47 protein-coding genes (2 of these 47 only partly in view) are annotated in these 56,876 nt (G+C 72.9%); 16 read left to right on the top strand and 31 right to left on the bottom strand.

The features are described 5' to 3' along the window. From BS80_RS26215 to BS80_RS26200, 4 genes are all read right to left on the bottom strand, one after another. Positions 1-903, bottom strand: the 5' portion of a protein-coding gene (locus BS80_RS26215; RefSeq protein WP_035801118.1) for an SIS domain-containing protein. The gene continues 315 nt to the left of window position 1, outside the view; the window shows 903 of its 1,218 coding nt (coding positions 1-903); its start codon is at positions 901-903; the stop codon falls past the left edge of the window. Between the two features lie 29 nt (positions 904-932). After that, positions 933-1,115 carry a Trm112 family protein gene (locus BS80_RS26210; protein ID WP_035801117.1) on the bottom strand — a complete coding sequence of 61 codons (183 nt, stop codon included), beginning with the start codon at positions 1,113-1,115 and terminating at the stop codon, positions 933-935. Between the two features lie 94 nt (positions 1,116-1,209). Next, on the bottom strand, positions 1,210-2,595 hold the full coding sequence (locus BS80_RS26205; RefSeq protein WP_035801115.1) for a phosphomannomutase/phosphoglucomutase: 1,386 nt from the start codon (positions 2,593-2,595) through the stop codon (positions 1,210-1,212). Positions 2,596-2,759: 164 nt separating this feature from the next. Continuing rightward, positions 2,760-3,131, bottom strand: a complete 372-nt coding sequence (locus BS80_RS26200) for a DUF3499 domain-containing protein (RefSeq protein ID WP_232246601.1) — start codon at positions 3,129-3,131, stop codon at positions 2,760-2,762. Positions 3,132-3,270: 139 nt separating this feature from the next. On the opposite strand from BS80_RS26200, the gene BS80_RS26195 reads away from it, so the two are divergent. Further along, positions 3,271-3,744: a metallopeptidase family protein gene (locus BS80_RS26195; protein WP_035801108.1), complete on the top strand. Its 474-nt coding sequence runs from the start codon at positions 3,271-3,273 to the stop codon at positions 3,742-3,744. A gap of 39 nt (positions 3,745-3,783) precedes the next feature. On the opposite strand, the gene BS80_RS26190 is transcribed toward BS80_RS26195, so the two are convergent. From BS80_RS26190 to BS80_RS26180, 3 genes are all read right to left on the bottom strand, one after another. Further along, positions 3,784-5,412, bottom strand: a complete 1,629-nt coding sequence (locus BS80_RS26190) for a DUF5719 family protein (protein ID WP_051967082.1) — start codon at positions 5,410-5,412, stop codon at positions 3,784-3,786. Then, positions 5,409-9,311 (bottom strand): glycosyltransferase, encoded by a 3,903-nt coding sequence (locus BS80_RS26185; RefSeq protein WP_083975233.1) that lies wholly within the window; start codon positions 9,309-9,311, stop codon positions 5,409-5,411. The genes BS80_RS26190 and BS80_RS26185 overlap by 4 nt, the downstream gene beginning before the upstream one ends. A 284-nt stretch (positions 9,312-9,595) precedes the next feature. Then, positions 9,596-9,865 (bottom strand): WhiB family transcriptional regulator, encoded by a 270-nt coding sequence (locus BS80_RS26180; protein ID WP_035801107.1) that lies wholly within the window; start codon positions 9,863-9,865, stop codon positions 9,596-9,598. 708 nt (positions 9,866-10,573) lie between these two features. Here BS80_RS26180 and BS80_RS26175 point away from each other — a divergent pair. The 3 genes from BS80_RS26175 to BS80_RS26165 are packed head-to-tail and all read left to right on the top strand — an operon-like array spanning position 10,574 to position 13,575. Further along, positions 10,574-11,257, top strand: a complete 684-nt coding sequence (locus tag BS80_RS26175; protein ID WP_083975231.1) for a cysteine dioxygenase — start codon at positions 10,574-10,576, stop codon at positions 11,255-11,257. Between the two features lie 48 nt (positions 11,258-11,305). Beyond that, a complete protein-coding gene (cofD, locus tag BS80_RS26170; protein WP_035801106.1) occupies positions 11,306-12,265 on the top strand; it encodes a 2-phospho-L-lactate transferase in 960 nt (319 codons plus the stop codon). Continuing rightward, positions 12,262-13,575: a coenzyme F420-0:L-glutamate ligase gene (locus BS80_RS26165; protein WP_035801105.1), complete on the top strand. Its 1,314-nt coding sequence runs from the start codon at positions 12,262-12,264 to the stop codon at positions 13,573-13,575. The genes cofD and BS80_RS26165 overlap by 4 nt, the downstream gene beginning before the upstream one ends. 17 nt (positions 13,576-13,592) lie before the next feature. Here the strand turns inward: BS80_RS26165 and BS80_RS26160 are convergent, their stop codons facing one another. Then, positions 13,593-14,519, bottom strand: a complete 927-nt coding sequence (locus tag BS80_RS26160; protein WP_035801104.1) for a DNA-3-methyladenine glycosylase family protein — start codon at positions 14,517-14,519, stop codon at positions 13,593-13,595. Between the two features lie 19 nt (positions 14,520-14,538). Continuing rightward, positions 14,539-15,762 carry a peptidoglycan recognition protein family protein gene (locus BS80_RS26155; RefSeq protein ID WP_035801103.1) on the bottom strand — a complete coding sequence of 408 codons (1,224 nt, stop codon included), beginning with the start codon at positions 15,760-15,762 and terminating at the stop codon, positions 14,539-14,541. 137 nt (positions 15,763-15,899) lie between these two features. Between BS80_RS26155 and BS80_RS26150 the strand changes: the two genes are divergently transcribed. Continuing rightward, complete coding sequence (locus BS80_RS26150) at positions 15,900-16,676, top strand: TIGR03089 family protein (RefSeq protein ID WP_035801102.1); 777 nt, start codon at positions 15,900-15,902, stop codon at positions 16,674-16,676. A gap of 202 nt (positions 16,677-16,878) precedes the next feature. Then, entirely contained in the window at positions 16,879-18,117 is a 1,239-nt protein-coding gene (locus BS80_RS38070) for an LCP family protein (RefSeq protein ID WP_051967079.1), read from the top strand. Between the two features lie 14 nt (positions 18,118-18,131). Here BS80_RS38070 and BS80_RS26140 read toward each other — a convergent pair whose 3' ends face one another. Further along, entirely contained in the window at positions 18,132-18,728 is a 597-nt protein-coding gene (locus BS80_RS26140) for an acyltransferase (RefSeq protein WP_035801101.1), read from the bottom strand. Between the two features lie 46 nt (positions 18,729-18,774). Further along, the gene (locus BS80_RS26135) at positions 18,775-19,800 is read right to left on the bottom strand and encodes a glycosyltransferase family 2 protein (RefSeq protein ID WP_083975377.1); all 1,026 of its coding nucleotides are present in this window, start codon (positions 19,798-19,800) and stop codon (positions 18,775-18,777) included. A gap of 172 nt (positions 19,801-19,972) precedes the next feature. Here BS80_RS26135 and BS80_RS26130 point away from each other — a divergent pair, with 172 nt between their 5' ends. Continuing rightward, positions 19,973-21,127, top strand: a complete 1,155-nt coding sequence (locus tag BS80_RS26130) for an LCP family protein (protein WP_083975229.1) — start codon at positions 19,973-19,975, stop codon at positions 21,125-21,127. An 86-nt stretch (positions 21,128-21,213) separates the two neighbouring features. On the opposite strand, the gene BS80_RS26125 is transcribed toward BS80_RS26130, so the two are convergent. Together BS80_RS26125 and BS80_RS26120 are read right to left on the bottom strand one after the other, a co-directional pair. Then, complete coding sequence (locus BS80_RS26125) at positions 21,214-23,775, bottom strand: ABC transporter permease (RefSeq protein ID WP_035801100.1); 2,562 nt, start codon at positions 23,773-23,775, stop codon at positions 21,214-21,216. A gap of 15 nt (positions 23,776-23,790) precedes the next feature. After that, a complete protein-coding gene (locus BS80_RS26120; protein WP_051967076.1) occupies positions 23,791-24,579 on the bottom strand; it encodes an ABC transporter ATP-binding protein in 789 nt (262 codons plus the stop codon). Positions 24,580-24,898: 319 nt separating this feature from the next. Between BS80_RS26120 and BS80_RS26115 the strand changes: the two genes are divergently transcribed. Continuing rightward, complete coding sequence (locus BS80_RS26115) at positions 24,899-26,290, top strand: LCP family protein (protein WP_035801095.1); 1,392 nt, start codon at positions 24,899-24,901, stop codon at positions 26,288-26,290. Between the two features lie 231 nt (positions 26,291-26,521). On the opposite strand, the gene BS80_RS43615 is transcribed toward BS80_RS26115, so the two are convergent. Both BS80_RS43615 and BS80_RS26105 read right to left on the bottom strand, forming a co-directional pair. Then, the gene (locus BS80_RS43615) at positions 26,522-26,647 is read right to left on the bottom strand and encodes a hypothetical protein (RefSeq protein WP_269676117.1); all 126 of its coding nucleotides are present in this window, start codon (positions 26,645-26,647) and stop codon (positions 26,522-26,524) included. 305 nt (positions 26,648-26,952) lie between these two features. Further along, on the bottom strand, positions 26,953-28,110 hold the full coding sequence (locus BS80_RS26105) for an acyl-CoA dehydrogenase (protein WP_035801092.1): 1,158 nt from the start codon (positions 28,108-28,110) through the stop codon (positions 26,953-26,955). 215 nt (positions 28,111-28,325) lie between these two features. On the opposite strand from BS80_RS26105, the gene BS80_RS26100 reads away from it, so the two are divergent. Both BS80_RS26100 and BS80_RS26095 read left to right on the top strand, forming a co-directional pair. After that, positions 28,326-29,666, top strand: coding sequence for a UDP-glucose dehydrogenase family protein (locus BS80_RS26100; RefSeq protein WP_035801090.1), 1,341 nt, complete (start codon positions 28,326-28,328; stop codon positions 29,664-29,666). A 36-nt stretch (positions 29,667-29,702) separates the two neighbouring features. Continuing rightward, positions 29,703-30,113 carry a CoA-binding protein gene (locus BS80_RS26095; RefSeq protein ID WP_035801089.1) on the top strand — a complete coding sequence of 137 codons (411 nt, stop codon included), beginning with the start codon at positions 29,703-29,705 and terminating at the stop codon, positions 30,111-30,113. 3 nt (positions 30,114-30,116) lie between these two features. Here BS80_RS26095 and BS80_RS26090 read toward each other — a convergent pair whose 3' ends face one another. From BS80_RS26090 to BS80_RS26080, 3 genes are read right to left on the bottom strand one after another with little or no spacing between them, the layout of a single operon-like run. After that, on the bottom strand, positions 30,117-31,307 hold the full coding sequence (locus tag BS80_RS26090; RefSeq protein WP_035801086.1) for a dipeptidase: 1,191 nt from the start codon (positions 31,305-31,307) through the stop codon (positions 30,117-30,119). Between the two features lie 14 nt (positions 31,308-31,321). Continuing rightward, positions 31,322-31,903: a 5-(carboxyamino)imidazole ribonucleotide mutase gene (purE, locus tag BS80_RS26085; protein ID WP_035801083.1), complete on the bottom strand. Its 582-nt coding sequence runs from the start codon at positions 31,901-31,903 to the stop codon at positions 31,322-31,324. After that, positions 31,900-33,057: a 5-(carboxyamino)imidazole ribonucleotide synthase gene (locus BS80_RS26080; protein ID WP_269676116.1), complete on the bottom strand. Its 1,158-nt coding sequence runs from the start codon at positions 33,055-33,057 to the stop codon at positions 31,900-31,902. The genes purE and BS80_RS26080 overlap by 4 nt, the downstream gene beginning before the upstream one ends. 238 nt (positions 33,058-33,295) lie before the next feature. On the opposite strand from BS80_RS26080, the gene BS80_RS26075 reads away from it, so the two are divergent. Continuing rightward, positions 33,296-33,832 carry a GtrA family protein gene (locus BS80_RS26075; RefSeq protein WP_051967073.1) on the top strand — a complete coding sequence of 179 codons (537 nt, stop codon included), beginning with the start codon at positions 33,296-33,298 and terminating at the stop codon, positions 33,830-33,832. Positions 33,833-33,850: 18 nt separating this feature from the next. On the opposite strand, the gene BS80_RS26070 is transcribed toward BS80_RS26075, so the two are convergent. Next, positions 33,851-35,095 carry an ATP-binding protein gene (locus BS80_RS26070; RefSeq protein ID WP_035801077.1) on the bottom strand — a complete coding sequence of 415 codons (1,245 nt, stop codon included), beginning with the start codon at positions 35,093-35,095 and terminating at the stop codon, positions 33,851-33,853. A gap of 301 nt (positions 35,096-35,396) precedes the next feature. Between BS80_RS26070 and BS80_RS26065 the strand changes: the two genes are divergently transcribed. Together BS80_RS26065 and BS80_RS26060 are read left to right on the top strand one after the other, a co-directional pair. Beyond that, positions 35,397-35,669 (top strand): type II toxin-antitoxin system Phd/YefM family antitoxin, encoded by a 273-nt coding sequence (locus tag BS80_RS26065; protein WP_035801075.1) that lies wholly within the window; start codon positions 35,397-35,399, stop codon positions 35,667-35,669. Then, positions 35,666-35,923 (top strand): Txe/YoeB family addiction module toxin, encoded by a 258-nt coding sequence (locus BS80_RS26060; RefSeq protein ID WP_035801073.1) that lies wholly within the window; start codon positions 35,666-35,668, stop codon positions 35,921-35,923. The genes BS80_RS26065 and BS80_RS26060 overlap by 4 nt, the downstream gene beginning before the upstream one ends. Before the next feature lie 71 nt (positions 35,924-35,994). Here the strand turns inward: BS80_RS26060 and BS80_RS26055 are convergent, their stop codons facing one another. Beyond that, positions 35,995-36,669 carry a response regulator transcription factor gene (locus tag BS80_RS26055; RefSeq protein WP_035801071.1) on the bottom strand — a complete coding sequence of 225 codons (675 nt, stop codon included), beginning with the start codon at positions 36,667-36,669 and terminating at the stop codon, positions 35,995-35,997. Positions 36,670-37,164: 495 nt separating this feature from the next. On the opposite strand from BS80_RS26055, the gene BS80_RS26050 reads away from it, so the two are divergent. Further along, positions 37,165-38,673, top strand: coding sequence for a peptide MFS transporter (locus BS80_RS26050; protein WP_035801069.1), 1,509 nt, complete (start codon positions 37,165-37,167; stop codon positions 38,671-38,673). Positions 38,674-38,731: 58 nt separating this feature from the next. On the opposite strand, the gene BS80_RS26045 is transcribed toward BS80_RS26050, so the two are convergent. The 10 genes from BS80_RS26045 to BS80_RS26000 form a co-directional block, all read right to left on the bottom strand. After that, the gene (locus BS80_RS26045) at positions 38,732-39,103 is read right to left on the bottom strand and encodes a hypothetical protein (protein WP_035801067.1); all 372 of its coding nucleotides are present in this window, start codon (positions 39,101-39,103) and stop codon (positions 38,732-38,734) included. A 317-nt stretch (positions 39,104-39,420) separates the two neighbouring features. Further along, positions 39,421-40,587, bottom strand: a complete 1,167-nt coding sequence (gene hutI, locus BS80_RS26040; protein ID WP_035801066.1) for an imidazolonepropionase — start codon at positions 40,585-40,587, stop codon at positions 39,421-39,423. 57 nt (positions 40,588-40,644) lie between these two features. Next, positions 40,645-42,000, bottom strand: a complete 1,356-nt coding sequence (locus BS80_RS26035; protein ID WP_035801061.1) for a formimidoylglutamate deiminase — start codon at positions 41,998-42,000, stop codon at positions 40,645-40,647. After that, entirely contained in the window at positions 41,991-43,175 is a 1,185-nt protein-coding gene (locus BS80_RS26030; RefSeq protein WP_035802853.1) for an allantoate amidohydrolase, read from the bottom strand. The genes BS80_RS26035 and BS80_RS26030 overlap by 10 nt, the downstream gene beginning before the upstream one ends. A gap of 26 nt (positions 43,176-43,201) precedes the next feature. Beyond that, on the bottom strand, positions 43,202-44,872 hold the full coding sequence (gene hutU, locus BS80_RS26025; RefSeq protein ID WP_035801059.1) for a urocanate hydratase: 1,671 nt from the start codon (positions 44,870-44,872) through the stop codon (positions 43,202-43,204). 217 nt (positions 44,873-45,089) lie between these two features. Then, positions 45,090-47,315 carry an MMPL family transporter gene (locus BS80_RS26020; protein WP_083975225.1) on the bottom strand — a complete coding sequence of 742 codons (2,226 nt, stop codon included), beginning with the start codon at positions 47,313-47,315 and terminating at the stop codon, positions 45,090-45,092. A 123-nt stretch (positions 47,316-47,438) separates the two neighbouring features. Further along, the gene (locus BS80_RS26015) at positions 47,439-49,220 is read right to left on the bottom strand and encodes an aminotransferase class I/II-fold pyridoxal phosphate-dependent enzyme (protein ID WP_083975223.1); all 1,782 of its coding nucleotides are present in this window, start codon (positions 49,218-49,220) and stop codon (positions 47,439-47,441) included. Continuing rightward, positions 49,217-52,249 (bottom strand): type I polyketide synthase, encoded by a 3,033-nt coding sequence (locus BS80_RS38065; RefSeq protein ID WP_408607424.1) that lies wholly within the window; start codon positions 52,247-52,249, stop codon positions 49,217-49,219. The genes BS80_RS26015 and BS80_RS38065 overlap by 4 nt, the downstream gene beginning before the upstream one ends. 311 nt (positions 52,250-52,560) lie before the next feature. Continuing rightward, positions 52,561-52,911 carry a hypothetical protein gene (locus tag BS80_RS26005; RefSeq protein WP_035801057.1) on the bottom strand — a complete coding sequence of 117 codons (351 nt, stop codon included), beginning with the start codon at positions 52,909-52,911 and terminating at the stop codon, positions 52,561-52,563. Between the two features lie 66 nt (positions 52,912-52,977). Beyond that, positions 52,978-53,844: a MurR/RpiR family transcriptional regulator gene (locus tag BS80_RS26000; protein WP_035801056.1), complete on the bottom strand. Its 867-nt coding sequence runs from the start codon at positions 53,842-53,844 to the stop codon at positions 52,978-52,980. A 193-nt stretch (positions 53,845-54,037) separates the two neighbouring features. On the opposite strand from BS80_RS26000, the gene BS80_RS25995 reads away from it, so the two are divergent. Next, positions 54,038-54,496 (top strand): hypothetical protein, encoded by a 459-nt coding sequence (locus BS80_RS25995; RefSeq protein ID WP_035801055.1) that lies wholly within the window; start codon positions 54,038-54,040, stop codon positions 54,494-54,496. Positions 54,497-54,526: 30 nt separating this feature from the next. Here the strand turns inward: BS80_RS25995 and hutH are convergent, their stop codons facing one another. Continuing rightward, on the bottom strand, positions 54,527-56,101 hold the full coding sequence (gene hutH / locus BS80_RS25990) for a histidine ammonia-lyase (protein WP_157536615.1): 1,575 nt from the start codon (positions 56,099-56,101) through the stop codon (positions 54,527-54,529). A 112-nt stretch (positions 56,102-56,213) separates the two neighbouring features. On the opposite strand from hutH, the gene fdhD reads away from it, so the two are divergent. Continuing rightward, positions 56,214-56,876: the 5' portion of a formate dehydrogenase accessory sulfurtransferase FdhD gene (fdhD, locus tag BS80_RS25985; RefSeq protein ID WP_035801053.1), read on the top strand. 165 nt of this gene lie beyond the right edge of the window; 663 of the gene's 828 nt are visible here — the first part of the coding sequence; the start codon lies at positions 56,214-56,216; its stop codon lies off the right edge, out of view.

The raw sequence follows: 56,876 nt of genomic DNA, 5'->3' as shown, positions 1-56,876 counted from the left end.
GCCGCCCAGCCGCCCGGCGAACATGCCGCGGTGCGCGGTCAGCGCCTGCGGCAGCCGGCCGGTGAGGGCGGGCAGGCCGGCCCGGTCGGCGAGCATCGCGGCGAAGCGGGCGGCGGCCACCGCGGCGATCGGGCCCTCGCTCCAGAGCAGCGGGACCGTGCCGGAGAGCCGGGCGGCCAGTCCCTTGGCCGGGTTGAGGTAGGCGGCGGCGTCCGGGCGGTGGCGGACCGCGAGTTCGTCCAGCAGGTCGGCGGCCTGCTCCAGGGCGCGGTCGGCGAGCGGGACGACGCCGATCCGGGCGGCCAGCGCGAGCAGCGGCGTGAGGAAGGCCCACAGCGCGCCGGGGTCCTCGGCGGGCAGGTCGGGCTCGGGTGCCTCGGCGGGCTCCTCGGTGGCCGACGGCACGTACGGCAGCGGCAGTCCGCGCACCTGGAGCGCGGCCTCGGCCAGCGGCCGGTCCTCCGGGCAGATCACCGCGATCGCGCAGCCGCGGGCGTAGCCCTGCTGGGCGAGGGCGATCAGGCCCTGTTCGTAGCCGTCCGCCGAGGCGATCACCAGGAGGTCCAGCGGGCCCACCCAGCCGGGAAGTTGCCAGATCAGGCCGGTACTGAAGGCGGAACTGCCGCCGGCCGGGCGGCTGTCCGCGGCGGGGAGCGGCTGGACCAGGGTGGCGGTGCCGGCCAGCGCGGCCAGTGCCTCACCGGCCGTCAGGGCGCTGCCGTGGCCGGCCACCAGGACGGCTCGCGGGCGGCCGTCGGGCTGGAGACGCGCCAGGCCGGCCGCGTCGGCCAGCCGTAGCGCGGTGCGGACCCGTGCGCCGGAGCCCGCGAGGGCGAGCAACGCGTGGTCCCGGTCGGCGCGCTGAAGGGCGGCCGGGTCGTCGAGCAGGCTGTCGTCGAGCATGCGGCTGGCCTCCGAGCTGCCGGTTCGGTCTAGGCGGGGCGGCGGGCCTCGTCGACGAGGAGGACGGGGATGCCGTCGCGGACCGGGTAGAGCAGGCCGCAGTCGTCGCCGGTGCAGGCCAGTTCCGGCTGGTCCTCGGTGCCGGCCTCGGCCAGCGCGGCCCGGCACTGCGGGCAGACCAGGATCTCCAGGAGGAACGGTTCGAGCGTCATGGGCGGCGGGCTCCAGTGCGTCAGGGGTACGGCGGGACGCGACGGCGCCCCGGCCGGTAGCAACACTACCGGCCGGGGCGGGTCGGGATACGGATCAGGCGCGGACCAGCGCGAGCACCGCATCGCGCAGGTCGGCCATCTTCGCCGGGTCCTTGGCCTCGACGTTCAGTCGCAGCAGCGGCTCGGTGTTGGAGGCGCGCAGGTTGAACCACCAGTCGTCGCCGGCGATGGTCAGGCCGTCGAGCTCGTCGACGCTGACGCCCTCCAGCGAGGCGTACGCGGCGCGCACCGCGGCGGAGCGGTCCGCCTGGTCGGCGACGGTGCTGTTGATCTCGCCGGAGGCGGCGTAGCGGTCGTACTCGGCGGTCAGCGCGGAGAGCGTGCCCTGCTGGCCGCCCAGGGCGGCGAGGACGTGCAGGGCCGCCAGCATGCCGGTGTCGGCGCGCCAGAAGTCGCGGAAGTAGTAGTGCGCCGAGTGCTCGCCGCCGAAGATCGCGTCGGTCTCGGCCATCTCCTGCTTGATGAAGGAGTGGCCGACCCGGGTGCGGACCGGCTTGCCGCCGTGCTCCAGGACGACCTCCGGCACGGTCCAGGAGGTGATCAGGTTGTGGATGATCGTCGCGCCCTCCTCGCCGTTGGCGCGGGCGCGGGCCAGCTCGCGGACGGCCACCAGGGCGGTGATCGCGGACGGCGAGACCGGCTCACCGCGCTCGTCGATCACGAAGCAGCGGTCGGCGTCGCCGTCGAAGGCCAGGCCGATGTCGGCGCCGACCTCCTTGACCTTGGCCTGCAGGTCGACCAGGTTCTTCGGGTCGAGCGGGTTGGCCTCGTGGTTGGGGAAGGTGCCGTCCAGCTCGAAGTACATCGGCACGACGTCCAGCGGCAGGCCGGCCAGCACGGTGGGGACGGTGTGGCCGCCCATGCCGTTGCCCGCGTCCACCACGACCTTGAGCGGGCGGATCGCGGTGAGGTCGACCAGGCCGAGCAGGTGGTCGGCGTAGCCGCGCAGGGTGTCCTGCTGGGTCAGCTTGCCCGGCGCCACGTCGACGGCGGGGATCGTCACGCTGTCGTCGGCGCCGATCCAGCTCTGCACCAGCTCGCGGATGTCCGCCAGGCCGGTGTTCTCGCCGACCGGGGCGGCGCCCGCGCGGCAGAGCTTGATGCCGTTGTACTCGGCCGGGTTGTGGCTCGCGGTGAACATCGCGCCGGGCAGGTCCAGCTTGCCGCTCGCGTAGTAGAGCTGGTCGGTGGAGCAGAGCCCGATCTCGGTGACGTCCGCGCCACGGGCGGCCGCGCCCTCGGCGAAGGCCCGCGTCAGGCTCGGCGAGGACGGGCGCATGTCGTGACCGACGACGATCGCCGACGCACCGGTGACCTGCACGAATGCGGCGCCGAAGGCACGGGACAGGCTCTCGTCCCACTGGTCGGGGACGACGCCTCGAACGTCGTAGGCCTTCACGAGCTGCTTGAGGTCGCGCACTGCGGCTCCACCCTGGTGTGTGTCGACGGTACGGGCTGGTTGCCCTCGGTCACGATACGTCGCCACGGGTGCGCCTCCGGTACGGGTGCGCCCCCGGGCAGGGAAGCAGCGTACCGGGTGTGGATGACCGGTTCGCCACGCTCAGTGGTCGAACACCGGTCCGCTCAGTTCTCCGGGGAACGCAGGACCCGCAGGTGGCCGCGGCGGCCGGCCTCGGCGGGGTCGCCCTCGGCGGAGCGCACCGGACGCGGTGCGTAGTCGTGCGGGCGGGCGGCCTCGCGGACGGCGTTGGCCAATGCCTCCAGGTCGTCACTGCTGCGGCGCATCGGCCCGGCGTCGACGGCCAACCGGACCACCTCCCAGCCGCGCGGGGCGGTCAGCCGGGCGGCGTGCTCGGCGCACAGGTCGTAACAGTGCGGCTCGGCGTAGGTGGCGAGCGGGCCCAGGACGGCCGTGGAATCGGCATAGACGTACGTCAGGGTCGCGACGGCCGGTCGGCCGCACGCGGTCCGCGAACAACGACGTACAGGGCTCACGAGGGTGGACGGTACCGCACAGACGGCGAACTGCCTAAGACGCACGCGTGTCTTCGGGTTCGTGTCGCGTTCGAGCGCCGCCCCGATGCTGTTCGTGTGGTCCATTTCCGGGCCTTCTAGGACTAGGCTCGGCTGCGATATGGACAGCTCCGCACCGCCACCGCCCGTACCGCAGCCGCCCGCCGGACCGCCGCGCGGTGCCAGGCGCCGCGACCGGCACGGCCGCGGCCTGCGTGGCCCACTGGCGCCGCCGCAGGTACCGATCTCGCTCAGCCGCTCCGAACTGTTCGACGACTACGTCCGTGAGTCGGTGGAACGCCTGGAGCGGCGCTGGCCGCAGCTGATAGACGTCGAGTTCGCGGTCGACGAGGTGCCCGAGCCCGGTCCCGACGATCCGCCGGCCGGCTCGGGCGGCGGTGTGCCGCTGGGCCGGGTGCTGCCCGCCCGGCAGGGCCGCAAGAGCCAGATCGTGGTCTACCGGCGGCCGGTGGAGATCCGTGCCAAGACCCGCGAGGACCGCGCGGCCCTGGTGCACGAGATCCTCATCGAGCAGGTCGCCGACCTGCTCGGACTCTCGCCGGACTCCATCGACCCGCGCTACGACGAGGAGTGACGGCGGCTCGGGCCGGGGCCCGGGCCGCCACCTGCGCGGTCAGTGGACCAGCACGCCCGGGTCCTGCGCCGCCTGCGGCACCACGACACTGCTGTGGTCGTCGGCGAGCGCCTGGATGGTGAACATCGGCACGTTGTTGGTGTTCACCGCGAGCATCCGGGCCGCCATCACCGGGCCGCCCGAGAGCGTCTCCATGCTGATGGCGAACGCGCCGTTGCCGCCGGCGGGTTCGGGCGACTGCAGGGCGACCGTGGAACCGGCCGGGACCTGGACGTCCTTGGTGGTCGGCGTGCCCCCGCCGGTGCTCGCCGAGGCGGTCACCCGGACCGTCGCGGCGGCGTCGGCGGCGGTGAGGTAGAGCGTGGCGGCCCCGCCGCCGCGCACGTCCGCCACGGTGGCCCGCTTGCCGATCGGGGAACTGCCGGTCAGCCAGGCGGAGTCGGACTTGTTGTTGGCGGCGCGGTCGACCCGCAGAGCCGCCACCACCGGCGTGGCGTTCTGGTTGTCGGAGGGCGACAGCCGCATCGCGGAGACCTCGTTGCGGGTGATCTGGCCGAGCTGGACGGCGCTGACCATGCCGGCCTTGACGTGGATCGACTCGTGACCGGCCGGGACGAACCAGCCGTTCGGGCCGGAGAGTTGGATCTTCAGATCGGCGTCGTCGCTGCCGGGGGCCATCACGACCAGTTCGAGCCCGGAGAGGTCGGCGGGCAGCCCGGCGATCACCTGGGTGGGCGCCGGTGCCGTCGAGGCGGGCACCCAGTCGGCACCCTTGGCACCGTCCGCGGCGTGCAGCGCGGCGCTGACCCGGCCGCTGCGGGCGACCACGTGGACGGCGAGGTCGTTGATCGCCGTGTTGTTGGTGAGGGTGGAGATCAGGACGGCCTGCGAACCGCCGGGGGGCACGGTGATGCCGCCCGCGGCGTCGCTCTCCGCCTCGCCCTGGTCGCCGTAGAGCTTGATGTCCACCACGGCCGAGGACGCCCCGACGTTGGTGAGCGCGACGTAGTCGGCGCGGTCGGCCGCGGTGCTGGCGCCGGCGAACCAGAAGTCGGTGCCGTCCGGCTGGCAGGTCACCCCGGACATGCCCGTGCCGCGCTGGTCGGTGACCGTGGTGGTCTGGGTGACGGTGAAGCCGGGCGCGTAGGCGCCGGTGGCGACCGCGACGGAGCCGGGAGCGGTGTCGCCGTTGGCCGCCTGGACGCTGACCGGCACGCCGGGCTTGGCCAGCGTCAGCCGGGCGCCGGTGGGCTGCCCCTGACCCTGGGCCGGGTTCGCGGCGGGCGCCGGGGACTGCGCCGGGGCGGGTGAGCCGGACGGCGGCGCGGAGGCCACCGGCGCCGGCGGGGTCACGTCGCTGACCGTGCCGCTGCCGCCGGCCGCCGAACCGCCGGCACCCGGGGTGACTGCGGTGATCGAGGTGGTGCCGGTCAGCCCCTGCATCGGCTGCGGGCAGACCACGGCCGTCCGCTCGACCTGCGCCGTGACCGCCGCGCCCGGCGGGGGCCCGGCCGGGGCGGCCGGCGGGCGCGCCTCGGCGACGCCCAGCACCAGGACCAGCACGCCGGCCGCGGCCAGCACCGAGATACCGGTCCGGCTGCCGCCGGGGACGCCCGTTCCGGGGCGCTTCAGGCTGAAGCCGGGATTCTTCAGGGCGGGCTTCTTCATCGCGGGTCAGCTCCGTCGTGGTGCGGGTGGCCGCCACCGTAGGAGGGATCGTCGGAGTCGTAGGGCTGCTGCTGCCCGGGCGGCCACGGCTGCTCGGGGTTCTGGTAGCCCTGCTGGGCGGCGTACGGGTCGTAGCCGTAGTCCTGCTGGTAGGGCTGCTGCTGGGGCTGGGCCGCGTACGGATCGCCCTGGTAGGGCTGCTCCGCGGCGTACTGCTCCCCCGCGTACTGCGGCTGCGCCGCGTACGGGTCGTAGGACGGCTGGGCCGCGTAGGGGTCGTAGCCGTACGGATCGACCTGCTGGTACTCGCCCTGCTGGAGGTCGGCCTGCTGGTACGGGTCGAAGGCGGGCGCCGCCTCGGCCGGCTGGTACGGCTCCGCGGCGGGCTGCGGCGGGCTGCCGGGCTCCGTCCCGTAGACCCCGGGGTCGGTGTCCGGCTGCTCGCCCTCGCCCTCGCCGCGCTCGGCCATCCGGCGGGCCCGGCGACTGCCGGGCAGCGGTGCCTGCGCCTGGGCGGCGGCGGCCAGCGCGGCGGCGGCCAGCACCTCCTCGGGCAGGTCGTCATCCTTGGTGCTGCGCCGGCCGGGCAGGGCCAGCACCAGCACGGTGACGCCCAGCAGCAGCTGGAGCCAGACCCAGCCGGTGTGCGTCAGAGCGGCGCTGCGGGTGACGAGCAGGCGGCCGCCGTTGGCGGGCAGCTGGAAGCCCTGCGCCCAGCCGTCGACGGTGACCCGGGTCAGCGCGGTGCCGTTCAGGGTCGCCTGCCAACCGGGGTCGGCCTGCTCGGCCAGTCGCAGCACCCGGCCGGCCGGACCGGCCGGGACCGTGCTGTCGATCGACTCGGCGCCGGCCGGGACCGGGATCGGCAGGGTGGTGCCCGACGTGATCACGGCGCGGGTGGCCGGCGGGCTGGTCACCTGCCAGAGCGCGGTGCCATTGCCCTGGGTGGTCCGGGTCAGGCCCGGCGTGGTGTCCAGGACGTTCCCGACCTTGCCGATCATCGGGTCCTCGACCAGGACGTACTCGACGCCGAAGCCGGCCAGCGCGTCGGCCTGGTCGGCGCCGGAGCCGGCCAGCAGGCTGCCGACCAGCTTGGTCAGCGGCGCATGGGTCGTGCCGCCGGTGTCCACCGTCCCCTCGGCCTGGCCGAGCGTCAGGCCCGCGCCGCGGACCAGCGCGAAGCGCACGTCCGTGGCGGTGGCGTTGCCGGTCAGCACCAGCGTGCGGGAACGGTCGGAGGTGTCGGCCTCCTCAGCGATGAAGGCGGGCACCTGGGACTGCGAGGTCCGGTGCAGCGGGCCGTCCGCGCCGCTGACCGCCCACCAGACGGCGGTGCCGAATGGCGCGAGCAGGGCGGAGAGCACCACCAGGGCGGCCACCGGCTGGCGCCAGCCGAAGGCGATCCCGGCGACGCGGGTGTTCGCACCGTCCGCACCGATCGCGGCGGCGGCGAGCAGCGAGATGCCGCTGAGCAGCGCTGCCGGGCCGGCCCAGGCCGCGACGGCCGGACCGCCGGAGGCCGGGGTCACGCTCGTCCCGGCCACCAGCACGGCGAAGAGCAGGCAGGCACCGGCCGCGCCCCAGGCGACCAGCACCGCGCGGCGCCGGTCGGAGCGCAGCAGGGCGGCCAGCGCGGCGAGCAGCACGCCCGCCGAGAGCCACACCGGCGGGACGCCCGAACCGCCCGGGTTCACCAGCAGCAGCCCAACCGCGCTGGCCGCATGCCCGTTGAAGCCCGGCAGACCGGCCTCCAGCAGCAGCCGCGACGGGTGCGCGAGCACCTCGACCGACCACGGCGCGAGTACCAGCAGGGGCGTACCCAGGATCACCGCGACTCGCAGGCCGAGCAGCCGGACCGCGTCCAGCCCGCTGCCGTAGGCACCCCCGCGCAGGACCGCCGCGATCAGCGCGGCCAGCGACAACGGGACGGCGATCGCCCAGGTCAGCGGCACGAAGGCGGTGCAGGCGGTGAGCAGCGCGACGGTCATCCAGGTGGACCGCCAGCCCGGGCGGGCGCCCTTGGCGGCGGTCTCCTTGCGGATCCCGAGACCGGCCGAGACGGCGGCGGCCCGGGCCAGCGGCGGGAGCAGCACGGCGAGCACCGCGGTGCCGATCCGTCCCTGCGCGATCGCGCCGGTGGCGGCGGGCAGCAGCGCGTAGGTGGCGCTGGCCCAGGCCCGCACCAGCTTGGAGCCGATCAGCGGACGGGAGACCAGGTAGGCGCTGACCGCCGCGAGCGGGACGGAGAGCACCAGCAGCAGGGTGACGGCCAGGTCGGCGTGGTCGAACAGCAGCCAGGAGAGCACCGAGAGCATCGCCAGGTAGGGCGGCGCCGTCGCGGTGGAGCCGGCGCCGACCGGGTGCCAGCTGCCCGCGTACATGTCCCAGAGGCCTGACGCGCCGTCGGAGGCGGGCAGCAGCGCGCCGCCGAGCAGCGAGCCGCTGCCGAGCAGGTTGCGGGCGGCGAACAGGGCGAAGACCAGCAGCGCGGCGAAGAGCACCGGCGCGGGACGCCGGGCGAGCTTCTTGATGACCGCGAACTGCTCGACCTCGAGCACCTCGTTGTCCTCGTCGCCGGGTCCGGACTCGGCCGTGCCGTGCCGGCCGATCGTGTCGTCGCCGCCGCCGATGCCGAGCGAGCCGACCGCGGTCTCGATCGCGAGGCGCGCGGTGGCGCCCGGGGCGGGGAACAGGCTCCGGTCGTCGAGCGGGTCGTAACTTCTGGTCTGCGCGCGGCGTTTGCGGGCCAGGAGCAGGCGCGGCAGGCGGACCAGCTCGTGGCCGAGGCCGGCGATCTCGTCGAGCGCCTGCTTGGGGTCCTTGCCGATCAGGTTGGCCAGCACCCGCACCAGCGTGCCGAGCACCAGCCGGAGCAGGACGTAGGGGAAGACCGTCCGCTTGGAGTTGGCGAGCAGGGTGTAGACGGCGCCGGCCTTGTCGACCCGGTGCGGGTGGGCCGCTCCGCAGTCGATCGCGCGGCGCTCGCGGCTGGCCGCCTCGGCGTGCCGCAGCACCGCGTCGGGGGCCACCACCACGCGGTGGCCGGCGGCGTTGACCCGCCAGCAGAAGTCGGTGTCGTCGCGCATCAGCGGCAGCGCCCGGTCGAAACCGCCGAGCTGCTCGAAGACGTCGCGGCGCACCAGCATGCCCGCCGTGGAGACGGCCAGCACCGGGCGGACCTGGTCGTGCTGCCCCTGGTCCTGCTCGCGGCGGTCCAGGCCGGTCCAGCGGCGGCCGGAGCGGGCGATGGTCACGCCGACCTCCAGCAGCTGCCGGCGGTCGTACCAGCTGCGCAGCTTGGGACCGATGACGGCGGCGGAGGGGGTGGTGTCGGCGACCTGGAGGAGGCGGCGCAGCGCGTCGGTCTGCGGCTCGCAGTCGTCGTGCAGCAGCCAGAGCCACTCGACCGGCTGGGTCTCGCGCGGGCCGCCCGCGCCGAGGTCGTCCTCCGAGGAGAGCGGGTCGCCGAAGTCGTCCCAGCCACCGGTGACCGGGTCGTAGCCGGACGGGTCCAGGCTGTAGGGGAGGTCCTCGGGGCGCAGCGGCGGGCTGCTGGAGACGGCTTCGGCGACGGCGGTGCCGAAGCCGGCCCGGCGGCCCAGCACGATCGCACCGCTCGGCGGGAGCCAGTCACCGAGGGTGTCGGCGAGCAGCTGCGGGGAGGTGTCGGTGCTGCCGGTGTCCACCGCGAGCACGCGCTGCACCTGACGGTCCTGCCCGAGCAGGCCGGCCAGCGCCTGCGGCAGCCAGCGGGCGCCGTCGTGCGAGACGATGACGGCAGTGACCAGGTGGCGCGGGTACGCGGGCGGGCGGGACTCGCCTGTGCCGTAGCGGCCGCGGGGCAGATGAGCGGACGAGGGCTGGTCTGAGTAGCCGCTCTGGTGGCTGTAGGCAGTCATCGAGTGCGCAGGCCCCGGTTCCGGTGGACGGCAGGTGGCGCACCACACTAACGGCTTCAGCTGGACGGGGTTCCCACCCGGTGGGGTGCTGCGCGAGGGCGGAGCGCGGCACCGGCTCGGACCCGTGCCGGCGGGCGCCCCAAAACGCGAAAGCGCCCCGCCGTTGCGGCGAGGCGCTTGCCCGACTGCTGTGGGTTCTGCACGAGTGGTGGATCTCGCGCAGATTCCGCGAAGAGGCGGAATGGGTGCGGCGTTTAATCGCCGCGGATCGAACGCGTGGGCGGTCAGACCGCGCTCTTCTTGAGCCGACGGCGTTCGCGCTCGGAGAGCCCGCCCCAGATACCGAATCGCTCGTCGTTGGCGAGGGCGTACTCAAGGCATTCGGAGCGCACCTCGCAGGCCAGGCAGACCTTCTTGGCCTCGCGGGTGGACCCGCCCTTCTCCGGAAAGAAGGATTCCGGGTCGGTCTGGGCACACAGCGCGCGCTCCTGCCAGTCGAGTTCCTCTTCCTCTTCGGTGTCCTCACCGATCAACAGCTCAAAGAGCTCGCTCATTGGCGCGCCTCCTCTGCCCCTCTTGGCGTCCCCGTGCATGTGGCCGCGGCCTGGATCGGCTGAACGACACGAGTGAAATTACATGTGCGCCGCTCTGGCCCAGTCAAGCCGAGCTCTGGTATTGGGTCGGGAATTCACTCCCCGGAACCAAGCGCTGACAATTAGTGTACATATCCGGACAAGACGGACTTTCCGCAGCTCGCAGGCGACGCACCCCACCCCGAACCCGATCCACGCCCCCACGGAGGTGGACGTCTGCCGGGCCGGTTCCGGTTGCGCTCCGGCGGGACCCGGGATCACGGCTCCGAGCGTCGACCCACCGGCGCGATCGGGGAGCAACCCGGTCATCCGGCTGCCTTCCCGGCGATCTTCACATCGAAACCTAGAGGCTGACTTATCACCTGATCCGGTGGTTCGTCCCTGATGTGACCCGAATGTCCCCGGGGGAGAGTTGACAGGACCCCCGTCTACCCTGTCTCCTTTTATCCATGTCCGAGTCGATCGCGCGCCGAAGCAGCCACCTGGTGCTTCGCCATGCCGCGAGCTCGCTCTGTCGCTGCCTCTGTTCCTGTTGTCGCTAGGCGCGCCGGCCTGTCGTTCCGGCCTCTGCGCGCCGCCTCAGGAACACCGAGGCCGCCCGCGCATCTCTCCCCCTGCGGATCCGGCTGATCCTCCTCCCGCCACCAGCCGCATCCGAGGACCCATCCCATGCGCAATCGCATCCGCCCCCGTAAGCGCAACCGCGACCGCAACAAGCCCGCAGCCCGCACCGCCGCCGGCGTGACGACCGTCGTCCCCGCGCCCGCGCGCCCGTGGACCGACGGGCTCAGCGACGTCAGCATCGCCGGGGACCCGCTGGCCTTCCCGCACCTGGCCCGCACCGACCTGCCGGCCCACCCGACCACGGTGGCCGGCTACGCCCAGCTGGTCCGCGAGATCGCCGCCGACCGCGCCCGCTGGGCGCCGCAGGTCCGTTACGACGCGCTGACCCGCTGGTACGCCCGGCTGGAGACCGGCCCCGGCTACGAGGTCTGGCTGCTCAGCTGGCTGCCCGGCCAGAGCAGCGGTTTCCACGACCACGGCGACTCCTCGGGCGTCATGACGGTGGTTCAGGGCGAGCTGGTCGAGCGCTCGCTCACGCACGCCGGCGAGGGCTCCCGGGCCCTGCGCCCCGGCACTATCCGCACGATTCCGTCCGGCCCCAGGTGGCACCAGGGACCCTCCTCGCCGAAGGCGGGCAAGGAGGGACAGGTCTTCTCGTCCGGGTATCTGCACGAGGTGGTCAACGCGGCGCTCGAACCCGCCGTCAGCATCCACCTCTACTCGCCGGGCCTGACCGAGATGAACCAGTACGGCGCGGCCGTACCGGAGTTGCAGCCCGGCCTGTCCTGACAACCGAGGCGTGCCCGAACCGCCCTGACGGCCTGGCAGGATGGGCGCATGCGCATCGTGGCACTGGCAGGCGGAATCGGTGGGGCGCGCTTCCTGCGCGGACTCAAGGACGTGGTCGCCCCCGGCGACGAGATCACCGTCATCGGCAACACCGGGGACGACATCCACCTCTTCGGTCTGAAGGTCTGTCCGGACCTCGACACCGTGATGTACACGCTCGGCGGCGGCATCCACGAGGAGCAGGGCTGGGGCCGCTCCGAGGAGAGCTACGCGGTCAAGGACGAGCTGGCCGCCTACGGCGTCGGACCGTCCTGGTTCGGGCTGGGCGACAAGGACTTCGCCACGCACATCGTGCGCACCCAGATGCTGGGCGCCGGCTACCCGCTGAGCGCCGTCACCGAGGCGCTCTGCGACCGCTGGCAACCCGGCGTGCGGCTGCTGCCGATGAGCGACGACCGGGTCGAGACGCACGTCCGGATCACCGACGAGCAGGGCACCCGGGCGGTGCACTTCCAGGAGTACTGGGTGAAGCTGCACGCCGCGGTGACCGCCGAGGCGATCATCCCGGTGGGCGCCGACACCGCCAAGCCCGCGCCCGGCGTGCTGGAGGCGATCGCCGCGGCCGACGTGATCCTCCTCCCGCCGTCCAACCCGGTGGTGAGCATCGGGACGATCCTGGCCGTGCCGGGGATCCGCCGGGCGGTGGCCCAGGCGGCGGCGCCGGTGGTGGGCCTCTCCCCGATCATCGGCGGCGCGCCGGTGCGCGGGATGGCGGACAAGGTGCTGGCCGCGGTGGGCGTCGAGGCGACGGCCGAGGCGGTCGCGCTGCACTACGGCTCCGACCTGATCGACGGCTGGCTGGTGGACGAGGCCGACGCCGACGCGGTGGCGGCCGTGACGGCCGGCGGCATCCGCTGCCTGGCCGTGCCCCTGCTGATGAGCGACCCCGCCGCGACGGCGGCGATGGCCCGGGCCGCGCTGGACCTGGCCGAGCGGGTCCGGGCGTGACGGCCCCGGCCGGACCCGCCGCGGTGCAGGTGCTGCCGGTCCCCGGTCTGCCCGAGATCGAGCCGGGCGCCGACCTGGCCGCACTGATCTCCAAGGCCGCCGACCTGGCCGACGGCGACATCCTGCTGGTCACCTCGAAGATCGTCAGCAAGGCCGAGGGCCGGCTGCTGCACGCCGACGACCGCGAGGCCGCGATCGACGCCGAGAGCGTGCGCCTGGTGGCCCGGCGCGGGCCGATCCGGATCGTCGAGAACCGGCAGGGCCTGGTGATGGCCGCGGCCGGCGTGGACGCCTCGAACACCCCTCCGGGCACCGTCCTGCTGCTGCCCGAGGACCCGGACGCCTCGGCCCGCGCCCTGCGCGCGCGGCTGCGGGAACTGACCGGCCGCCAGGTCGCGGTGGTCGTCACCGACACCTTCGGCCGCCCGTGGCGCAACGGCCTGACCGACGTGGCGATCGGCGCGGCCGGTCTGGACGTGCTGGAGGACCACCGCGGCCGGCGGGACAGCCACGGCAACGAGCTCGCGCTCACCGTGACCGCCACCGCGGACGAGCTGGCCGCCGCCGGCGACCTGGTCAAGGGCAAGACCGGCGGCACGCCGGTGGCCCTGGTGCGCGGCCTGGGCCGGCTGGTGACCGGGCCCGACGGCGCGGGCATCCGGCCGATGATCCGGCCCGCCGTCGACGACATGTTCCGGCTCGGCACCTCCGAGGCCGTCCGTGAGGCGGTGACACTGCGGCGCACCGTCCGCGAGTTCACCGACGAGCCGGTCGACCCGGCCGCCGTGCGCCGCGCGGTGGCCGCCGCCGTCACCGCGCCGGCCCCGCACCACACCACCCCGTGGCGCTTCGTCCTGCTGGAGTCCGCCGAGGTGCGCACCGCGCTGCTGGACGCCATGCTCGCCGCCTGGCAGCGCGACCTGCGCGAGCTGGACGGCTGGGACGAGGCCCGGGTGGCCCGGCGCACCGCGCGCGGCGAGGTGCTGCGCGGCGCGCCGTACCTGGTGGTGCCCTGCCTGGTGATGGAGGGCTCGCACAGCTATCCGGACGCGCCGAGGGCCGCCGCCGAGCGGGAGATGTTCACCGTGGCGATCGGCGCCGCCGTGCAGAACCTGCTGGTCACGCTGACCGGCGAGGGGTACGGATCGGCCTGGGTCTCGTCCACGATGTTCTGCCGGGACACCGTGCGCGAGGTGCTCGACCTGCCTGCCGGATGGGACCCGATGGGCGCGGTCGCGGTGGGCCGGCCGGCGGCGGCGCCCAGGGGCCGGCCGGCCCGGGGTGCGGAGGAGTTCATCACCGTGCGCTGACCCGGCCTCAGCCGCGGTCAGCGGCGGCGGTGGTCGTTCGGGGCGAGCCGCGGGCCGTAGCGCGGTGGGTGCTGCCCGGTGAGCCCGATCAGTCGGCAGACCCGGTGCCGGTGACCGGCGTACGGGGCGAGCAGCTCCAGCAGCTGCGCGTCGTCGGAGCGGGGGCGGCCGGCCAGCACCCAGCCGACGATGTTCGGCAGGTGGTAGTCGCCGACCGAGACGGCGTCGGCGTCGCCGTTGCTGCGTTGCAGGGTCTCCGCCGCCGTCCACGCCCCCACCCCGGGGACGGTGGTCAGCCGGGCCGCCGCCTCGGCGCCGGACAGGCCCGAGGCCTGTTCCAGCCGGGGAGCCAGGCGCGCGGCGCGGACGACGGTGGCCGAACGCTTGGGGTCGACCCCCGCCCGGTGCCACGCCCAGGACGGGATCAGGCACCACTCGCGCGCCGACGGGGCGACCCGCATGCCCCGCGCCGGGCCGTCGGCCGGGCCGGGCGCCGGGGTGCCGAACTCGCCCAGCAGCAGCCGCCAGGCGCGGTACGCCTCGTCCGAGGTGACCTTCTGTTCCAGGACGGCGGGCACCAGCGACTCCAGCACCAGGCCCGTACGGCACAGCCGCAGGCCGGGGTGGGTCCGCTGGGCCTCGCGCAGCGGACCGGGCGGGAGCAGCAGGCCCGACGGGTCGTCGGCGTCGCCGAGCAGCAGCGGCAGCCGCTCCAGCAGCCACCCGGCACCCGGGCCCCAGGCCTGCGCCAGCACCTCGCCGTACGCGCCGGCCACCCGCAGCGTGCCGACACCCTCCGGAGTGCGCGAGGCCCGCCAGACGGCCCCGTCGCCCGCCGTGCGGCAGGCCGGGTCACCGGGGCCGCGTTGCAGCGGCGCCAGGGTGCGGTGCAGGTCCAGCGGGCGGCCGGGGAGCCAGCGGCGCTCGGCCGGGACGTCGTTCACCCGTCCAGTCTGTACCGGACTACTGACGGCCCTGGAGGTGGGACGCCTCGGCGCGGAGGTCGGCCAGGTGGCCGTAGAGGTCGTCGCCCGGGCAGTCGGTGGCGAAGGCGTCCCGGTGACCGGAGATCGTGTTGAAGGTGTGGGCCGTCCCCTTCGGGTACCGGCTGCCGTCGCTGGCGGAGACCAGGGTGACGGTGGAACCGGCGTCCTGGCCGGTCAGGCCGAGCTTCCAGGCCGCGATCTCGGCGATGCCGTCGAGCTGCGCCTTGACCGGCTGGTCCGAGTCGAAGGTGCCGAGCGCCGCGACGCCGGACGAGTCGGTGTTGAAGCCGAGCGTATGGGCGCCCAGCACCGGCCGGTCCACTCCACCGGCCCGGCCCTCGTAGATGGTGCCGCACTTGTCGACCAGGAAGTTGTAGCCGATGTCGCGCCAGCCGTTGGACTGTACGTGGTACTGGTAGATGGCCCGGATCAGCTTCGGCGAGTCCGCGCAGGTGTAGTCGTTGCCGGTGTCGGTGTGGTGGACGAAGACCTCCTTGACGGTGCCGGTGTAGACGAAATCCGGCTCGCGGATCGACTCGTCGGCGCCCCAGCCGGCCCGGGTGACGATGCCCGGGCGGGGTGCGCCGTAGTCGGCGGATGGCAGCGCGCGGGCCTGCGGGGCCTGCGGGACGGCGACGGCGGGGCCGTCCGTGCCCGGGTCCACCAGCTCGACGCGCAACCCGGCCGGCAGCGCCCCGGCCGCGCCGGCCCGGACCTCGACGCCGTCGCTGGGCCCGACCCAGAGCGGGGCGGTGGCGCCGCGGGCGCGCGGTCCGGCCTGCTCGGCGGAGCCGGCGTCCGGGCGGTCCTCGTCGTCCGCCGCGAGCGCGCGCCAGTCGCTCCACGCGCCGTGGCCGGACCGGTCTGCGGCGCGGGTGCGGACCTGGACGGAGCCGTCCAGGGTGGCGGCGGGGTCGTCCCAGCTGACGCCGAGCAGGGAGTAGCCGGCGGTCGCGCGCGCGGCGAGGCCGCGGGTGGCGGTGAGCGGGCCGGCGGAGCGGTCGGTCCGGGGGATCGGGGCGAGGGCTTCCAGCGCGAGGCTGGTGGTGCGCGGGGCGCTGGATGCCGCTATTCCGGGATCCGTGCGACGCACCGCGCCGGCCGCGTCCGCGGCTGTGGCGGTCGGGCCGGACCCTGTGGCCTGCAGCAGGAGCGCGGCGGCGCAGCCGGTCCCGATCAAGGAGATAGGAGAAATACGCATAAATCGGATCATCGGCCTCCTGAGACTCGTTCGCCACCCGTCCCGGAGGCGGTTTCTGACGGGTCTTCGACAAGCAGGGAACCGCCAGCGGGCCCCCTCCCATCTCCCCCGGGCGAGGCCCTAGGCTGGGGTGCACCATGAATGCGCCTTTCGCTGCCGACGCCCGCACCCCCGCCGAGCTGCTGCGAGCCGCCCTCGGTGAGGACCCCGCACGCCCCCTGGTCACCTTCTACGACGACGCCACCGGCGAGAGAGTCGAACTCTCCGTCCGAACGTTCGACAACTGGGTCGCCAAGACCTCCAATCTCCTCCAGGACGAGCTGAACGCCGGCCCCGAGGACCGCGCCGCCCTGCTGCTGCCCGCCCACTGGCAGACCGCCGTCTGGCTGGTGGCCTGCTGGTCGGTGGGCGTCACCGCGGCACCCGGCGGCGACCCGGCCGAAGCCGGGCTCGTGGTCAGCGGCCCGGACGGCCTGGAAGCCGCACAGGCCTGCTCCGGCGAACGGGTGGCCCTGGCACTGCGCCCGCTGGGCGGCCGCTTCCCGCAGCGCCCGGACGGCTTCCTCGACTACGCCGCCGAGGTGCCCGGCCAGGGCGACCGGTTCGCACCGTACTCACCGGTCGACCCGGAGTCGCCCGCGCTGGAGACCCTGGTGGACGGGCTGCCGCTGCGCCTGAGCGGCGAGCAGACCGTCCAGCTGGCCCGCGAGGGCGCGGCCCGGATCGGCCTGGAGCGCGGCGGCCGGGTGCTCAGCACCCTGCCGTACGACGACTGGGCCGGCCTGGAGGCCGGCCTCCTCGCCCCGCTCGCCGCCGGCGCCTCGGTGGTGCTCTGCCGCAACTCCGACGCGCTGACGGACGATCAGTGGCGCAGTCGGATCGAGTCCGAGCGTGTGACGCTCCGGATCGGCTGACGACCGACGGGGCCGAGGCCCGGGTGAACGTCTCACCCGGGCCTCAGCCCTGTTTCAAATCTTCTGATCATGTAACAAATTGGCCCGTTCGCAGTCGCCTCACGGTACGTTCGCCCACGTAGCCACGGGGGGCCGCTGCCACAGTCACGTCGCCCCTCGCCCGGGAAGTCCCCGGGAGGCCACGAGAGGCGGTCGACCAGCGGTGACGACGGACGAGCAGCGGATACCGGCGCGACGGTCCCGGCGGCGCTGGCCGAAGATCGTCGCCCTGACGCTGGGCGGTGCGCTGGTGGCGAGTTGCGGAGCCGGCTACCTCTACCTGCGCCACCTGGACCACAACATCCAGCACGCCCCGCTGAGCGCGGGCAACCCCCCGCCGCCGCCCGGCCCCACCGACTCCAGCGGGCACACCGCGATGAACATCCTGATCATCGGCACCGACAGCCGGGCAGGCCTGGGCGGCGCCTACGGCGACCGGGACAACACCGGCATCGGCAACAACGACGTCAACATCCTGCTGCACGTCTCCCCCGACCGGGTCTCCGCCGTCGCGCTCAGCCTGCCCCGCGACACCCTGGTCGACCTGCCGCAGTGCACCGACCCGAAGACGGGCCAGGTCTACCGCGCGCTGAGCCACCGGCCACTCAACGAGGCACTCGACCGGGGCGGCCCGAGCTGCGTCTCGGACACCGTGGAATCGATCACCCACCTGAAGGTCGACCACTTCGCGCTGGTCAACTTCCAGGGCGTCAAGGACCTCACCGACGCGGTGGGCGGCGTGGACGTCAACCTCTGCGGTCCGATCGTCGACCGGGAGTCGCATCTCGACCTCACCGCCGGCCGGCACACCCTGACGGGCGAGCAGGGGCTGGAGTTCGTCCGCACCAGGATGGCGGTCCAGGACGGCAGCTCGCTGGGCCGCTTCACCATGCAGCGGGCCTTCCTGGGCGCGCTGCTGAGGAAGGTCACCAGCGCCGGGACGCTGCTCGACCCGACCACCGCGTTCCCGGTGATCGAGGCCGCCACCAGGTCGATCACCGTGGACGACGGCCTCGCCGGCACCACCAAGCTGGTCGCGCTCGGCACCGAGCTCAAGGGCGTCAAGCCCGCCGACGTCGCCTTCGTCCAGCCGCTGATGCGCTACACGCCGAACGACCCCAACCCGGAGCTGCGGGCCAAGGCGGCCTTCGTGCAGCCGGAGGCGGACCAGCTGTTCGGCCAGATCCTCGCGGACCAGCCGCTCACCGGCGGGAGCGGCCAGGGCGCGGCGGCGCCCACCGCATCGGCGACGGCGACGGCGCAGCAGGGTGTTGTGCAGGCCGCCGACGTCTCGCCGGCCGCCTCCGCCTCCGCAACGCCCGGGACGTCGAGCGGCGTCGCGGTGCACACCGGTGACGAGGGCGGCTGCGTCACGGGCTGGACCGGCTCGCTCGACCAGTGACGCGGTGGGCCGGTTCACGCCGGGGCGAGCAGCCCGTCCGTCTCCTGGTACTCCTCCGCCGTGCGCGGGCATCGCCAACGGCCGTCCCCGACCGGCTCCAGCGGCTCACCGGCCCGCCCGACCCACTTGATCCGGCGGGCCGGCACCCCCGCCACCAGCGCGAAGTCGGGAACGTCCCGGTGCACCACCGCCCCGGCCGCGACCAGCGCCCAGCGGCCCACCGTCACCCCGGCCACCAGCACCGCCCGGCCGCCGATCGAGCAACCCTGGCGAAGCGTCACGCCCTCGGCCCGCCAGTCGCCGCCACGCTTGAGCCTGCCCTCGACGTCCACCGAACGCGGGTAGCGGTCATTGGTCAGCACCACCGCCGGGCCGATGAACACGCCGTCCTCGACCACCGCCGGCTCGTAGACCAGGGCATGGTTCTGCACCTTCACCCGGTCCCCGATCCGCACCCCGGGCCCGATGTACGCCCCCCGCCCGATCACGCACTCGACACCGATCACGGCGTCCTCCCGCACCTGCGCGAGAGGCCAGACCGTGCTCCCGTCCCCGACCCTGGCCCGCGGATCCACATCCGCACCGACCTCCACACGCACCGTATCCACCATGCGGCAGACAGTAGCGCCTGCCCGCCGGCCTCGGCGGGTGGCCGCTCTACTGAGGCTGGCGGGTGCGGGCGGCGGGGAGGGTGCTGTTGATGACCTTGCGGGCCAGCGAGCGGGGGGAGGTCAGGAAGCCCCAGCCCCAGCTCAGGTGCATGGTGGCGAGGGCCAGCGGGAGTTGGACACGGGCCCTGGCGGAGAGGCCGCGGCCCTCGACGACCGAGCCGCCGAGGATGCCGAGCAGGTAGCCGGCGGGCAGGACGAGGAAGGCGGGGTGGACGGCGGCGCCCAGCAGCAGGCCCAGCAGGACGCCGAGCAGGGCGGCCGGCGGGGCGAGATAGCGCAGGTTGACCGAGCCGCGGTGGTAGCGGGTCACCACGCGGCGCCAGCGGCCGTAGTCCTTGTACTGCTTGCCCAGTGCCCGCATGCTCGGGCGCGGCCGGTAGGTGACCCGCAGCTGCGGGGTGAACCAGATCAGGCCGCCGTCCTGGCGGATGCGGTAGTTGAGCTCCCAGTCCTGGGCGCGGATGAACTCCTCGTTGTAGCCGCCCAGCCGGTCCAGCACCTCGCGGCGGAAGACGCCCAGGTAGACGGTGTCCGCCGGGGCGGCCAGGCCGCCGGTGTGGAAGGCCGCGTTGCCGACGCCGATCTTGGAGGTCATGGCGGTGGCGACCGCCTTCTCCCACTCGGTCTCGCCCTCGGCGTGCATGATGCCGCCGACGTTGGCCGCGTCCATCTCGCCGAGCAGCCGCACGGCGGTGGTGATGTAGCCGGGGGTGAGCAGGCCGTGGCCGTCGACCCGGACCACGATCGGGTGCTTGGAAGCACTGATCGCGGCGTTCAGCCCGGCGGGGGTGCGACCGGTGGGGTTCGGCACGGTGCGGACCCTGGGGTCCTCGGCGGCCAGTTCGGCCGCGATGGCGTCGGTCCGGTCGGTCGAGGGACCGAGCGCGATCACCACCTCCATGCCGCCGGCGTACTCCTGTTCCAGGATGTGCCGGACGGCCGTGCGCAGGTGTCGTTCCTCGTTGAGCACCGGCATGATCACGGAGACCGCCGGCAGCTCCTCAGCAGCCATGGTGTTCATCGGGGCAACCGTACCGGTGCCGCGCCGTCCACGTCGCTGCCAGGTCCCGTCCTGGTGGATGTGGATCTCGCTGTTCATCGCGAAGGAACGTTTCGGCAATCCGCCCACCGACCACCGGCGTGTACGGACCGACCCCCGCAACACCGGGCCTACCATCCGAAGAATGCCCGCCCCGCGCTCGGTCCAGCCCCGTACCGCAGCTCCCCGGCGCCGCCGCTGGGGACGCCGGTTGTCGGGGGCGGTCGCCGTCGCGGTGCTGGCGACGGCCGGCGCCGGGTGTTCGGTGCTCGACGGCGTCGGGGAGACGATCGGCCGGGTGGACGCCTTCGGCCCGGGCGCCGACCGGCCGCCGTCGGACGACAGCGGGGAGGACGGCGGCGGGGCGGACCGCGGCGGGAGCACCTTCCTGGTGGTCGGCACCGACGACCGCGAGGGCATCCCGGTCGACCTGCTGAAGAACACCCTGCACGCGGGCGGCGAGTCCTGTCACTGCACGGACGCCATGATGCTGGTCCGGCTCGGCGGGCCGGCCGGGCGGGCCGCCGTGGTCAGCATCCCGCGCGACTCCTACGTTGACATCCCCGCCCATCTGGACCCGGCCACCCACCGGCAGGTCCCGGCCGGGAAGGGCAAGATCAACGCGGCGTACGGGATGGGCGGGGCGCCGCTCACCGTCCGGACCGTCGAGCAGGCCACCGGCCTGCGGATCGACCACTACGTCCAGTTCGACTTCCTCGGCTTCGTCTCCGCCGTGGACGCGCTGGGCGGCGTGCAGGTGTGCAGCAGCAGGCCGCTGCGGGACGACTACTCCGGCCTGCGCCTGCCGGCCGGCACCAGCACGCTGGACGGCCCGGGCGCGCTCGCGTACGTCCGGGCCCGGCATCTGGACGGGACCGCCGACCTGGGACGGATGCGCCGCCAGCAGCGGTTCGTGGCGCAGCTGCTGCGCCGGGCGGCCGACGGCGGACTGCTGCTCGACCCGGCGCGGCTGGCCGCGGTGACGGGCAGCGTGCTGCGGTCGGTCAAGGCGGACCGGGCCTTCTCGGCGCAGGACCTGCTGGCACTGGCCACCCGGCTGCGGGCGTCCGTGGCGGGCGGCACCGACTTCGCCACCGTGCCGCTGGCCGACGTCGATCACGAGGTCGCGGGCTGGGGGTCGACGGTGCTCTGGGACGGGCCGGCGGCGAAGGCGCTCTTCGCGACCGTGCGGGCCGGGCGGCCGATCGCCGCACCGGCGCCGAAACCCGCTCCCCCGCCGCCGCAGGCCTCGCCGTCGTCGTTCGCGCCCGTGCCAGACGCTGCGGCCGTCTGCCCGTGAGTGCCGGGCGCAACGCCCGCACGCCGGTGGTCCCCGACGAACGGGGGCCACCGGCGTGCGGTGTCGCGGTGTGCGACGCGAACCGGTCAGTCCGTGGCGATGGCCGCCAGGACGTTCATCCGGCCCGCCCGGAAGGCCGGCAGCAGCGCGGCCCCCAGCCCGACCAGCGCGGAGAGCAACAGGATCACCACGATGGTGCCGACCGGCACGGTCAGCGTGTCCAGACCCTGGGTGGCCAGCACCTTCTGCGAGCTGATCCCCCAAGCCAGCCCGAGGCCGGTGCCGAGCAGCGCGCCGAAGAGCGCGATCACCACCGACTCCAGCCGGATCATCCGGCGCAGCTGACGGCGCGACAGGCCGATCGCCCGCAGCAGGCCGATCTCCCGGGTCCGCTCCACCACGGACAGCGCCAGCGTGTTGACCACACCGAGCACCGCGACCGCGATGGCGAGGCCCAGCAGGCCGTAGACCATGTAGAGCAGCTGGTCGACCTGGCTCTGGATGATCTGCTTGTAGCCGGCCTGGTCCTTGACCGAGAGCTGCGGGTACGCGGTGAGCGCGTCCTGCAGCGAGGAGAGGCTCTTCTCGACGTCCGCGCCGGGCGCGGCCTTGCCGAGCAGCAGCACCGGCAGCGGCTGGTCGGCCGCCGGCACGGCCTCGGTCACCGTGGCGATGCTGGTGTTGAAGGAGTGGTCGGAGAGCGAGTTGCCCTCGGTGGTGATCAGCGCCACCGGCACGCTCTGGGTGCGGCCCTTGCCGTAGTCGATCGCCAGCTTGTCGCCGATCGACAGGTTGTGGTCCTTGGCGAAGGTCTGGTCGACCGAGATACCGCCGCTGAAGGCCGCCTGCGGGGAGCCGGCGGTGACCGGCAGGTGCAGGTCGTCGACGAAGGTCGGCGAGGAGGCATCCACCTGGGTCTCGGTGGTCTTGCCGTCCGGCGTGGTGATGTTCGCCGGGAGGATCTTCTGCTCGGTGATGTGCGCCAGGCCGCTAGCGCCACTCGCCGCCTGCACGATGGCAGGGCTCATGCCGCCGGTGCGCGAGGTGACGATGTAGTCCGCGCCGACCGACTTGTCGATCTGGGCGGTGGCCGAGCTGACCATCGAGGAGGTGACCACCGAGGCGCCGGTGACGAGCGACAGGCCGATCATGAGCGCGGCCGCCGTGGCGCCCGTGCGGCGCGGGTTGCGCATCGCGTTGCGCTGGGCGAGCTTGCCGGACGGGCCGAACAGGGCCGGCAGCAGCGCGCCGAGCACCCGGATCACCCCGGTGGAGAGCAGCGGGCCGAGCACCACGAACCCGACCAGGGTCAGCAGCACGCCCAGGCCCAGGTACGAGCCGCCGGTGGCGGCCTTCTTCGCGGTGGCGGCCAGCACCAGCAGCCCGCCACCGCCGGCGGTCAGCACCAGGCCGAGGATCGCGCGGATCGTGTTGGCCCGGGCCTCGCTCGGCGTGCCGTGGTCGCGCAGCGCGGCCATCGGCGAGATCTTCCCGGCCCGGCGGGCCGGGATCCAGGCGGCCAGCACGGTGATCACGATGCCGATGGCGTAGGCCGCCACCGGGACGGTCCAGCCGATCTGCAGGGCGCCCTGGAGGTTCATCCCGAGCGACTTCATCAGGGCGATCAGGATCTCGGCCAGGCCGAGGCCGGCCAGCAGGCCGAGCGTGGAGCCGAGCACACCCAGCGCCAGCGCCTCGATCAGCACCGACTGGTTGACCTGCCGCCGGCTGCTGCCGATGGCGCGCATCAGCCCGATCTCCCGGGTGCGCTGGGCGACCAGCATGGAGAAGGTGTTGATGATCAGGAAGCCACCGACCAGCAGCGAGATGCCGGCGAAGCCGAGCATCGCGTACTTCATGAAGTCCAGGAAGCCGAGGTTCTTGGAGCCGTCGGACTTCTGCTCGGCGGCGGTCTTCACGTCGAAGCCGCCGCCGACCGCGCTCGCGATCTCGGCCTTCAGCTGGTCGTTGCTGCGGCTGCCGTCGCCGTAGGTCTCGATCGAGGTGAAGTCGGCGCTGCCGAGCAGGTCACGCTGGGCGGTCGGCACGTCGGTGAAGGCCATCGCCGCGCCGGGGTTGGTGGTGGTGAAGGTGGCGATGCCGGAGACGGTGAAGTCGTAGCTGCCGATCGTGGTGATCACCCGCAGCGGGCTGCCCAGGCCGAGCTTGGCCTTCTTGGCGGTGTCCGCGTCGAGCATGATCTGCGAGGAGTCCCGCGGAGCCTGTCCCGAGGTGATCGTGAGCGGGTTGCCCGGGGTCGGCGTCCAGGCGCCGACCAGGGTCGGTGCGCCGGACGTCGGACCGACCGACTTGTTGGTCGCCGGGTTGACCAGGGTGGCGTTCTCCACCATGACCTCGCCGGTGGCCGACTTCACGCCGGGCTGGGCCGCGACCTCGGCGACCTGGCCGGCCGGGATGACCGGGGTCTTTCCGCCCTGGTCCTGGCCGGCGGAGAGCTTGTCGGTCTTCGGCTGCACCGCGACGTCGGAGGCGGTGGAGGCGAAGAGCTTGTCGAAGGTGGCGGTCGCGGTGTTGGAGAAGACCAGGGTGCCGGAGACGAAGGCGACCGAGAGCACCACCGCGATCAGGGAGAGCACCATCCGGCCCTTGTGGGCGAGGAAGCTCCGCAGTGACAGCTTGAGCAGCATGAGTGGGCCCCCGGCTCAGCTGGTGCGCTTGCCGTCGAAACGGCGCATGCGTTCGAGGACGGAGTCGGCGGTCGGGGCGTGCATCTCGTCGACGATCACGCCGTCGGCGAGGAAGAGCACGCGGTCCGCGTAACCGGCCGCGACCGGGTCGTGGGTGACCATGACGATGGTCTGCGCGAGCTCGTCCACCGAGCGGCGCAGGAAGGTCAGCACCTCGGAGCCGGAGCGCGAGTCCAGGTTTCCGGTCGGCTCGTCACCGAAGATGATCTCCGGGCGGGCCGCCAGCGCCCGGGCGACCGCGACACGCTGCTGCTGGCCGCCGGAGAGCTGGGTGGGGCGGTGCTTGAGCCGGTCGGCCAGACCGACGGTCTCCACCACCTGCTCCAGCCAGGCCTGGTCGGCCTTGCGGCCCGCTATGTCCATCGGCAGCGTGATGTTCTCCAGCGCGTTGAGCGTGGGGAGCAGGTTGAAGGACTGGAAGATGAAGCCGATCTTGTCCCGGCGCAGCTTGGTCAGCTGCTTGTCCTTGAGACCGGTGATCTCGGTGTCGCCGATCCAGATCCGGCCCTCGGTGACGGTGTCCAGCCCGGCCAGGCAGTGCATCAGGGTGGACTTACCGGAGCCCGACGGGCCCATGATCGCGGTGAAGCGGCCGCGCTGGATGTCGACGTCGACCGCGTCGAGCGCCGTGACGCGGGTCTCGCCCGAGCCGTACGCCTTGGTCACCAGCCGTGCGGAGGCGGCGTTGGCGGACGGTCCGCCGGGGTTCTCTGATGTCTGCACGGCTGCGGTAGCAGTCGTCACTGGGCGCTCCTAGGTCTGTGGTCCCCCGCCCCCACCCCCGTGTCACACCAGGTTGAGCGGATGCCTCCAACCTAGGCCGTGCAGGTCAGGCGGTCGTCATCCGCCGGGAGGAACCAGGACGGGGGTGGAGGTACGGGTCCGCGACGGCGTCCCCTAGGGGTCCCGGACCGGCGGCTCAGGGTCCTCCCGTAAGAGCCCGTGCGCCGGGGCGGTGACCATGCGCCGGAACCATCGCATCCCTGCATCAACTCTGCTACAAGCGCCCTGGTGAGCGGCTCGGGACGACTCGGGAGGCCTTGGATCGGGCATCCTCTGGGACATGAACACGTGGCAGGAGGGCCGCCCGAGCGGCGGTGGCAGTGGGTACGGCGGCCCCGACGGCGGCCCGGCCGGCCAGTTCGGTCCGGCGGGTCAGGTCGGCCCGGCGGGTCAGGTCGGTCCGGCCGGTCAGTTCGGTCCGGCCGGTCAGGTCGGCCGCCAGGGCAACGGCGCCGAGCCGGCGCTGCCGCCGTCGCTCAACCCGCGCGGCCCGGGGGCACCGGCGGCGCCGGGCGTGCCCCGCCCGGCCGGACCTCGGCCCGGCGGGTACGCGAACCCCGCCGGGAACCCGTACGCGAACCCGGCGGCCGCACCGGGCGGCCCCGGCGCGCCGCGCGGGCCGCAGGACCCGCAGGGACCGCGCGGACCCCGCCCACCGGCCGGCGGTGGGTCCCGCTCGCGCTGGCCGCGTCGGCGCAAGATCAAGGTGACCGTGCTGGCGCTGGTCACCGCCGTGCTGGTGACCGCCGTCGGGACCTACTTCTGGGCCGACTCCAAGCTGAACCAGCAGAACGTCCTCGCCGGCTACGACGGCCGCCCGGCCGCCGGCAAGGGCACCAACTGGCTGATCGTCGGCTCGGACAGCCGGGACGGCCTGAGCGACACCCAGAAGATCGACATGCACACGGGTACCGACACCGGCAAGCGCAGCGACTCGATGATGATCCTGCACATCGGCTCGGCCGGGAACACCCTGATGAGCATCCCGCGCGACTCCTGGGTGCCGATCCCCGCGCACCTGGACACCTCGGGCAGCGGCAAGACCATCCCGGCCACCACGTCCAAGATCAACTCGGCCTTCAACAACGGCGGCGGCAGCCTGCTGGTGCGCACCGTGGAGACCAACACCGGCCTCCACATCGACCACTACGCCGAGGTCGGCTTCGCCGGGTTCGCCGGCATCGTGGACGCGGTCGGCGGCGTCCACATGTGTATCGACCAGGCCATCCAGGACCAGGACTCCGGCCTCAACCTGAAGGCCGGCTGCCAGACCCTGAACGGCACCCAGTCACTCGCCTTCGTCCGCCAGCGCCACCAGATGGCCGACCAGGACCTGGGCCGGATGAAGAACCAGCAGAAGTTCCTCTCCGCCCTCGCCCACCAGGCGGCGACGCCGGGCACCCTGCTCGACCCGTTCACCCTCTACCCGCTGATCAGCTCCGGCCTCGGCACGCTGATCGTCGACGACAACACCGGACTGACCGACCTCGCCTCGCTCTTCGACGCGATGAAGGGGGTCAGCGGCGGCAGCGGAAAGAGCATCACCATCCCGATCGGCAACGCCAACTACCACACCTCCACCGGGGAGTCGGCGGTCAAGTGGGACCCGGTGAAGTCGAAGCAGGTCTTCGACGCGATCAAGAACGACACCACGGTCCCCGAGTTCTCCTAAGACCGACCGGCAAATGGTGGGTGGAGGAAGAAGGGGGTCTCCCCGGCCGAAGGCTGGGGGAGGGTCGAGGGCCGAGTCTGGGCGGTGCCGACGAGGGAGCAGCAGCGGAGCTGCGGTGACTGAGGAGAAGCCGTCAGGGGGCACCTCCCGGCCGAAGGCTGGGGGAGAGAGCCATCGGGCCGCGACGCCGCCCACCATTTGCCGGTCGATCTAAGACCGACCGGCCGAGGCTCACTCGCCGGGCGGCCGCACCGGCGGACGGCCCGGGGGCGGCGGCTGGGCGGGGCCGGGCGGCGGTGCGGGTTTGCCGCCCGGCAGGTCCGTCGGTGGCTGGCTGGGCGGCAGTTGCGGACTCACGATGTGCGGCTCCTCGTCTCCTGCGGCCGGCGGCGGCGATGCGGGGGGCGGCGGCGGCCGGTTGCCCTTGCGAGGCCCACGGGTGCCGCGCCGGCCGCCGGGGTACGACGGCCCGGACGCTCCTGGCGGTGGTGTGTGGCTCATCGCTCGTGCTCCTCGTGCTCCCGGCAGACGCGTCCCCCTCCATCGTCGCCCGAAGCCCCCTCCCCGGGAGCCGACTTCACACACCTCGGCCCGAACACACGAAACGGCCCCCACCTCGCGGTTGCGAAGTGGGGGCCGCGCGCTGTGCGACTCGCCCGCCGTTACGGCAGGTTGCGGGCCATCACGATGCGCTGGACCTGGTTGGTGCCCTCGTAGATCTGGGTGATCTTCGCGTCGCGCATCATGCGCTCCAGCGGGTAGTCACGGGTGTAGCCGTAGCCGCCGAGGAGCTGGACGGCGTCGGTGGTGACCTCCATCGCGACGTCCGAGGCGAAGCACTTGGCGGCGGCACCGAAGAACGTCAGGTCGCTGTCGGTGCGCTGCGACTTGGCGGCGGCGGCGTAGGTCAGCTGGCGGGCGGCCTCGAGCTTCATCGCCATGTCGGCGAGCATGAACTGGATGCCCTGGAAGTCGCCGATCGGCTTGCCGAACTGCTTGCGCTCCTTGACGTAGCCGGCGGCGTAGTCGAGCGCGCCCTGGGCGATGCCGATGGCCTGCGCGGCGATGGTGACGCGGGTGTGGTCCAGGGTCTTCATCGCGGTGGCGAAGCCGGTGCCCTCCTCGCCGATCATGCGGTCGGCGGGGATCCGGACGTTGTCCAGGTAGACCTCGCGGGTCGGCGAGCCCTTGATGCCGAGCTTCTTCTCCGGCGCGCCGAAGGAGACGCCCTCGTCGCCCTTCTCGACCACGAAGGCCGAGATGCCCTTGGAGCGCTTCTCGGGGTCGGTGACCGCCATGACGGTGTAGAACTCCGAGACGCCCGCGTTGGTGATCCAGCGCTTGACGCCGTTGAGCACCCAGAAGTCACCGTCACGCACCGCGCGGGTCTTCATCCCGGCGGCGTCCGAACCGGCGTCCGGCTCGGAGAGGCAGTACGAGAACATGCCCTCGCCACGGGCCAGCGCGCCCAGGTACTTCTGCTTCAGCTCCTCGGAACCGGAGAGCTGGACCGGGAGCGAGCCGAGCTTGTTGACGGCCGGGATGAGCGAGGAGGACGCGCAGACCCGGGAGATCTCCTCGATCACGATCACGGTGGCCAGCGCGTCGGCGCCGGCGCCGCCGTACTCCTCCGGGACGTGCACCGCGTGCAGGTCGTTGGCCTGCAGGGCGTCCAGCGCCTCCTGCGGGAAACGGCTGTGCTCGTCGACGTCCGCCGCGAAGGGGGCGATCTTGGCCTCGGCGAGCGAGCGCACCGCCTCCCGGAGCATGTCGTGCTCCTCCGAGAGACGGAAGAGGTCGAAGTCCGAACTGCTCGCCATGGCCGATTGCCCCTTTAGGTCAACACCGTTAACTACCGTTAAGTAGATCCTAATTCTAGGCCCGTACCCTGCCTAGAGCGGGGTGACATGCACGACATGCGACGCATGCTGTCGGGCCAATACTCTTCGTATCTTCATCCTGACTGATTGCCGCACGGTCGAAACCAGCGGATACCATCAGTCCCTGACTCGTCCTACCCTCAAAGGGGAAGTCCGTGGCCCTGCGCATCTCGGTGATCGGTACCGGCTATCTCGGCGCCACTCACGCCGCCTGCCTCGCGGAGTTGGGCTTCGAGGTGCTGGGGATGGACATCGACCCCGAGAAGCTCGCCGCGCTGGCCGCAGGCCGGGTGCCGATGTACGAGCCCGGGCTCTCCGAACTGCTGCTCAAGCACGTCGCCGGGCACGAGGGTTCGACCGGCCGACTGCGCTTCACGGACTCCACGCAGGAGGTCGCCGAGTTCGCCGACGTCCACTTCATCTGCACCAACACCCCGCAGAAGAAGGGGGAGTTCGCCGCCGACATGAGCTATGTCGACCTGGCGGTGGACTCGCTGGCCCCGCACCTGACCCGCCCCGCCCTGGTGGTCGGCAAGTCCACCGTGCCGGTGGGCAGCGCGAGCCGGCTGCTGGACCGGCTGCGCTCGCTGGCGCCGGCCGGCGACGCCGTCGAACTGGCCTGGAACCCGGAGTTCCTGCGCGAGGGCTACGCCGTCGGCGACACCCTGCACCCCGACCGGCTGGTGGTCGGCGTGCGCCCGGGCGGCCGGGCCGAGGAGCTGCTGCGCGAGGTCTACGCGACGCTGCTGGACGAGGGCGTACCGATGGTGGTCACCGACTTCGCCACCGCCGAGCTGGTCAAGGCCGCCGCCAACTCCTTCCTCGCCACCAAGATCTCCTTCATCAACGCGATGGCCGAGGTCTGCGAAAGCGCGGGCGCGGACGTCACCCAGCTGAGCAAGGCGCTCTCCTACGACGAGCGGATCGGCGGCCGCTTCCTGCAGGCCGGACTCGGCTTCGGCGGCGGCTGCCTGCCCAAGGACATCCGGGCCTTCATGGCGCGGGCCGGCGAGCTGGGCGCGGACCAGGCGCTGACCTTCCTGCGCGAGGTGGACTCGATCAACATGCGGCGCCGCAGCCGGATGGTCGAGCTGGCCCGCGAGCAGTGCGGCGGGGGCTTCCTGGGCCGCCGGGTGGCCGTGCTCGGCGCCGCCTTCAAGCCGAACTCCGACGACATCCGCGACTCGCCCGCGCTGAACGTGGCCGCGCAGATCCAGCTGCAGGGCGCGCAGGTGACCGTCTACGACCCCAAGGCGATGGACAACGCCCGCAAGATGTTCCCCAGCCTCTCCTACGCGGCCACCCCGCTGGAGGCCGTCGAGGGCGCCCACGTGGTGCTGCACCTGACGGAGTGGCAGGAGTTCCGCGAGCTGGACCCGTCCGAGGTCGGCGCCCTGGTCGCCGAGCGGCGGCTGCTGGACGGCCGCAACGTGCTGGACGCCGACGCCTGGCGCGCGGCGGGCTGGACCTACCGTGCGATGGGCCGCCCGAGCTGACGGAATGACCGTCCGGCGGGCGCGGTTGAAGCCGTTATGACGAACTTCCGCGACCAGGCGACCGCACGCGAGATCCTGACCTCCTCCGGGGACACCTGGGCCGTGGTCGGGCTCTCCAACAACACCCGGCGCGCCGCGTACGGCGTCGCCCAGGTGCTGCAGCACTTCGGCAAGCGGGTTGTGCCGGTGCACCCGAAGGCCGAGACGGTGCTCGGCGAGCAGGGCTACCCGACGCTGGCCGACATCCCGTTCCCGGTCGACGTGGTGGACGTCTTCGTCAACTCCGCGCTGGCCGGCGAGGTCGCCGACCAGGCGGTGGCGGCCGGCGCCGGGGCGGTCTGGTTCCAGCTCGACGTGATCGACGAGGCGGCGTACCAGCGCACCACGGCGGCCGGCCTGCGGATGGTCATGGACCGCTGCCCGGCGATCGAGATCCCGCAGCTCTGAGGGTCAGCCGTCCAGCTGGGCCAGGGTGGCGATCGAGGGGCGGCGGACGGCCTGGAGCTCGCGCGCCGCGTCCTCGGCGGCGCGCAGCACCCGGACGGCGTTGTGCCAGGTGAGCTTCGCCAGGTCGGCCTGCGACCAGTTGCGGCCGAGCAGTTCGGCCAGCAGGTTGGGGTAGCCGGAGACGTCGTCCAGGCCGTCCGGAACGAAGGCCGTGCCGTCGTAGTCGCCGCCGATGCCCAGATGGTCGATGCCGGCCACCTCGCGCATGTGGTCCAGGTGGTCGGCGACGGTGGCGGCGGTCGCCACCGGGCGCGGGTGGTCGGCCTCGAAGGCGTGCAGCACCTTCATCGCGTCCGGGGTGTGCGCGAGCGCGTGGAACCCGTGCGCCTCCAGGTGGGCCCCCGCCCGCTCACCCCACTCGATCGCGCCGGGCAGCACGAAGTGCGGCACGAAGGTGGCCATCGCCACGCCACCGTTGGCGGGCAGCAACGCCAGCACCTCGTCCGGGATGTTGCGCGGGTGGTCGCAGACCGCTCGGGACGACGAGTGCGAGAAGATCACCGGCGCCTCGCTGACCCGCAGCGCGTCGCGCATGGTGTCGGCCGAGACGTGCGAGAGGTCGACCAGCATGCCGAGCCGGTTCATCTCCCGGACGACCTCCACGCCGAACGCGGTGAGCCCGCCGGCGGTCGGCTTGTCGGTGGCCGAGTCCGCCCACGGCACGTTGTCGTTGTGGGTGAGCGTCATGTAGCGCACGCCCAGCTGGTGCAGCGCCCGCAGGGTGGCCAGCGAGGAGTTGATGCTGTGTCCGCCCTCGGCGCCCATCAGCGAGGCGATCCGGCCGGCCGCCCGGGCGGCCTCCATGTCGTCGGCGGTCAGCGCCAGCCGCAGCCGCTCGGGGAACCTGTCGACCAGCGCGCGGACGAAGTCGATCTGCTCCAGCGTCGCGCTGACCGCCTGGTCGCCGGCGAAGTCGGAGCGTACGTACACCGACCAGAACTGCGCACCGACCCCGCCGGCGCGGAGCCGTTCGAGGTCGGTGTGCAGGCGGTCGCTCTGGTCCACGGCCAGGTCGACGGCGTCCAGGTCGTAGCCGGCCTGGGAGCGCATCGCCCAGGGGAGGTCGTTGTGACCGTCCACCACGGGGGCGTCGACGAGCAGGGCGCGGGCACGGGCTAGCAGTTGAGGGTCCATAACCCCCGATTCTGCTAGTTGCCGAAGCCGAAGGCGCTGGAACCCGCCACCTTGGCACGCAGCTTCTTGCCCTTGTCGGTGGCCTGGGTGTTCAACTCGGCCTGGAAGTCGACCATCCGCTCGGTGAGTTCGGGGTCGAAGGCGGCGAGCATCCGGACCGCCAGCAGGCCCGCGTTCCGGGCTCCGGCGATGGAGACGGTGGCCACCGGCACGCCGGCCGGCATCTGCACGATCGACAGCAGGCTGTCCATGCCGTCCAGGTAGCGCAGCGGCACCGGGACGCCGATCACCGGCAGCGGAGTCACCGAGGCCAGCATGCCCGGCAGGTGGGCCGCGCCGCCCGCGCCGGCGATGACGGCCTTGAGGCCGCGCTTGTGCGCGTTCTCGCCGTAGGTGATCATCTCGCGCGGCATCCGGTGCGCGGAGAGGACGTCGACCTCGTAGCGGATCTCGAACTCGTCCAGCGCCTGAGCGGCGGCCTCCATCACCGGCCAGTCGGAGTCGGAGCCCATGACGATGCCGACGAGGGGGGCGGAAGAGGTGTGCGCGCCAGCGCCCGCATAGGGGTGGTGGCCGGGCGGCGGGTGGGCGGTCATTCGGTGATGGTTCCTCTCAGGTAGGCGGCCGCGTGGCGGGCGCGCTCGCGCACGTCGTCGAGGTCGTCCCCGAAGACGGTGACGTGGCCCACCTTGCGGCCGGGCTTGACGTCCTTGCCGTACATGTGGATCCGCAGGCCGGGGTCGCGGGCCATGCAGTGCAGGAAGGCGTGGTACATGTCCGGGTAGTCGCCGCCCAGGACGTTGACCATCACGGTCCACCGGGCACGCGGGCGGGGGTCCCCGAGCGGGAGGTCGAGCACGGCGCGCAGGTGGTTCTCGAACTGCGAGGTGACCGCACCGTCGATCGACCAGTGGCCGGAGTTGTGCGGACGCATGGCGAGCTCGTTGACCAGGATCCGGCCGTCGCGGGTCTGGAACAGCTCGACGGCCAGGTGGCCGGTGATGTCCAGCTCCCCGGCGATCCGCAGCGCGAGCGCCTGGGCCTCGCCGGCCAGCTCGGGGTCGAGGTCGGGGGCGGGGGCGGTGACCTCGGCGCAGACGCCGTTCTCCTGCAGGCTCTCCACCACCGGGTAGGCGACCGCCTGGCCGCTGGGCGAGCGGACCACGTTGGCCGCCAGCTCGCGGACGTAGTCGACCTTCTCCTCGGCCAGCACCCCGACGCCGGCCAGGAACGGCGCGTGCGCCTGCTCCTCGTCGTCGACGACCCAGACGCCCTTGCCGTCGTAGCCGCCGCGCACGGTCTTCAGCACCACCGGATAGCCGGTGCCCTCGTCGGCGAAGCGCGTCACGTCGGCCGGGTCGGCGACCAGGCGGTGGCGCGGGCAGGGGACGCCGATGGCGTCCAGGGTGGCCCGCATCACGCCCTTGTCCTGCGCGTTCACCAGCGCGTCCGGGCCGGGCCGCACGGCGATGCCGTCGGCCTGCAGCGCCCGCAGGTGCTCGGTGGGGACGTGCTCGTGGTCGAAGGTGACCACGTCGCAGTCGGCCGCGAAGCGGCGCAGGGTCTCGAGGTCCCGGTAGTCGCCGAGCACCACGTCGGAGACCACCTGTGCGGCGGAGTCCTGCGGGGTGTCGGCGAGGAGCTTGAACCTCACGCCGAGCGGGATGCCGGCCTGGTGTGCCATGCGCGCCAGCTGTCCGCCGCCGACCATGCCCACCACTGGAAATTTTGCGCTGCCCGGGAAAGTCACGCTGCCAGGATATCCGGGCCGGTCGGGGGCGGTGCACCGGCGGCCGGGGGCGGTCGGCGGACGGACGGGGGCCGCCCGCGCGCGGGGATCCCTCACAAAGTGCCGGTAGCCTGGATGGCCGGACCCCGCCAGGCACTGTTTGCGATCCTGTGCCACACCGGGGGGCTCGTGTCGCGCGGCCCAGGGCCGCGCGGGCATCGTAATCCTCGCGTTGAGCAGGCACAGGAGACTTCTGCGGATGACCACCACCAGCACTGAGACAAGTCCCTCCCTGCTGCAGCGCCTGCGCGGCGTCTCCGGCGAGGTGGTCAAGTTCGGGATAGTCGGGCTGGTCGGCATCTTCGTCAACTTCGGCGTCTCCAACCTCGCGATCCACGCCACCGGCTGGGCACCCGTGCGCTGCTCGGTGATCGGCACCGTGGTGGCGATCGTCGTCAACTACCTCGGCTACCGCTACTGGGTCTACCGCGACAGCGACGCGGCCTCGCGCCGCCGCGAGATCACGCTCTTCCTCATCTTCAGCGGCATCGGCATGCTGATCGAGAACGGCACGCTCTGGTTCTCCACCTACACGCTGGGCCTGCAGGGCGCGCTCGCGTACAACGTCGCCAAGGCGTTCGGCACCGGGCTGGGCACGCTGTTCCGTTTCTTCTCCTACCGCACCTGGGTCTTCAAGGCGCTGCCGGAGCTGGCCGAGCCGGAGGCGGACGTCAAGGTCGTCGCGCAGGCCGAGCGGATCCTGGCCACCGAGGAGTCGGCGCACTACGTGAAGTAGTGCCCCATGAGGTAGCTCCTACCGGGTGGTGACCCTGCCCAGGAAAAGAGCGAAGACCGGCGGCTGGAGCGCGAGCAGCTCCAGCCGTCCACCGTCCGCCTCGGCGAGGTCGCGGGCCACCGCCAGGCCGATGCCGGTGGAGTTGCGGCCGCTGACCGTCCGCTCGAAGACCCGGTTGCCGAGCTCGGCCGGCACCCCCGCGCCCTCGTCCTGCACCTCGATCACCACCGAGCTGCCCGACGCCCGCACCCGCAGCGTGACCGTTCCCGCGCCGTGCATCAGGGTGTTCTCGATCAGGGTCGCCAGCACCTGGGAGACCGTTCCCGGGGTCCCCAGCGCGGTGATGCCGCCCAGCCCCTCGATCACCAGCCGCCGTCCGCTGCCGCGCAGCGACGGACCCCACTCCTCGCGCTGCTGCTTGATCACCTCGTCCAGCTCGAATCCGCCGGCGGTCGGGCCGTGCGTATCGCGCTGGTTGGTGAGCAGCCGCTGCACCACGTCCGTGAGCCGCTCGACCTGCTGGAGCGCGATGGTGGCCTCCTCGCGGACGGTGTCCGGCTCCTGGGCCAGCGCGGTGATCTCCTCCAGTCGCATGGAGAGCGCGGTGAGCGGGGTGCGCAACTGGTGCGAGGCGTCGGCGGCCAGCCTGCGCTCGGCGGTGAGCATCCGGCCGATCCGCTCGGCGCTGGCGTCCAGCACCTCGGCGATCCGGTCCAGCTCGGGCACGCCGTAGCGCCGGTCGCGCGGGCGCGGGTCGCCGGAGCCCAGGCGCTCGGCGGTCTCGGCGAGGTCGGTCAGCGGACGGGCCAGCCGCTTGGCCTGCCAGACCGCCAGGGCCACCGCCGCCTGAACCGCGAGCAGCGCCACCGCGCCGAGCAGCACCAGCATGCTGCCGATGTCGTGCTCCACGGTGGCGCGGGACTGCTGGACCGTCACCGTCTCGCCGCTGGCGCCGCTCTCGGTGGCCGTCAACGGGTGACTGCCGCTGGGCCGGTCGCCGATCACGATCGGCTGCATGCCGGGGATCTGGATCTGGGCGTAGTAGCCGTCGGTGACCTGGCTGCCGATCCGGTCCCCGGTGACCGGCTCACCCGCCGCGAGCCGGCTCTCGACCAGGCCGAGCACCCGGAACGCCGTCGCATCCACCCGCTCCCGCGCGGTGTTGACGATGGCCTGCTTCTCGACCAGGGCCAGCGGCACGCAGAAGACCACCACGACCACCAGGACCACACCCAGCAGCGAGTTGATCATCCTGCGCTTCACGGCACGGTCCTGCGATCAGTTCTTCTCGAAGTGACAGACGGTCACACCGACCTGCACCGACCGGCCCGAAAGGGGGCGAGATGATGCAGAACGGACAGCGCGGCGACCCGGGGCGACCCGGGGTGTCCCGTGCGGATGTGCCCTCATCTGTGCCCTCACTCCCTCTGGCAGGTGTGCACGTCAGCGTACCCGCCTGCGACCGACCGTCGAAGACATCAAAAACCGTACATGACTGGTACCGTAAACTTGTACCGGATTGGTACAGTCTACAAGGAATCGAAGCAGGATATGGAGAGCAGCCATGGCCATAAGCGCCAGTGACGCGAGGACGCGCCTCTTTCCGCTGATCCAGCAGGTGAACGACGACCACGCTCCCGTGCGGATCACCTCGAAGGCTGGCGACGCGGTCCTCATGTCGGCCGACGACTACGACTCGTGGCAGGAGACCATCCACCTGCTGCGGTCGCCCGCCAACGCCAGGCGGCTCATGGAAGCCGTCGCCAGGGACAAGGCATCCAGCCCGGCGATCAGCAAGACCATGGAGGAACTGGAAGCCCTGGCCGGTGAGGTGTGAGGAGTGTCCACTTCGACCCGGACGGCTGGGAGGACTTCCTCTTCTGGCTCGGGTCGAACCGGAAGATGGCGCAGCGGATCACCCGCCTGGTCGGCGAGATCCAGCGTGACCCCTTCAACGGGATCGGCAAGCCGGAGCCCCTCAAGGGCGACCTGGCCGGCTACTGGTCCCGGCGGATCGACGACGAGCATCGGCTGGTGTACCGGGCCGACGAGAAGGAAGTCAAGATCCTCAAGGCCCGCTACCACTACTGACCACTGCAGAGGCCCCCTGCTGCGCCGGCAGGTCACCGGGGGCACTCCACTGGCGGGAAATACCTGCTCCGTCAGTTCTTCTCGAAGCGGAAGCCGACGCCGCGGACGGTGGCGATGTAGCGCGGGTTGGTCGCGTCGTCGCCGAGCTTCTTGCGCAGCCAGGAGATGTGCATGTCGAGCGTCTTGGTCGACGTCCACCAGGTGGTGTCCCAGACCTGACGCATGATGTCCTCGCGGGTGACCACCCGGCCGGCGTCCCGGACCAGCACCCGCAGCAGCTCGAACTCCTTGGCGGAGAGCGTCAGCTCCTCCTCGCCGACCCAGGCGCGGTGCGACTCGATGTCGATCCGCACGCCGTGCGCGCCGGTGGAGAGCGAGTCGACGTTGCCGCGCCGCAGCAGGGCCCGGACCCGGGCCAGCAGCTCGGCCAGCCGGAACGGCTTGGTCACGTAGTCGTCCGCGCCGGCGTCCAGGCCGACCACGGTGTCCACCTCGTCGGCTCGCGCGGTGAGCACCAGTACGGGGCAGCTCTTGCCGTCGGCCCGCAGGCGGCGGCAGACCTCCAGGCCGTCCATCCGCGGCAGGCCGAGGTCCAGGACGACCAGGTCGACCTCTTCCTCCAGGCCGGCCTCCAGGGCTGACGGGCCATCCTCGCGGACGAGCACCTCATAGCCCTCGCGCCGGAGCGCGCGGGCCAGTGGTTCCGAGATTGCGGGGTCGTCCTCGGCGAGCAGCACACAGGTCATGGGGCGATGGTAGTCCGCTGGGACGCCGCTGATCGTCGCTCTGGATCAACTGGCGTCGCGGCGGCCCCGCGGGCTGCGCCGGGGGCCGGGACCGGCGGGTCCTTGTGACCCCCACAGGGCCGTTCGGCCGCTGTGAACTACTTCACACCGGGTAACCGGACGCGGCCGTCCAGGTCCGGACCAGATCTGCGGGCTCACACCCCGCCAGGCCGAAGATCCCCCAGTTGGACCATGGCTTCGAAGGACTTACTGCTGGATTACCATCGATTATCGCGATCCTCGCGCGTAGAACTTTACGGGCCCGTTACCGTTTTGGTGTTCTTTATGCGCTGATGTCACTGAAAAAGCGGACGTACAGTGGTCGCGTCCCCGTGTCGTGCGCTGCGGATGACCCCTGCCCCCAGAAGTACGCAGGAGCCCCGCAGTGTTCGGACGCCCGCCTCCACCCCCCTTGGCGGCGCGTCCCAGTCAGACTCAGGCAAGGAACCACTACTGATGGCGTCAACCACCACCCTGGACGCCGGCACCACGCCGGCTCCGCCTGGCGGCAAGACCTTCTTCGGGCACCCCCGAGGACTCGCCACGCTCTTCATGACCGAGATGTGGGAGCGCTTCAGCTTCTACGGCATGCGCGCGCTCCTGGTCATCTACCTGGTCGCGTCGACCCACGACGGCGGGCTGGGCTACAAGGCCGCCGTCGGCGCCGCGATCGTCAGCGTCTACAACGCGATGGTCTACCTCTTCGCGCTGCCCGGCGGATGGATCGCCGACCGCTTCTGGGGTCCGCGCAAGACGGTGGCCGTCGGCGGTGTGATCATCATGATCGGCCACTTCCTGCTGGCCGTGCCCGCCACCGTGTCGTTCTTCGTCGGCCTGGTCTTCATCGCGGTGGGCTCCGGCCTGCTCAAGGCCAACATCTCGACGATGGTCGGCCACCTCTACGACGGGCCGAACGACCCGCGTCGCGACGGCGGCTTCACCGTCTTCTACATGGGCATCAACCTCGGTGCCTTCGCCGCCCCGCTGGTGATCGGCACGGTCGGCCAGAAGGTCGACTGGCACCTCGGCTTCGCGCTGGCCGGCGTCGGCATGGCGCTGGGCCTGGCCCAGTACTTCCTCGGCACCCGCCACCTCGCCGCCCAGAGCAGCGTGGCCACCTCGCCGATCACGCCCGCCGAGAAGACGGCCGTGCTCCGCAAGGTCGCGCTCTGGCTGGGCATTGCGGTCGTCTTCTACGGCGCGGTCCTGGCGTCCGGGAGCTTCGGCATCAGCTGGGTGATCTGGCCGCTGTCCGTCGCGGGCATCGCGATCCCGGCGCTGTACTTCGCCCGGATGAAGAAGGACAAGGACCTCGACGCGGACGAGCAGTCCAAGATGAGCGGCTTCATCTGGTTCTTCATCGCCGCCGCGGTGTTCTGGATGATCTACGACCAGTCCAGCTCCACGCTGAGCATCTTCGCCACCGACAGCACCTCGTCGACGCTGCTCGGGTTCAACTTCCCGTCCAGCTGGTTCCAGTCGCTCAACCCGCTCTACATCATGGCGCTGGCCCCGGTCTTCGCCTGGCTGTGGGTCTGGCTGGCGCGGCGCATGAAGAACCCCAGCACCACCATGAAGTTCGCCATCGGTCTGCTGATGATCGGTGCCTCGTTCCTGGTGATGATGCTGGCGATGGCCGCCGCCTCCGGTGGCGTCAAGGTCTCGCCGCTCTGGCTGGCCATGGTCTACCTGGTGCAGACGGTCGGCGAGCTGGCGCTGTCCCCGGTCGGCCTGTCGGTCACCACCAAGCTGGCACCGGCGAAGTACGCGAGCCAGATGATGGGTGTCTGGTTCCTGGCCGTCACGGCCGGCGACTGCGTCGCGGCCGTCATGCAGCTGCTCGTCGGTGACGCCACCGGCAGCACCTGGTACTTCGCCGCCGAGGGCGTCGCGGCGATCGTGGCCGGTTTCGCGCTGGTGATGTACCGCAAGAACGTCATCAAGCTCATGGGCAACGTGCACTGACGCACGGCTACGGCGCTGCCCCGGTACGGATCTCCGTACCGGGGCAGCGCCGTTTCGTTCAGTTGGTCTGCTGCGAGTAGCCGACCAGGGACGAGCGGATCGGGCAGGTGACCGACGAGGTCTGGCCCGGGTTCTTCCAGTCGCCGTACAGCGTCACCCGGATGTCGTGCTGGTTGCCCTGACCCCGGATGTTGTCGCACGTGATGACCGCACGGTGCTGGTTGACCATCTTCGCCCCCTTGACCATCGGGCCGAAGACCGGCGTGCAGTTCGACGTGGCGACGGCCCGTCCCCAGTCGAGCTTGCTGGAGACGCCGCAGTTGGACTGCGTCGCCGCGAAGGCCTGACCGGGCAGCGCCATCATCAGGGTGGCGGCCACCACCGGGAGGGCGGCGATGGTGGCACCGGTGCGCAGACGGCGGATGTTCATGTGCTTCCTTCCGGCCGGACGGTGTCCGGCAGGCTGGGTCGAGAGGTGGGTGACGCGGTGCGACGGCCGGATGACCAACCGTCGACGTCGCGAGCTCAGCCTCCCGAAACCCAGCTGCGCTGCCCACCCGGCACAGGGCGGGGCGGTTCCCCGCCGTACGACGGGGAACCGCGGGCCAGTCGGCCGACCCGGGCGGCCCGGGCGCCCCAACTCCCGCTCTGCACGGGCTCGGCACGGACCCCCGCCTGGGGGTCCGCACCCAGCCGCCTCCCCGGCCGGGGCCCGCGGTGTGGGAAGGGTCACAGCCGGGCCCGCCCTCAGAGCTCCCGGACCCCCGCGCGCCAGACGGCAGCGGTGAGCGGGACGCCGGGGCGGTAGGCGAGGTGGACGGCCGAGGGGGCGTCCAGCAGCAGGAGGTCGGCGCGGGCGCCGGGGGCGATCCGGCCGACGTCGGTGCGGCGCAGGGCGCGGGCGCCGCCGGCGGTGGCGGCGTGCACGGCCTCGTCCGGGGTCATGCCCATCTCGCGGACGGCCACCGCGATGCAGAAGGCCATCGAGCTGGTGAAGCTGGACCCCGGGTTGCAGTCGGTGGAGAGCGCGACGGTGGCGCCCGCGGCAAGCAGCCGGCGGGCGTCCGGGTAGGGGGCGCGGGTGGAGAACTCCGCTCCGGGCAGCAGGGTGGCCACCGTCTCGCTGCCGGCCAGCGCGGCGACGTCCGCGTCGGTCAGGTGCGTGCAGTGGTCGGCGGAGGCCGCGCCCAGTTCGACCGCGAGCTGCACGCCGGGGCCGTACGAGAGCTGGTTGGCGTGCACCCGGGGGATCAGGCCGCGCTCCTGGCCGGCCTTCAGGACGGCCCGGGCCTGGTCGCCGTCGAAGGCGCCGTTCTCGCAGAAGACGTCCACCCAACGGGCGTGCGGGGCACAGGCGTCCAGCATCTCGCCGGTCACCAGGTCGACATAGCCGGCCGGGTCGTCGGCGTACTCGGGGGCCACGATGTGGGCGCCCAGGTAGGTGGTCTCCGGGGTGTGCGCGGCGGCGATCCGCAGGGCGCGCGCCTCGTCCTCGACGGTCAGGCCGTAGCCGGACTTGCACTCGATGGTGGTGGTGCCCTGGCGCAGCGCCTCGCGGACGAACCGGGCCAGGTTGGCGTCCAGCTCGGCGTCGCTCGCGGCGCGGGTGGCGGCGACCGTGGTGCGGATCCCGCCGGCCGAGTAACTCTGGCCGGACATCCGGGCGTTGAACTCGGCCGTACGGTCGCCCGCGAAGACCAGGTGGGCGTGCGAGTCGACGAAGCCGGGCAGCAGGGCGCGCCCCTGGGCGTCGTACACCTGGTCGGCGGCGGGGGCGTCGGCGGCGCGGCCGGTCCAGGTGACCACCGAGCCGTCCAGCACCACGGCGGCCTGCTCGACCAGGCCGAGCAGGCCGGGGTGGGACGGGTCGTTGGTCACCAGACTGCCGATGTTGGTGATCAGGGTGCTGCTCATGAGGCCCTCTCGGATCCGGGCCGGGGGGCGGATCGGCCGACCCGCCCCCCGGAGGGGTTAGGCAAGCAGTGCGGCGATCGAGTCGCGCAGCGCCGCCGGGACGTCGGTGACCAGCTGGTGCACCCCGTCCGCGACGATCCGCCGGCCGCCGACGACCACGTGCCGGACGTCGGCCGCCGAGGCCGCGAAGACCGCGGTCTCCGCGCCGAGCCGGGGCACCGGGCCCGCGGTGCGCACGGAGTCCAGCGCCAGGACGGTGAAGTCGGCGAACGCGCCGGCCTCGATCCGTCCGGCCTCCGGCCAGCCGAGCGAGGCGTGGCCGTCCTCGGTGCCGGCGCGCAGCAGCGCGTTGGCGGTCCAGTGGCCGCGGGTGCGGGTGCGCAGGCGCTCGTTCAGCTCCAGCGCCCGGGCCTCCTCGAACGGGTCGATGACCGCGTGGCTGTCGCTGCCCAGGGTGACCTGGCAGCCGCTGTTCGCCAGGTGGCGGGCCGGCCCGATGCCGTCGGCGAGGTCGCGTTCGGTGGTCGGGCACATGCAGATCACCGTGGAGGAGTCGGCGAGCAGCTTGACGTCCTCCTCGGTGAGGTGGGTGGCGTGGACGGCCGAGGTGCGCGGCCCGAGCACGCCGTGGTCGGCGAGCAGCCGGGTCGGGGTGACCCCGTGGGCGTGCAGGCAGGCCTCGTTCTCCGCGGTCTGCTCGGAGAGGTGGACGTGCAGTGGTGCCTTGCGCATCCGGGCCCAGTGCGCGACCGTGCTGAGCTGGTCGGCCGGCACCGCGCGCACCGAGTGGACGGCCGCGCCGAGCCGGGCGTGCTCGCGCGGCTTGAGCGCGTCCGCCCGCTCGGCCCAGGCGTCGGCGTCGCCGTCCCCGAACCGCAGCTGCGGCTTGGTGAGTTCGGCGCCGAAGCCGGAGGAGAGGTAGCAGGTGTCCAGGAGCGTGATCCGGATGCCGGCCCGGGCGGCGGCCTCGATCAGCGCCTCGCCCATCGCGTTGGGGTCGCTGTAGCGGGCGCCGCCGGGCGCGTGGTGGAGGTAGTGGAACTCCCCCACCGCGGTGATGCCGGCGAGCGCCATCTCGGCGTAGACGGCGGTGGCCAGCGCCAGGTAGCTGTCCGGGTCGAGCGCGCCGGCGAACCGGTACATGGTGTCCCGCCAGGTCCAGAACGTGCCGGAGCCGACCTGGACGGTGCCGCGCAGCGCGCGGTGGAAGGCGTGCGAGTGCGCGTTGGCCTGACCGGGCAGCAGCAGACCGGTCAGCCGGACGGCCTGCGGCGGGCAGGGACCGCTGTCCGGGGTGACCTTGGCGATCTTGCCGCCGCCGGCCACCTCGATCAGCACGTCCCGCTCGACCACCGGGCCGTTCACATGCGGCAGCCAGGCGTGCTCGGCCCAGTACACCGTGGTCACTGACATGCCAGGTCCTCCAGAACGTCCGCCAGGGCCGCCACACCCGCGAGGCAGTCCGCCTCCTCGGCGTGCTCCGCCGGCGAGTGCGAGACACCGGTGGGGTTGCGCACGAAGAGCATGGCGGTCGGGATCACCGAGGCCAGGATCCCGGCGTCGTGTCCGGCGCCGGTCGGCAGGACGGGCACGCCGCCCAGCCGCTTCGCCAACCGGTCGCGCAGCGGGCCGTCGAAGTCGACGACCGGCGTGTACGACTCGCGGGTCAGCTCGACCCGGACGCCGTCGCGCTCACCGCGCTCGGCCGCCGCCACCCGGATCTCCTCGACCAGGGCGTCCAGCACCTCTTCCTCGGCTGCCCGGGAGTCCAGCCAGCCGCGGATCAGCGAGGCGATCGCGTTGGTGCCGTTCGGCTCGACGGCGACCTTGCCGAAGGTGGCCAGCGCGCCGGCCGACCGGGCCTTCTTGCGGGCCGCGAGCACGGTGGTGGCGTAGGTCAGCATCGGGTCGCGGCGGTCCTCGATCCGGGTGGTGCCCGCGTGGTTGGCCTCGCCGTGGAAGTCGAAGCGCCAACGGCCGTGCGGCCAGATCGCGCTGGCCACGCCGACCGGCTGATCCTCGGTCAGGTACCGGCCCTGCTCGACGTGCAGCTCGACGAAGGCACCGACCCGGGAGAGCCGGTCCGCATCCGCGCCGATCGCGCCCGGGTCGTAGCCGGAGCGCTCCATCGCATCGGGCAGCCGGACGCCGTCGGCGTCGCGCAGCTCGTACGCCTGCTCGCGGCTGAGCACGCCCGCGCTGAGCCGGGAGCCGATGCAGGCCACGCCGAACCGGGCGCCCTCCTCGTCACCGAAGTTGACGATCGCCAGCGGCTTGGTCAACTCGGCCTTGCGGGAGCGCAGTTCGTCCAGCGCCGCGAAGGAGGAGACCACCCCGAGCGGGCCGTCGTAGGCGCCGCCGTCCGGGACGGAGTCCAGATGCGAGCCGGTGACGATCGCGCCGTCCTGCTGCGGGTCGCCCAGCCAGGCCCACTGGTTGCCATTGCGGTCCAGCTCATAGGCCAGGCCGCGGGAGCGGGCCTGCTCCTCGAACCAGGCCCGGCACTCGGCGTCCGCGCTGTTCCAGGCGTGCCGGCGGTACCCGCCGGAGGAGGCGGAGCGGCCCACGGGGAGCAGCTCCGCCCACATCCGGCGGTACGACGTGTCGTCGACCGTCACAGCTCACCCATGGGGACCCGCACGCCGCGCTCGGCCGCGACCTCGGTGGCGATGTCGTAACCGGCGTCCACGTGCCGGATGACGCCCATGCCCGGGTCGTTGGTGAGCACCCGGCGGATCTTCTCGCCCGCGAGCGGCGTGCCGTCCGCGACGGTGACCTGGCCGGCGTGGATCGAGCGGCCGATGCCGACGCCGCCACCGTGGTGGATGGAGACCCAGGACGCGCCGGAGGCGACGTTGACCATGGCGTTCAGCAGCGGCCAGTCGGCGATGGCGTCCGAGCCGTCGAGCATCGCCTCGGTCTCGCGGTACGGCGAGGCGACCGAGCCGCAGTCCAGGTGGTCGCGGCCGATCACGAGCGGCGCGGAGAGCTCGCCGGAGGCGACCATGTCGTTGAAGCGCTCGCCGGCCTTGTCGCGCTCGCCGTAGCCGAGCCAGCAGATCCGCGCCGGCAGGCCCTGGAAGTGCACCTTCTCCTGGGCCATCTTGATCCAGCGGTGCAGCGACTCGTTCTCCGGGAACAGGTCGAGCACGGCCTTGTCGGTCTTGTAGATGTCCTGCGGGTCGCCGGAGAGCGCGGCCCAGCGGAACGGGCCCTTGCCCTCGCAGAACAGCGGGCGGATGTACGCCGGCACGAAGCCGGGGAAGTCGAACGCCCGGGTGTAGCCCGCGAGCTGGGCCTCGCCGCGGATCGAGTTGCCGTAGTCGAAGACCTCGGCGCCCTTGTCCTGGAAGCCGACCATGGCCTCGACGTGCTTGGCCATCGACTCGCGCGAGCGCACGGTGAACTCGGCGGGCTTGGCCGCCGCGTAGTCCGCCATGTCGTCGAAGGCGACGCCGATCGGCAGGTAGGCCAGCGGGTCGTGGGCGCTGGTCTGGTCGGTGACGATGTCGATCGGCGCGTCCATCGCGAGCAGCTGCGGGAACAGCTCCGCGGCGTTGCCGAGCAGGCCGATGGAGAGCGGCTGGCGCTTGTCGCGGGCGTCGGTGGCCAGCTCCAGCGCGTGCGCCAGGCTGGTCGCCTCGACGTCGAGGTAGCGGTGCTCGATCCGGCGGGCGATCCGGGACGGGTCGCAGTCGATGCAGATCGCCACGCCGCCGTTCATGGTGACGGCCAGCGGCTGGGCGCCGCCCATGCCGCCGAGCCCGGCGGTGAGGGTGATGGTGCCCTCGAGGGTGTTGTTGAACTTCTTGGCCGCGACGGCGCCGAAGGTCTCGTAGGTGCCCTGCAGGATGCCCTGGGTGCCGATGTAGATCCAGGACCCGGCGGTCATCTGGCCGTACATGGTGAGCCCGAGGTTCTCCAGGCGGCGGAACTCCTCCCAGTTGGCCCAGTCGCCGACCAGGTTGGAGTTGGCGATGAGCACGCGCGGCGCCCACTCGTGGGTCTGCATCACGCCGACCGGGCGGCCGGACTGAACCAGCATGGTCTCGTCCTGCTTGAGGGTCTGCAGCGTGCGCACCATCGCGTCGTACGAGCGCCAGTCGCGTGCGGCCTTGCCGGTGCCTCCGTAGACGACCAGCTTGGAGGGGTGCTCGGCAACCTCGGGGTCCAGGTTGTTCATGAGCATCCGGAGGGCGGCCTCCTGCTGCCAGCCCTGGGTGCTGAGGTTCGTCCCGCGGGCGGCCCGAACCTCGCGCGGTCCGCTCGTCTGCTGCTGCACCATGCCGTCGCTCTCCCTACTGCTGCCTGCCGACCGGACTGGTCCGGATGGATCCATTCATCGACTGTATGTCTGAATATATCCAATCACCAGGTACCGGGCCAGACCCCGGAGCGGATCGCCCCTCCTCCACGGTGCGCCGGGCCGGTCCCCGACCGCAAGGCGACCTGCCGCCGGGGACCGCTCTGAATGGATCCATTCGCCGGCCGGGCCGCCCGGCTCAGTGCCCCGAGGCCATCTCGAAGCGCCTGGTCAGCCGCTTGAGCGGGGCCGGTGCCCACCAGGCCCGCTCCCCCGCCAGGCGGAAGAAGACCGGCACCAGGACCCCGCGGATCAGCACCGCGTCCAGCAGGATCGCGATCCCCGTCCCCAGCCCGAAGAACTTCACCAGCGAGACCCCGGAGAGCCCGATCGCGAAGAACGACACCGCCAGCAGCCCGGCCGCGGCGCTGATGATCGGCCCGCTCTCGCCGAGCCCGGCCCGCACCGACAGCGGCACGGCGTCCCCCGCGACGTGCCGCTCCTTGATCCGGGAGAGCAGGAAGACCTCGTAGTCCATCGAGAGCGCATAGGCGACGCAGACCAGCAGCACCGGCATGGTGATCGCCAGCGGCGAGGGGGTGAAGCCGAGCAGCCCGGACAGGTGGCCGTCGGTGAAGACCCAGACCATCGCCCCCGTCACGGCGGCCAGGCCGAGCCCGTTGAAGAGCACCGCCTTCACCGGCAGCAGCAGACTGCCGGTGGCGAGCAGCAGCAGGACCAGCGTGGCGAGCACCGCCAGGCCCACCGCCCAGGGCAGCCGGCTCGACAACGAGCTGGTGGTGTCGGCCAGTTGGGCGGCCAGACCGGCGACGTGCACCGTTCGGCCGGCGGGCACCGGCACCGCCCGCACCCGTCCGGCCAGCGTGCTGCCCTGCGCGGAGTAGGGCACCACCCGGGTCTCCAGCTCGAAGCGGACCGACGAGCCGTCGGTCATCCCCCCGGGCGGGCCGGCGGGGGTCGCCGAGCCGGCCGCGAACACGCCTGCCGGGCTTGCTACTTCGTCGACGCCGGGCACCGCGGAGAGCGCCCGCGCGTACTGCGCCAGGTCGGCACCGGAGGGGTCGTCGGTCCAGGCGGGGGCGACCACGGTGAGGGCGTCGCCGTTGCCTCCGGGGAAGGAGCCGGTCAGCAGGTCGGCCACCTGGCGGCTCTCGGTGCCCTTCGGCAGCGCCCGCGCGTCCGGGATGCCGAACTGGGCGTGCCCCAGCGGCAGGGCCAGCACCAGCAGTGCGCCCACCACCAGCAGGCCGGACGCCGCCGGACGGCGCATCGCGCCGCCCGCGATCCGTCCCCACAGGCGCAGTTCGGGCACCGGCCGGTCCGCGCGGATCCGCCCGACCGGCCACTTGTCGATCCGGTCGCCCAGCAGCAGGAGCGCCGCGGGCAGCGGCCCGAGCGCGCCCAGCACCGCGATCACCACGGTGGCCACCCCAGCGAAGGCGAACGACCGCAGGAAGTAGAGCCGGAAGACCAGCAGACTGAGCAGCACCGAGGCGACGATGACGGCACTGAACAGCACGGTCCGCCCGGCCGTCCCCAGGGTGCGCCGAAGGGCCGCCAAGTCGCCGTCCCCGCACGTTCGTTCCTGTCGGTAGCGGGCAACGATCAGCAGACTGTAGTCGACCGCCAGACCGAGGCCGAGCGCGGTGACGAGATTGGTGGAGAAGATCGACACCGAGGTGAACTCCGCCAGCCCCCAGAGCGCCGCCAGCGCCCCGACGATCGCCAACACCCCGATCGCCAGCGGCAGCAGGGCCGCCACCACGCCGCGGAAGACCAGCACCAGGAGCAGCAGGGTCAGCGGGATCGCCACCGACTCCGCCAGCGCCAGGTCCTGCGCGATCCGGTCGGTCAGGTCGTTGTCGATCTGACCGATGCCGCCGAACTGCACGCTGTCGGCCCCGTGCCGGCCGGCCAGCAGCGTGTGCAGGGTGCGGACCCGGCGGCCCACCGCGTCCTGGTCGCCGGCCACCGCGACGGCGGTCAGGCCCGCCGAACCGTCGGCCGAGCGCAGCGCCGGGTCGCCGCCGTCGTAGTACGAGGCCACCACCCGCACCCCGGACTGCCGGGACAGCTGGTCCAGCACGGACCGGCCCAGCGCCGTGCTCGACGGGCTGTCCGCGCTCCCGCCCGCGTCCCGGACCAGCACGAACAGGTCGGGCTGCGCGGCGGGGAACCTCTGCTGCAACAGCTTGGCCGCGGCCACCGAGTCGGCGGCCGGGTCGTCGAATCCGCCGGACTTCAGCACGCCGAGCGTGCCGCCCGACAGCACCCCGGTGAGCACCAGGAAGAGCAGCGCGACGAGCAGGACGGCCCGCGGGCGGCGCAGCGGCAGCGGGGGCCGGGTGGGGAGCGACCCGGTGGGCCCGGTCGGCCGCGGGTCGGAGAGTTCGGAGGTGTGCACGGCGGGTCCTGCTCCTCGATCGGCTCGGTCGTCACCGGGACATGGGGTACGTCAGCGCATGGGCACGCCGCGCGGCCGGGGTGCCCCGGGCACCGGGCCCGGGGCACCCCGCGGTCCGCCGGTTCAGCAGTTCAGCCGGCGCCACTGCTCGGCGAGCGCGGCGACGCTGTAGTCGATCTGCTCGGTGGTGTGCTCGCTGGTGACGAAGAACCGCAGCCGGGTCAACTCCTCGGCCACCGCCGGGTGCAGGATCGGATTGGCGCTCACCCCGCGGTCGAAGAGGGCCGCCGAGAGCTGGACCGCCTTGGCCGAGTCCTTGACGATGGCCGGGATCACCGGTGAGCCGTAGCTGTCCCCGGTGTCGATCCCGGCCTCGCGGGCCAGCCGCAGGAACCGGTCGGAGTTCTCCGCCAGCCGCTTGAGGCGCTCGGGCTCGTCGCGCATCACCCGGATCGCCGCGAGCGAGGCCGCCGTGTTGGCCGGCGTCAGGCCGACGCTGTAGACGAAGCCGGGCACCGAGCACTTCAGGTAGGTGATCACCCGTTCCGTGCCGGCCACGTAACCACCGCACCCGGCGAACGACTTGGAGAGCGTGCCGGCCCACAGGTCGACCTGCGAGCGGTCCACCGCGAAGTGCTCGCCGACTCCGCCGCCACCGGCGCCCACGACGCCCAGGCTGTGCGCCTCGTCGACCATCACCAGCACGCCGTGCCGCTGCTTCACCTCGATCAGGGCCGGCAGGTCGACCAGGTCGCCGTCCATGCTGTAGACGCCCTCGACCACGACCAGCACCCGCCGGTACTCGTGGCGGACCTTGGTCAGCAGGGCGTCCAGGGCCGCCATGTCGTTGTGCGGGAACGGACGGCGGCGCGCGCCGGAGAGCTTGCAGCCCTGCAGGATGCTGTCGTGCGCCAGCGAGTCGTGCAGGATCAGGTCCTGCGGGCCCATCAGGTGACCGATCACGCTGACGTTGGTGGCGTGCCCGCTGACCAGCGCGAGCGCCGCCTCGCAGCCGTTCAGGGCGGCGAGTTCGGACTCCAGCTCGCGGTGCACCGGGCGGTCGCCGGAGAGGAAGCGGCTGGCCGACACCGAGCTGCCGTAGCGGTCCACCGCGTCCTTGACGGCCGCCGTGACCACCGGGTGGCCGGAGAGGCCGAGGTAGTTGTAGCCGGAGAAGGAGATCAGCTCCTGGTCGCCGACCTTGGTGGTGTCCCGCATCGTGCCCTCGTGCAGCAGGAAGTACGGGTTGCGGCCGATGCCGGCGATCCGCTGTTCGAGCTGGACCAGCTCGGGGAAGTCCTCGATCCGCTGCTCGGCCGCGGCGGGGCGCGGCAGTGCGGCGGGCGCGGGAGCGGGCTGCGCGGGCGCGAGCTCGACGGGCGCGAGCTCGACGGGCGCGGCGGGCGCGGCGGTCGGCAGGCCGAGCAGCCCGGACGTCACCTCGACGACCTGCGCGATGGTGGGCTGCTTGGGGAGGAACCCCTCGACCATCTGCCCGGCCGCCACCGGGAAGGCCCGCCGCAGCCGCTCCAGCAGCTCGGTGACCATCAGGGAGTCGAAGCCGAGGTCCTGCCCGACCAGCACCTCGTCGCTCAGCTGCGTCACCGGGAAGGCGCTCACCGCCGAGATCTCGGCATACACCAGGTCGCGCACCCGGCTCTGCTCCGCGGCGGCGACCGCCGGACGGGACGGCGCGGGCGCCAGGGCCGCGGCCGGCAGGTCGACGCCGACCGACCACTGCTCGATCAGTGGCCGGCTGACGACACTCGCCCCCACCTGGGCCGGGACGCGGACGGCGGCGGCAGCGGGTGCGGCAGCGGGTGCCGACGAGGCGGCGGCGGGAGCGGCGTAGGCCTGGAGCAGACTCAGCTGTTCACGGAGCAGTGACACGACGTCGTTCATCATGGAGTCCTGTCTCTCGGGGAGCTCGACTGGGCGTACGGGCACCGCGGCGGCCGCGGGGGCGGACCGGGGCAGCGGGGTGGGCAGGGTGACGGGGCCGGAGGCGGGCGCCGGTGCGGGGCGGGCGCCGGCGCCGGCTCGGCGGGCCGTCCGGCGGACGGCTGCGCGGGCCGGTACGCGGCCGCCGGTCCGCCGCGCTCGACGGCGGCGAGGCCGGGCGCGCTCGGCGGGGCGGGCACCCGGGAGGCGACCCGGGGGTGCCAGTGCGACTCGGCGGCGAGCGGCGAGGGCGGCAGGGTCGCCAGCGTCGCGCCGGCCGGCACCAGCGCGGGGAGGTCGATGTCCACGCCCAGCACGGTGAGTTGGCCGAGCGCGGCGAGGAAGGTACGGGCCTCGTCCGGCTCCTCGTCGGTGAACGCGACGCAGTGCACCCGCTCGGGCTCCGGGACACAGCGCCGGACGGCTCCGAGCAGCCCGGCGCCGCCGCAGACCTGGACGAAGACCCGGGCGCCGGCCGCGAAGGCCGCACCCACCGAGTCCGCGAACCGCACCGGGGAGCCGGCGTGCCGCCCCCACAGCTCGCGCAGCGCCGCCGGGTCGTCCTCCACGGCGCCGCTCACCGAGGAGACGAACACGCTCTCGGGCGCGGTGATCCGACGGTCCGCCAAGTCTCCGGTCAGCTCCGCCAGCACCGGGTCGAGCAGCGGCGAGTGGAACCCGTTGGAGACCTGGAGCACGGTGACCGTCAGCCCCGCCCGCTCGCAGCGCGCGGTCAGCTCCGCGAGCGCCTGCGCGGTTCCGCTGAACACCAGTTGGCGGGGGTGGTTCCAGCAGGCCACCCAGACCTCGTCCAGGCCCTCGACCAGCGGTTCGGCCTCCGCCGCGGTGGCCCGCACCGCGACCATCCCGCCGCTGCGCACCGACTCGGCGCCGCGCATGGTGGCGCCGCGGCTCAGCAGCAGCCCCGCGCACTCGGCGTCGTCCAGCGCTCCGGCCAGCACCGCCGCCGGGAACTCCCCGACGCTGTGGCCGAAGCTGACGGCCGGCGTGACGCCGAGCCCGGCGGCGAACCGGGCGAGTGCCACCCCGAACGCGCCGAGCACCGGCTGGCACACGTCGGTGCCGGTGAGCCGGCGGCGCCCCTCGGGCGAGTCGCTGTCCGGCCCGTACACCGCGTCCAGCAGCGCGAAGCCACCGGGCTCGGCCGTGGCCAGCGCGTTCCAGTAGTCGACACCGGCCCGCACGGCGAGGAAGCGCCCGTACAGGTCCCGCGCCATGCCGGGCCGCTGGCTGCCCTGGCCGGGGAAGACCAGGGCGATCGCGCGATCCGCCTCGGGCAGCGTCGCGGCCGCCGCGTACAGGCCCTCGCCCAGCGCCCCGACCCGGCCCAACGCGAGCGCGGAGCGGGCCTGTTGGACGCGGCTGCGCAACTCGGCCGGCGATCCCGCGACCACCGAGAGGCGGGCCGGCAGCAGCTTGCGGCCGGCCAGCGTCCGGGCGATCGCGGACAGCGGCAGGTCGGGGGTGTCCTGCAGCGTCTCCAGGAACCGGACCAGGTGGGACTCCAGCCGGTCCAGCGTGGCCGCGGAGAAGACGAACAGCTGCGGCTGGTCGTCGGCGGCGGCCTCCGGCGGGTCGGCGGGCTCCGACCGCGGGGCCTCCTCCAGCACCACGTGCACATTGGTGCCGCCGAAACCGAAGTTGCTCACCCCGGCCCGGCGCGGATCCGTCCCGGTGTGCTCCCACGGCACGGCGGCCAGCGGGATCCGCAGCTTCGCCGCGGCCAGGTCGTCGGGGCGCGGCGACTGGGTCGGCGGCATCGGCACGACGGTCCGGTGGTGCAGCATCAGCGCGGTCTTGATCAGCGAGGCGGCGCCGGAGGCGCCGAGCGAATGGCCGATCAGCGACTTCACCGAGGAGAGGTAGGCCTCGGTCGGCTCGGCCGGCTCGGACCTGCGCAGCTCGGTGATGGCGTCCAGCTCGGCTGCGTCGCCGACGACCGTGGCGGTGCCGTGCGCCTCGAAGAACCCGACCGAGCCGGGCGGGCAGCCTGCGTCCGCGTAGGCCCGCCGCAGTGCGGTCAGCTGCCCCCCGCTGCGCGGGGTCATCGGCCCTTCCGCGGTGCCGTCGTTGGAGCTGCCGATGCCCTGGATCACCGCGTAGACCCGGTCTCCGTCGGCCAGCGCGTCGGCCAGCGGGCGCAGCACGACCACACCCGCGCCGTCGCCCAGCACGAAGCCGTCCGCGTCCTTGTCGAACGGCCGGCAGACCCCGCCCGCGGAGATCGCGCCGACCTTGGAGAAGGACAGCAGCGTCCTGGGTTCCAGCGCGAGATACGCCCCGCCCACCAGGGCCACCCGGCACTCGCCGCTGGCCAGGTGGCCGAGCGCCTGGTGCAGCGCGACCAGCGTCGCGGAGCAGGCGGCGTCCACGGCGAAGCTCGGGCCGTGCAGGTCGAAGTACTGGCTGACGTTGGCCGCCGCCATGTTGAGCAGCGCGCCCGGCAGGGTGGCCGAGGGCATGGTGAGCACGTCGGGGACGAGTTCGAGGTACTCGTTGATGTTCAGGCCGAAGAAGACCCCGGTGGATTCGCGGTCGAACGGCCGACGCTCCCAGCCGGCGTCCTGGAGGGCCTCGCGGGAGGCGTCCAGCAGCAGGCGGTGCTGCGGGTCCATGGACTGCACCCGGCGCGGACTCATCCGGTAGTGCCGGGCGTCGAACTGGTCGACGCCGTCGATCGTCGCGAGCCGGTCGGTGTACGTTCCGGCACGGGCGCGACGGTCCTGCGGGGTGTGCACGAGCGAGTGGTCCCAGCGTTCCGGCGGGACGGCCCGGAACTGGCGCTCCCCACGGCGGAGTATTCGCCAGTACTCGGAAAGGTTCGCGGCGCCCGGAAAACGGCAGCCCATACCGACAATTGCTATGTCACGCAAGATAGCTCCCACGGCATACGCATGAAACGAACGGATTCGAGGGCCGGGCCGCGCTGCGGCGGCACCGGCGGTCGGTGGTCGTGATGCTCTGCGGGGCATGGCCGAGCAGCCCACTAGGGGCATGCCGGGGTAATCGGCCACGTTCTGGCCAGCGGAGATGAGGAAGAGAAGGCCAAGGGGTCAGGCCCGCACAAGTCCTGACTGCTTCTTGCCGCCGACACTAGCGACGCACCTCGAGGGCGGCAAGAACCTCGACAGAGAGTTGCCCCGGCGACACCCACGGTTCATTCTACGCGCGAAATCCAGGCACTTCGGCATCCGACTGTTCACCTTTCAACCTTGCTGACGAATCGTCAACTTGGTTGCAGGGAAGGCCTGGAGAGGCGAAAGAGAGGGAAGGCGGGTAGGCGTCAGGCGGCCGCGCCGCCGTCCCAGTCGATGCCGATCTCGGCGAGCCAGCGGCGGTCCTGCTCGGCGGCGGCGGAGTCGTCCGGCGGGCTGACGGGCAGCACGGGCATGGAGGGCGGGCGGGGGATCTCCTGGACCGGGCCCAGCCCGTACCGCTCGGCCGGCGAGTCCGCGTTCGGGCCGGGATCGACGATGCCGACGTGCACCGCCGACTCGTCGCCGGCCTCCAGCACCGTCAGGCCCGGCTTCGGCGGACCGGCCAGGGCCACCCGGCGGCCGCAGGTCGGGCAGGCCCATTCCTCCGCTCCGGAGGAGAGCCGGCCGACCGGTCTCATCTCGTGGATCACGCGCATGCGGACACCCCCGTTCGCCCTACAGAGGGGATGCCCGCAGGCCGGTAGGCCTATGCCTGCGCCGGCCTATTCCAGGAAGAGTCCACGGGTCGCCGCCGAGTGCTCGATGGACTCCAACCGGGCTTCCGCGCCCGGGAGTTCATCACACATGCTCTGCAGCAGCACGCGTCCCAGCACCATCGGGGCGCAGGCCGTGTCGAACACCAGCCCGGTGCCGACCTCGGCCGGCAGCAGGAGGTCGGAGAGCTTGGCGACCGGCGCGAACGCGCTGTCCGCGACGGTCAGCACGGTCAGGCCGCAGTCCCGGGCCACCGCCAGCGCGTCCATCAGCTCGCGAGGGTAGCGCGGCAGCGCGAAGCAGAGCAGCGCGGAGGCGCCGGCCGCGGCCGCCTGCTCGATCCGGTCGACGAGCATGCTGCCGCCCTCGTCCAGCAACCGGATGTCCGGGTGGACCTTGGCGGCGAAGTACGCGAACCCGCGGGCCTGCGCGGAGGCGGCCCGCAGGCCGAGCACCGGCAGCGGCCGGGAGGCGGCCAGCAGCCGGGCGGCACGGACGATCGGCTCGGGGTCGGCCAGCAGTCCGGCCAGCCGCTGCAGGTGCGCGATCTCAGCCAGCACGGCCTGCTGGTGCTCGTTGCGCACCACGTCGGCCGCGCTCTCCGAGACAGCCGGCTCCCCGGCCCCGAGGTCACGCAGGCGCTTGCGCAGCGCCGGGTAGCCGTCGTAGCCGAGGGCCACCGCGAAACGGGTGACCGAGGGCTGGCTGACCCCGGCCAGCTCCGCCACCTCGACACTGGAGAGGAACGGCGCCTCACCGGCGTGCCGGACCAGTGCATGCGCGATCCGGCGCTGGGTGGGGGTCAGCCGGTGGCCGTCGAAGAGCTCCAGCAACCGGGCGGACGGACCAGGGGACGGCTCGACGCTGGCGGTCATCTTGGCTCCCTTCGGATGGGCGGACCGGGACGGGTCCGCCTGACTGTGCAGCAGTCGGCGGCTGCGGGCAATGACGTCTCGTACGCCGGGACGACCGCACACTCCCCGGGCCCGTCAGGGTCACCCTGATTTCCCCCTGAGAGCGCGCTGCGCGGGTGGACCCGGGAGTCGTGCAGGCGCCAGTCTGTGCAGCATGGAACCTCGCCGCGACGCCCGCCCGACCGATCTCAAGAACGACCTCGACGCCGCCCTGCAGACCCGCAAGGAGCTCGGCGCCGAGTACGAGTCGGAGCTGGTCGACTCGTTCCTCTCCCGGATCGACGCCCGGCTCGACGCGCGGGTCGAGCAGCAGGTGGCCGAGCGGATCGGCCAGTACGCGCCGGGCCCGTACGACTCCGGGCGCCCGGAGCGGCCGGCCCGCGCCGAGCGCCGGCACGGCTGGGGCGGCAACAAGCTGCCGGTGCTGTCGCTGATCTTCGCGATCCCGCTGACCGCGATCGCCAGCAGCTCCAACAACGGCGGCAGCGGCCTCGGCGGGCTGTTCATCTGCTGGGCCGGCATCGTCGGCGTCAACTTCGCCGCCGCCCACGCCGAGCGCAAGGAGCGGCGCGAGGAGCGCCGCACCCAGGCCGTGCGGAGCGAGTGGACCTGACGCCCGCCCGCTCCGCACGGCACTGACCGGCTAGGCCAGCGGGCCGGTGACGGCCTCGACGGCACTCAGCAGGGCGCCACTGGCGACCAGCGCCTCGGCCGCGGCCAGGTCGGGCGCCAGGAAGCGGTCCCGGCCGGCCCCGCCGACGCCGGCCTCGCGGGCCACCGCGAGCGCGGCGGCCGTGGCCGGGGCGAGCGCGACCGCGCCGTCGGCGGTACGGATCTCCAGCGCACGGGCCGAGGCGGTCAGCTCGACGGCCAGGATGCGGCCCAGGTTGTCGATCGACTGGCGCAGCTTGCGCGCGGCCGACCAGCCCATCGAGACGTGGTCCTCCTGCATCGCCGAGGACGGGATCGAGTCCACCGAGGCGGGGACGGCGAGCCGCTTGTTCTCGCTGACCAGGGCGGCCTGGGTGTACTGGGCGATCATCAGACCGGAGTCCACGCCCGGGTCGTCCGCCAGGAAGGCGGGCAGGCCGTGCGAACGGCTCTTGTCGAGCAGCCGGTCGGTGCGCCGCTCGGAGATCGAGCCGAGGTCGGCGGCGGCGATGGCCAGGAAGTCCAGCACGTAGGCGACCGGGGCGCCGTGGAAGTTGCCGTTCGACTCCACCCGGCCGTCGGGCAGCACCACCGGGTTGTCGACCGAGGCGGCGAGCTCGCGGTCGGCGACCAGGCGGGCGTGCGTGAGGGTGTCACGACCGGCACCGGCCACCTGCGGGGCGCAGCGGATCGAGTAGGCGTCCTGGACCCGCGGGGCGTCGTCCTGGTGGTGCCCGGTCAGGCCGGAGCCCTTGAGGACGGCCAGCATGTTGGCGGCGCTGAGCGCCTGGCCCGGGTGCGGGCGGATCGGGCCGTGCAGCTCGGGGGCGAGCACCTTGTCGGTGCCCAGCAGTGCCTCCAGCGACATGGCGGCGGTGATGTCGGCGGTGGTGAAGAGCCGGGCCAGGTCGGCGCAGGCCATCACCAGCATGCCGAGCATGCCGTCGGTGCCGTTGATGAGGGCCAGGCCCTCCTTCTCCAGCAGCTCGACCGGGGCGATGCCGGCCTCGGCCAGCAGCTCGCCGGCCGGACGCTCCACGCCGTCGGGGCCGTACGCGACGCCCTCGCCCATCAGCACCAGCGCGCAGTGCGAGAGCGGCGCGAGGTCGCCCGAGCAGCCGAGCGAGCCGAACTCGCGGACCACGGGGGTGATGTCGGCGTTGAGCAGGGCTGCCATCGTCTCGGCGACCAGCGGGCGGACGCCGGTACGGCCGGAGGCCAGCGTCTTCATCCGCAGGAAGATCAGCGCGCGGGTGACCTCGCGCTCGACGGCCGGGCCCATGCCGGCCGCGTGCGAGCGGACCAGCGAGCGCTGGAGCTGGGCGCGCAGCTCGGGGCTGATGTGGCGCACGGCGAGCGCGCCGAAGCCGGTCGAGACGCCGTACACCGGCCGGGGCTCGGCGGCGAGGGCGTCGATCCGGGCGCGCGAGGTGGCCATTTCGGCCAGCGAGTCGGGGCCGATCTCGACCCGGGCGTTGCCCCGCGCCACGGCGAGGACGTCCTCCGCGGTGACGTCGGCCTTGCCGACCAGGACGAGCGGCGCGTCGGGGGCGGCAGCACTGTGCATATCCATATGCACTATCAGATCAGCTGAATGGAGATATGACAACCGGGTGCGGAGGGAATCCACCCGTGCCTCATGCTGGAGGAGGAACACGGCGAGCGGGAGGCGGGACGCGATGGCACGAGCGACGGCACGGCGGCGCGTGGTGCGGCTGACGGGCGCGGAGCGGGCGACCCGCCCGGACGCGCTGGCGGCCGAGGAGCCGTTGGAGATCCGGGTCGGCGGCGAGCCGCTGACCGTCACCATGCGCACCCCCGGCCACGACTTCGACCTGGTGGCCGGCTTCCTGGTCGGCGAGGGCCTGGTCCACACGGCGGACGGGCTGGCCGCCCTGCGCTACTGCGCCGGGACGGACGAGGACGGCGCCAACACCTACAACGTGGTGGACGCCGCCCTGCGCGGCGCACCCGCACTGCCGCTCTCCGCCCACCGCAACCTGCTCACCACCAGCGCCTGCGGCCTGTGCGGACGGGACACCGTGGACGCCGTCCGCACCCATGTACGGTGGCCGATCACCGACGACCCGCTGCGGGTCGCGCCGGAGCTGCTCTACACCCTCCCCGACCGGCTGCGCGCCGCCCAGCGGACCTTCGACAGCACCGGCGGTCTGCACGCCGCCGGCCTGTTCACCGCCGACGGCGAGCTGCTCTGCGCCCGTGAGGACGTCGGGCGGCACAACGCGGTGGACAAGGTGGTCGGCTGGGCGCTGCGCGAAGGCCTGCTGCCGCTGACCGGCCACCTGCTGCTGGTCAGCGGCCGGGCCTCGTTCGAACTCACC

It is taken from the genome of Kitasatospora mediocidica KCTC 9733 (assembly GCF_000744225.1).
Lineage (GTDB): Bacteria > Actinomycetota > Actinomycetes > Streptomycetales > Streptomycetaceae > Kitasatospora > Kitasatospora mediocidica.
The sequence above is the reverse complement of the archived record's forward strand: the minus strand, read 5'-3'. Positions and strand labels throughout refer to the sequence as shown.

Excerpts from the sequence above, each read along its gene's own strand:
- BS80_RS26210 (WP_035801117.1), bottom strand. The coding sequence starts at position 1,115 with ATGACGCTCGAACCGTTCCTCCTGGAGATCCTGGTCTGCCCGCAGTGC.
- BS80_RS26195 (WP_035801108.1), top strand. The coding sequence starts at position 3,271 with ATGGACAGCTCCGCACCGCCACCGCCCGTACCGCAGCCGCCCGCCGGA.
- BS80_RS26190 (WP_051967082.1), bottom strand. The coding sequence starts at position 5,412 with ATGAAGAAGCCCGCCCTGAAGAATCCCGGCTTCAGCCTGAAGCGCCCC.
- BS80_RS26185 (WP_083975233.1), bottom strand. The coding sequence starts at position 9,311 with ATGACTGCCTACAGCCACCAGAGCGGCTACTCAGACCAGCCCTCGTCC.
- BS80_RS26180 (WP_035801107.1), bottom strand. The coding sequence starts at position 9,865 with ATGAGCGAGCTCTTTGAGCTGTTGATCGGTGAGGACACCGAAGAGGAA.
- BS80_RS26175 (WP_083975231.1), top strand. The coding sequence starts at position 10,574 with ATGCGCAATCGCATCCGCCCCCGTAAGCGCAACCGCGACCGCAACAAG.
- cofD (WP_035801106.1), top strand. The coding sequence starts at position 11,306 with ATGCGCATCGTGGCACTGGCAGGCGGAATCGGTGGGGCGCGCTTCCTG.
- BS80_RS26155 (WP_035801103.1), bottom strand. The coding sequence starts at position 15,762 with ATGCGTATTTCTCCTATCTCCTTGATCGGGACCGGCTGCGCCGCCGCG.
- BS80_RS26150 (WP_035801102.1), top strand. The coding sequence starts at position 15,900 with ATGAATGCGCCTTTCGCTGCCGACGCCCGCACCCCCGCCGAGCTGCTG.
- BS80_RS26140 (WP_035801101.1), bottom strand. The coding sequence starts at position 18,728 with ATGGTGGATACGGTGCGTGTGGAGGTCGGTGCGGATGTGGATCCGCGG.
- BS80_RS26135 (WP_083975377.1), bottom strand. The coding sequence starts at position 19,800 with ATGGCTGCTGAGGAGCTGCCGGCGGTCTCCGTGATCATGCCGGTGCTC.
- BS80_RS26130 (WP_083975229.1), top strand. The coding sequence starts at position 19,973 with ATGCCCGCCCCGCGCTCGGTCCAGCCCCGTACCGCAGCTCCCCGGCGC.
- BS80_RS26125 (WP_035801100.1), bottom strand. The coding sequence starts at position 23,775 with ATGCTGCTCAAGCTGTCACTGCGGAGCTTCCTCGCCCACAAGGGCCGG.
- BS80_RS26115 (WP_035801095.1), top strand. The coding sequence starts at position 24,899 with ATGAACACGTGGCAGGAGGGCCGCCCGAGCGGCGGTGGCAGTGGGTAC.
- BS80_RS26105 (WP_035801092.1), bottom strand. The coding sequence starts at position 28,110 with ATGGCGAGCAGTTCGGACTTCGACCTCTTCCGTCTCTCGGAGGAGCAC.
- BS80_RS26095 (WP_035801089.1), top strand. The coding sequence starts at position 29,703 with ATGACGAACTTCCGCGACCAGGCGACCGCACGCGAGATCCTGACCTCC.
- BS80_RS26090 (WP_035801086.1), bottom strand. The coding sequence starts at position 31,307 with ATGGACCCTCAACTGCTAGCCCGTGCCCGCGCCCTGCTCGTCGACGCC.
- purE (WP_035801083.1), bottom strand. The coding sequence starts at position 31,903 with ATGACCGCCCACCCGCCGCCCGGCCACCACCCCTATGCGGGCGCTGGC.
- BS80_RS26075 (WP_051967073.1), top strand. The coding sequence starts at position 33,296 with ATGACCACCACCAGCACTGAGACAAGTCCCTCCCTGCTGCAGCGCCTG.
- BS80_RS26065 (WP_035801075.1), top strand. The coding sequence starts at position 35,397 with ATGGCCATAAGCGCCAGTGACGCGAGGACGCGCCTCTTTCCGCTGATC.
- BS80_RS26055 (WP_035801071.1), bottom strand. The coding sequence starts at position 36,669 with ATGACCTGTGTGCTGCTCGCCGAGGACGACCCCGCAATCTCGGAACCA.
- BS80_RS26050 (WP_035801069.1), top strand. The coding sequence starts at position 37,165 with ATGGCGTCAACCACCACCCTGGACGCCGGCACCACGCCGGCTCCGCCT.
- BS80_RS26045 (WP_035801067.1), bottom strand. The coding sequence starts at position 39,103 with ATGAACATCCGCCGTCTGCGCACCGGTGCCACCATCGCCGCCCTCCCG.
- hutI (WP_035801066.1), bottom strand. The coding sequence starts at position 40,587 with ATGAGCAGCACCCTGATCACCAACATCGGCAGTCTGGTGACCAACGAC.
- BS80_RS26035 (WP_035801061.1), bottom strand. The coding sequence starts at position 42,000 with ATGTCAGTGACCACGGTGTACTGGGCCGAGCACGCCTGGCTGCCGCAT.
- BS80_RS26030 (WP_035802853.1), bottom strand. The coding sequence starts at position 43,175 with ATGTGGGCGGAGCTGCTCCCCGTGGGCCGCTCCGCCTCCTCCGGCGGG.
- hutU (WP_035801059.1), bottom strand. The coding sequence starts at position 44,872 with ATGGTGCAGCAGCAGACGAGCGGACCGCGCGAGGTTCGGGCCGCCCGC.
- BS80_RS26015 (WP_083975223.1), bottom strand. The coding sequence starts at position 49,220 with ATGATGAACGACGTCGTGTCACTGCTCCGTGAACAGCTGAGTCTGCTC.
- BS80_RS38065 (WP_408607424.1), bottom strand. The coding sequence starts at position 52,249 with ATGCCCCGCAGAGCATCACGACCACCGACCGCCGGTGCCGCCGCAGCG.
- BS80_RS26005 (WP_035801057.1), bottom strand. The coding sequence starts at position 52,911 with ATGCGCGTGATCCACGAGATGAGACCGGTCGGCCGGCTCTCCTCCGGA.
- BS80_RS26000 (WP_035801056.1), bottom strand. The coding sequence starts at position 53,844 with ATGACCGCCAGCGTCGAGCCGTCCCCTGGTCCGTCCGCCCGGTTGCTG.
- BS80_RS25995 (WP_035801055.1), top strand. The coding sequence starts at position 54,038 with ATGGAACCTCGCCGCGACGCCCGCCCGACCGATCTCAAGAACGACCTC.
- hutH (WP_157536615.1), bottom strand. The coding sequence starts at position 56,101 with ATGCACAGTGCTGCCGCCCCCGACGCGCCGCTCGTCCTGGTCGGCAAG.